Source organism: [Clostridium] cellulosi, from assembly GCF_036762875.1.
Taxonomy (GTDB): Bacteria; Bacillota; Clostridia; order Oscillospirales; family Ethanoligenentaceae; genus Ruminiclostridium_D; species Ruminiclostridium_D cellulosi.
On the sequence record NZ_JBAIZF010000030.1, the window covers coordinates 1 to 57,671 of the forward strand.

45 protein-coding genes and 1 riboswitch (1 of these 46 running past the window's edge) are annotated in these 57,671 nt (G+C 45.7%); of the genes, 29 read left to right on the forward strand and 16 right to left on the reverse strand.

Annotated elements, in window-relative coordinates:
* Positions 1-481 precede the first annotated feature (481 nt).
* The 7 genes from dnaA to gyrA all read left to right on the forward strand — a co-directional run bounded on the left by dnaA (position 482) and on the right by gyrA (position 9,530).
* A complete protein-coding gene (dnaA, locus tag V6C21_RS09950) occupies positions 482-1,813 on the forward strand; it encodes a chromosomal replication initiator protein DnaA (RefSeq protein WP_034838036.1) in 1,332 nt (443 codons plus the stop codon).
* 304 nt (positions 1,814-2,117) lie between these two features.
* Positions 2,118-3,227, forward strand: coding sequence for a DNA polymerase III subunit beta (gene dnaN, locus V6C21_RS09955; protein ID WP_479268947.1), 1,110 nt, complete (start codon positions 2,118-2,120; stop codon positions 3,225-3,227).
* Entirely contained in the window at positions 3,220-3,441 is a 222-nt protein-coding gene (locus V6C21_RS09960) for an RNA-binding S4 domain-containing protein (RefSeq protein ID WP_479268948.1), read from the forward strand. Before dnaN ends, V6C21_RS09960 begins: the two co-directional genes overlap by 8 nt.
* Complete coding sequence (recF, locus tag V6C21_RS09965) at positions 3,438-4,565, forward strand: DNA replication/repair protein RecF (protein ID WP_479268949.1); 1,128 nt, start codon at positions 3,438-3,440, stop codon at positions 4,563-4,565. The genes V6C21_RS09960 and recF overlap by 4 nt, the downstream gene beginning before the upstream one ends.
* A gap of 50 nt (positions 4,566-4,615) precedes the next feature.
* Positions 4,616-4,921, forward strand: a complete 306-nt coding sequence (gene remB / locus V6C21_RS09970) for an extracellular matrix regulator RemB (RefSeq protein ID WP_034838049.1) — start codon at positions 4,616-4,618, stop codon at positions 4,919-4,921.
* 150 nt (positions 4,922-5,071) lie between these two features.
* Positions 5,072-6,991, forward strand: coding sequence for a DNA topoisomerase (ATP-hydrolyzing) subunit B (gyrB, locus tag V6C21_RS09975; RefSeq protein WP_479268979.1), 1,920 nt, complete (start codon positions 5,072-5,074; stop codon positions 6,989-6,991).
* Between the two features lie 22 nt (positions 6,992-7,013).
* Complete coding sequence (gyrA, locus tag V6C21_RS09980) at positions 7,014-9,530, forward strand: DNA gyrase subunit A (RefSeq protein WP_045085055.1); 2,517 nt, start codon at positions 7,014-7,016, stop codon at positions 9,528-9,530.
* 193 nt (positions 9,531-9,723) lie between these two features.
* On the opposite strand, the gene V6C21_RS09985 is transcribed toward gyrA, so the two are convergent.
* Entirely contained in the window at positions 9,724-10,260 is a 537-nt protein-coding gene (locus V6C21_RS09985) for a stage V sporulation T C-terminal domain-containing protein (RefSeq protein WP_479268950.1), read from the reverse strand.
* Positions 10,261-10,665: 405 nt separating this feature from the next.
* On the opposite strand from V6C21_RS09985, the gene V6C21_RS09990 reads away from it, so the two are divergent.
* From V6C21_RS09990 to V6C21_RS10005, 4 genes are all read left to right on the forward strand, one after another.
* Positions 10,666-11,046, forward strand: coding sequence for a cell division protein ZapA (locus V6C21_RS09990; protein ID WP_034838060.1), 381 nt, complete (start codon positions 10,666-10,668; stop codon positions 11,044-11,046).
* Positions 11,043-13,133, forward strand: a complete 2,091-nt coding sequence (locus tag V6C21_RS09995) for a U32 family peptidase (RefSeq protein WP_479268951.1) — start codon at positions 11,043-11,045, stop codon at positions 13,131-13,133. The genes V6C21_RS09990 and V6C21_RS09995 overlap by 4 nt, the downstream gene beginning before the upstream one ends.
* A gap of 67 nt (positions 13,134-13,200) precedes the next feature.
* Positions 13,201-13,650: a dUTP diphosphatase gene (dut, locus tag V6C21_RS10000; protein WP_034838062.1), complete on the forward strand. Its 450-nt coding sequence runs from the start codon at positions 13,201-13,203 to the stop codon at positions 13,648-13,650.
* 37 nt (positions 13,651-13,687) lie between these two features.
* Positions 13,688-14,260, forward strand: coding sequence for a Maf family protein (locus tag V6C21_RS10005; protein WP_479268952.1), 573 nt, complete (start codon positions 13,688-13,690; stop codon positions 14,258-14,260).
* A 412-nt stretch (positions 14,261-14,672) separates the two neighbouring features.
* Here the strand turns inward: V6C21_RS10005 and V6C21_RS10010 are convergent, their stop codons facing one another.
* Both V6C21_RS10010 and xylA read right to left on the reverse strand, forming a co-directional pair.
* Positions 14,673-14,969 (reverse strand): hypothetical protein, encoded by a 297-nt coding sequence (locus V6C21_RS10010; RefSeq protein WP_479268953.1) that lies wholly within the window; start codon positions 14,967-14,969, stop codon positions 14,673-14,675.
* A gap of 48 nt (positions 14,970-15,017) precedes the next feature.
* Positions 15,018-16,337 carry a xylose isomerase gene (gene xylA, locus V6C21_RS10015; RefSeq protein ID WP_479268954.1) on the reverse strand — a complete coding sequence of 440 codons (1,320 nt, stop codon included), beginning with the start codon at positions 16,335-16,337 and terminating at the stop codon, positions 15,018-15,020.
* A gap of 257 nt (positions 16,338-16,594) precedes the next feature.
* Here xylA and V6C21_RS10020 point away from each other — a divergent pair, with 257 nt between their 5' ends.
* The 8 genes from V6C21_RS10020 (at position 16,595) to V6C21_RS10055 (ending at position 26,004) form a co-directional block, all read left to right on the forward strand.
* Positions 16,595-17,608, forward strand: coding sequence for a hypothetical protein (locus V6C21_RS10020; RefSeq protein ID WP_479268955.1), 1,014 nt, complete (start codon positions 16,595-16,597; stop codon positions 17,606-17,608).
* A gap of 10 nt (positions 17,609-17,618) precedes the next feature.
* Entirely contained in the window at positions 17,619-18,287 is a 669-nt protein-coding gene (locus tag V6C21_RS10025) for an ABC transporter ATP-binding protein (RefSeq protein WP_052659797.1), read from the forward strand.
* 236 nt (positions 18,288-18,523) lie between these two features.
* Positions 18,524-19,480, forward strand: coding sequence for an FtsX-like permease family protein (locus V6C21_RS10030; RefSeq protein ID WP_479268956.1), 957 nt, complete (start codon positions 18,524-18,526; stop codon positions 19,478-19,480).
* Positions 19,480-20,535 (forward strand): hypothetical protein, encoded by a 1,056-nt coding sequence (locus V6C21_RS10035; protein ID WP_045085061.1) that lies wholly within the window; start codon positions 19,480-19,482, stop codon positions 20,533-20,535. Before V6C21_RS10030 ends, V6C21_RS10035 begins: the two co-directional genes overlap by 1 nt.
* A 514-nt stretch (positions 20,536-21,049) precedes the next feature.
* Positions 21,050-22,771 carry a phospho-sugar mutase gene (locus V6C21_RS10040; RefSeq protein WP_479268957.1) on the forward strand — a complete coding sequence of 574 codons (1,722 nt, stop codon included), beginning with the start codon at positions 21,050-21,052 and terminating at the stop codon, positions 22,769-22,771.
* 411 nt (positions 22,772-23,182) lie between these two features.
* Positions 23,183-23,623 carry a GNAT family N-acetyltransferase gene (locus V6C21_RS10045; protein ID WP_034838080.1) on the forward strand — a complete coding sequence of 147 codons (441 nt, stop codon included), beginning with the start codon at positions 23,183-23,185 and terminating at the stop codon, positions 23,621-23,623.
* A gap of 404 nt (positions 23,624-24,027) precedes the next feature.
* Positions 24,028-25,446: a FapA family protein gene (locus V6C21_RS10050; RefSeq protein ID WP_034838083.1), complete on the forward strand. Its 1,419-nt coding sequence runs from the start codon at positions 24,028-24,030 to the stop codon at positions 25,444-25,446.
* 123 nt (positions 25,447-25,569) lie between these two features.
* Positions 25,570-26,004, forward strand: a complete 435-nt coding sequence (locus V6C21_RS10055; RefSeq protein WP_034838086.1) for a prepilin-type N-terminal cleavage/methylation domain-containing protein — start codon at positions 25,570-25,572, stop codon at positions 26,002-26,004.
* Positions 26,005-26,241: 237 nt separating this feature from the next.
* On the opposite strand, the gene V6C21_RS10060 is transcribed toward V6C21_RS10055, so the two are convergent.
* Genes V6C21_RS10060 through V6C21_RS10080 form a run of 5 tightly spaced genes read right to left on the reverse strand, consistent with a single transcriptional unit; the run spans position 26,242 to position 33,126 of the window.
* Entirely contained in the window at positions 26,242-27,765 is a 1,524-nt protein-coding gene (locus V6C21_RS10060; RefSeq protein WP_479268958.1) for an FGGY-family carbohydrate kinase, read from the reverse strand.
* A gap of 15 nt (positions 27,766-27,780) precedes the next feature.
* Positions 27,781-28,854, reverse strand: a complete 1,074-nt coding sequence (locus V6C21_RS10065; protein ID WP_479268959.1) for an alcohol dehydrogenase catalytic domain-containing protein — start codon at positions 28,852-28,854, stop codon at positions 27,781-27,783.
* Positions 28,855-28,883: 29 nt separating this feature from the next.
* Positions 28,884-30,266, reverse strand: a complete 1,383-nt coding sequence (locus tag V6C21_RS10070) for an FAD-dependent oxidoreductase (protein ID WP_034838095.1) — start codon at positions 30,264-30,266, stop codon at positions 28,884-28,886.
* On the reverse strand, positions 30,256-30,942 hold the full coding sequence (locus V6C21_RS10075; protein ID WP_051492380.1) for a hypothetical protein: 687 nt from the start codon (positions 30,940-30,942) through the stop codon (positions 30,256-30,258). The genes V6C21_RS10070 and V6C21_RS10075 overlap by 11 nt, the downstream gene beginning before the upstream one ends.
* 24 nt (positions 30,943-30,966) lie before the next feature.
* Positions 30,967-33,126, reverse strand: a complete 2,160-nt coding sequence (locus V6C21_RS10080) for a hydantoinase/oxoprolinase family protein (RefSeq protein WP_034838099.1) — start codon at positions 33,124-33,126, stop codon at positions 30,967-30,969.
* Between the two features lie 100 nt (positions 33,127-33,226).
* On the opposite strand from V6C21_RS10080, the gene V6C21_RS10085 reads away from it, so the two are divergent.
* Positions 33,227-33,424: a hypothetical protein gene (locus tag V6C21_RS10085; protein WP_479268960.1), complete on the forward strand. Its 198-nt coding sequence runs from the start codon at positions 33,227-33,229 to the stop codon at positions 33,422-33,424.
* Between the two features lie 187 nt (positions 33,425-33,611).
* Here V6C21_RS10085 and V6C21_RS10090 read toward each other — a convergent pair whose 3' ends face one another.
* The 4 genes from V6C21_RS10090 to V6C21_RS10105 all read right to left on the reverse strand — a co-directional run bounded on the left by V6C21_RS10090 (position 33,612) and on the right by V6C21_RS10105 (position 39,509).
* Positions 33,612-35,747 carry a transglycosylase domain-containing protein gene (locus V6C21_RS10090; protein WP_479268961.1) on the reverse strand — a complete coding sequence of 712 codons (2,136 nt, stop codon included), beginning with the start codon at positions 35,745-35,747 and terminating at the stop codon, positions 33,612-33,614.
* Between the two features lie 217 nt (positions 35,748-35,964).
* Positions 35,965-37,716 carry a DUF4430 domain-containing protein gene (locus V6C21_RS10095; RefSeq protein ID WP_479268962.1) on the reverse strand — a complete coding sequence of 584 codons (1,752 nt, stop codon included), beginning with the start codon at positions 37,714-37,716 and terminating at the stop codon, positions 35,965-35,967.
* 120 nt (positions 37,717-37,836) lie between these two features.
* Positions 37,837-38,043, reverse strand: a riboswitch (cobalamin riboswitch).
* 43 nt (positions 38,044-38,086) lie between these two features.
* Positions 38,087-38,983 (reverse strand): metallophosphoesterase, encoded by an 897-nt coding sequence (locus tag V6C21_RS10100; RefSeq protein WP_479268963.1) that lies wholly within the window; start codon positions 38,981-38,983, stop codon positions 38,087-38,089.
* The gene (locus V6C21_RS10105) at positions 38,928-39,509 is read right to left on the reverse strand and encodes a hypothetical protein (protein WP_479268964.1); all 582 of its coding nucleotides are present in this window, start codon (positions 39,507-39,509) and stop codon (positions 38,928-38,930) included. Before V6C21_RS10105 ends, V6C21_RS10100 begins: the two co-directional genes overlap by 56 nt.
* A gap of 76 nt (positions 39,510-39,585) precedes the next feature.
* Between V6C21_RS10105 and cls the strand changes: the two genes are divergently transcribed.
* From cls to secF, 4 genes are all read left to right on the forward strand, one after another.
* Positions 39,586-41,088: a cardiolipin synthase gene (gene cls / locus V6C21_RS10110; RefSeq protein ID WP_034838113.1), complete on the forward strand. Its 1,503-nt coding sequence runs from the start codon at positions 39,586-39,588 to the stop codon at positions 41,086-41,088.
* 245 nt (positions 41,089-41,333) lie between these two features.
* On the forward strand, positions 41,334-42,713 hold the full coding sequence (gene purB / locus V6C21_RS10115) for an adenylosuccinate lyase (protein WP_479268980.1): 1,380 nt from the start codon (positions 41,334-41,336) through the stop codon (positions 42,711-42,713).
* Positions 42,714-42,977: 264 nt separating this feature from the next.
* Complete coding sequence (secD, locus tag V6C21_RS10120; RefSeq protein ID WP_045085070.1) at positions 42,978-44,267, forward strand: protein translocase subunit SecD; 1,290 nt, start codon at positions 42,978-42,980, stop codon at positions 44,265-44,267.
* Positions 44,257-45,267: a protein translocase subunit SecF gene (secF, locus tag V6C21_RS10125; protein ID WP_051492385.1), complete on the forward strand. Its 1,011-nt coding sequence runs from the start codon at positions 44,257-44,259 to the stop codon at positions 45,265-45,267. The genes secD and secF overlap by 11 nt, the downstream gene beginning before the upstream one ends.
* A gap of 54 nt (positions 45,268-45,321) precedes the next feature.
* On the opposite strand, the gene V6C21_RS10130 is transcribed toward secF, so the two are convergent.
* A complete protein-coding gene (locus V6C21_RS10130; RefSeq protein WP_034838122.1) occupies positions 45,322-45,588 on the reverse strand; it encodes a hypothetical protein in 267 nt (88 codons plus the stop codon).
* Between the two features lie 81 nt (positions 45,589-45,669).
* On the opposite strand from V6C21_RS10130, the gene V6C21_RS10135 reads away from it, so the two are divergent.
* The 3 genes from V6C21_RS10135 (at position 45,670) to nrdR (ending at position 47,635) form a co-directional block, all read left to right on the forward strand.
* Complete coding sequence (locus tag V6C21_RS10135) at positions 45,670-46,473, forward strand: sugar phosphate isomerase/epimerase family protein (protein WP_479268965.1); 804 nt, start codon at positions 45,670-45,672, stop codon at positions 46,471-46,473.
* A gap of 319 nt (positions 46,474-46,792) precedes the next feature.
* A complete protein-coding gene (locus V6C21_RS10140; RefSeq protein WP_034843012.1) occupies positions 46,793-47,098 on the forward strand; it encodes a DUF6514 family protein in 306 nt (101 codons plus the stop codon).
* Between the two features lie 54 nt (positions 47,099-47,152).
* Positions 47,153-47,635 (forward strand): transcriptional regulator NrdR, encoded by a 483-nt coding sequence (nrdR, locus tag V6C21_RS10145; protein WP_034843009.1) that lies wholly within the window; start codon positions 47,153-47,155, stop codon positions 47,633-47,635.
* A 60-nt stretch (positions 47,636-47,695) separates the two neighbouring features.
* Here the strand turns inward: nrdR and V6C21_RS10150 are convergent, their stop codons facing one another.
* The 3 genes from V6C21_RS10150 to V6C21_RS10160 all read right to left on the reverse strand — a co-directional run bounded on the left by V6C21_RS10150 (position 47,696) and on the right by V6C21_RS10160 (position 56,513).
* On the reverse strand, positions 47,696-48,079 hold the full coding sequence (locus V6C21_RS10150) for a DUF4363 family protein (protein ID WP_034843006.1): 384 nt from the start codon (positions 48,077-48,079) through the stop codon (positions 47,696-47,698).
* Between the two features lie 22 nt (positions 48,080-48,101).
* Positions 48,102-48,776 (reverse strand): DUF421 domain-containing protein, encoded by a 675-nt coding sequence (locus V6C21_RS10155; RefSeq protein ID WP_034843004.1) that lies wholly within the window; start codon positions 48,774-48,776, stop codon positions 48,102-48,104.
* Positions 48,777-48,911: 135 nt separating this feature from the next.
* The gene (locus tag V6C21_RS10160; protein WP_479268966.1) at positions 48,912-56,513 is read right to left on the reverse strand and encodes a GH36-type glycosyl hydrolase domain-containing protein; all 7,602 of its coding nucleotides are present in this window, start codon (positions 56,511-56,513) and stop codon (positions 48,912-48,914) included.
* 112 nt (positions 56,514-56,625) lie between these two features.
* Between V6C21_RS10160 and V6C21_RS10165 the strand changes: the two genes are divergently transcribed.
* Positions 56,626-57,615 (forward strand): lysostaphin resistance A-like protein, encoded by a 990-nt coding sequence (locus tag V6C21_RS10165; protein WP_479268967.1) that lies wholly within the window; start codon positions 56,626-56,628, stop codon positions 57,613-57,615.
* A 15-nt stretch (positions 57,616-57,630) separates the two neighbouring features.
* Positions 57,631-57,671 carry the beginning of a hypothetical protein gene (locus V6C21_RS10170; protein ID WP_034842997.1) on the forward strand. 589 nt of this gene lie beyond the right edge of the window, so only the first 41 of its 630 coding nucleotides appear in the window; it begins with the start codon at positions 57,631-57,633; the stop codon falls past the right edge of the window.

Below are 57,671 nucleotides of genomic sequence, written 5' to 3' on the forward strand. Positions count from 1 at the left end.
TCTTATTCATAGCGAATAGGAAACCTCCTTGCTTTGTTGGTGGGTTGCAGCTCAACTATAGCACAGGCTTTTCCTATTCGCTATCTTTTTTTATCCGCTAGTGTAACACATCTATTGTAATCCTACAATAAGAATAAACTATGCCTGTTGAATTCTGTTGATATAAAAATTTAATTGTGATATTATATTATTGTGTATCTAAGATACTGCCCTACTATGCTCAAATTATTTATTTTTCTCTTCACTTCATTAACATTTCGTACAATTAATTAAGCATTTAACTCAAAGTTATCTTTTTCTTCTGTTGAATCCTGCAGCCTAATATCCGGGTGCGGTGTTTTTTTTGACGAATTTTCTGTTTTTTTTATATCAACAAATATGTATTAACAGCATTTCCCCATGCTTTGAACAAGTTTTCAACATTTTCAACAGAGTTTTTAACAATGTATAAAACAAATTAAATGTTCGGAGGTTTAAGAGCATGCAGTCCTTTTCGGAAGTATGGTCGGGCGTTTGCAGTTATTGTTCAAAACTTATAAGCAATACTGCAATGAATACTTGGATAAATTCCATAGAACCGATGGAATTAAAAAATGACGAGGCTATATTATTTGTCCGTTCAGACTTTCAGCGGCAAATTATTATGAGCCGTTATTTGGATTATCTTAAAGACGGTTTTAAAGAGACTCTTGGTTTTCCTGTGAAAATAACCATTCTCACCGAAGAGGACAAGCCTGACGCTGTTAGTAAGCCCGGCCAGCCCAGCAGCAAAGATATTGAACAGACGTATGCAGATGCTGAGTATGAATATACCTTTGACACGTTCATAGTAGGCAGTTCCAATAAATTTGCTCATGCTGCGTCCCTTGCTGTTGCGTCAAACCCCGCCAAGGCCTATAACCCGCTGTTTATTTACGGCGGCTCAGGCCTGGGAAAAACCCACTTGCTCCACGCCATCCAGCATGAGATTAAAAAGAATCACCCTGAAATGAATATTGTTTATATTAAAGGCGAGGATTTTACAAACGAACTGGTTGAATCCATTCGTCAGAACAATCAGATGCAGTTTCGCAACAAATACCGCCAGTCCAGCGTGCTCCTTGTAGACGATATCCAGTTCGTAGCTGGTAAAGAGTCTACACAGGAGGAATTCTTCCATACCTTTAACTCACTTTATGAGGCCCACAAACAGATTGTACTTACCTCGGACCGTCCTCCAAAGGAAATTCAGACCCTCGAGGACAGACTGAGGACCCGCTTCGAATGGGGACTGCTTGCGGACGTTCAGCCGCCTGATTTTGAAACAAGGCTCGCCATTATAAAGCGTAAAGCGGAGCTTCTCGGCATAAAACTGCCGGACGAGGTATCTGAATTTATAGCCAACAGGCTCAAAAACAATATCCGCCAGCTCGAGGGCGCTGTCAAGAAAATTAAGGCCTATAACCTTTTAAACGGCCTTGCCCCCTCAGTGGCTACAGCTCAGGAGGCTATTAAAGACATCCTGAATGACAATCAGCCGGTTCCTGTAACGGTTCAGCGCATCATAGACGAGGTTGCGAGAACCTACAACGTATCTCCGGCCGACATCAGGGGCAAAATGCGCTCCGGCAATATCTCTTCGGCAAGGCAGATCGCTATGTACATAGTGCGTGAGATAACACAGCTTTCCACAACCAATATCGGCGATGAATTCGGTCACCGTGACCACGCAACTGTTGTTTACGCCATTCAGAAAGTTGAAAAAGATATGAAATCTAATGCCCGCCTTAAGGCTACAATTGAGGACATTATTAAAAATATTCAAGCTAGTTAAGACTTTTCAACAACACACCTTTTAACATTCTTAACAACCCACCTTTCTCAAAATTTTCATTTCAACAGATTTATTTACTTTTTATCAACTTCAACTTAACACTTTTTAACTTTGTCAACAGCCAGTGTGAATCCTTTGTCAATAACTTTTATAGATTTGACACCCTCTCAACACATAAAAAACACCTTCAAAGCATTGAAGCAAAACGGTTTTTCATCACTCTTTCAACAAATCAACAGCCTCTATAACTACTACTTTTTAATATTTTTATTTCTTTTTCTTTATAGAAAGGACGTGTAATTAGATGAAATTCTCATGCGGCAAAAAGAACTTTTCGGACGCTGTCAGTGTTATACAAAGGGCAGTCTCCACTAAAACGACAATACCTGCTCTTGAAGGTATTCTTATCAAAGCCGCCGACAATAAGATAACCCTCACGTCCAACGACCTTGAAATCGGAATGACGACAACCCTTGACGCTAATGTTACTGAACCAGGCAATGTCGTTCTGAACGCAAAGCTGTTTTCAGAAATACTCAGAAAACTTCCCACCGATTATGTTGACATATCGGTTGACGATAAACTTCTCACAACTGTGACAAGCGGTGCTTCTGAATTTACTATTCTTGGAATTCCAGCGAGTGAATTCCCGGAAACACCTGTTCTCACTGAATGTGAAAAATTTTCCATGCCTCAAAACATCCTGTCCAGCATGATAAGGCAAACCATTTTCTGCATTTCAACGGATGATACAAAGCCTGTTCATACCGGCTCACTCTTTGAGCTTTCAGAAAACCAAATAAGAATTGTTTCAGTCGATGGTTTCCGCCTCGCCGTAAGGACGGAAAAAATAAACAATTCATTGACGGCAAAATTCGTAGTCCCGGGCAAAACGTTGTCCGAGATCCTAAAAATGCTGTCTCCTGAAAGCGATGAAAACATAAACATGTGCATCGGCCGCAAACATATTCTTTTTGAAATAAATGGTTACACTATCATTTCAAGGCTTCTCGAAGGGGAGTTTCTGGATTACCGCAGCGTTATTGTCAACGCTTCTTCCACTGAAATCAGAATAAATGTCCGCAATTTTACAGATAGTATAGAAAGAGCCTCTCTTCTTATTTCCGACAGGCTCAAATCACCTGTACGCTGCGTTTTTGACAAAGACATCATCAAGGTTACATGCTCTACCCCGTCGGGCAAGGTTTATGACGAAATACCCGCTACCCTTACGGGAGACACTGTGGAAATGGGCTTTAACAACCGCTATCTGCTTGACGCGCTCAAAGCTGCTGAGTGCGACGAAATAAGGGTATTTTTGAATGGCCCTCTTTCCCCGATGCGTATTTATCCAATAGACGGGGAGAATTTCATCTTTCTCGTCCTGCCAGTGAGGTTAAAAACTGATGCCTGAAACTAAAAAAATAAAAATAAATACTGAGTATATAAAGCTTGACCAGCTGCTGAAATTTGCAGGTTTGACAATGACGGGCGGCGAGGCAAAAACGGCCGTTGCGTCCGGCAGTGTTATGGTCAATGGCGCACCATGCCTTTTGCGAGGCAAAAAAATCAGGGCCGGCGATACTGTAAGCTATAACGGTTTGGTTATCGAGGTTATTTCTCAATGATAGTAAAACGCCTTACCTGCTCAAACTTCAGGAATTTCAAGACTTTAAACTTTGAGCCGCATGACGGTGTCAATGTGCTTTACGGCGATAATGCACAAGGCAAAACAAATCTTATTGAAGCCATCTGGCTTTTCACCGGCGCCAGGAGCTTTCGGGGCTCCAAAGACACCGAGTTTATCAGGTTTGGCGAAAAACTTACCTCCATTTCCCTCGATTTTTTCGCCCGCAATCTTGAAATCACTGCGTCTGCCACACTAACCGCCGATGCAAAACAGTTTATGCTTAACGGAATTAAGATGCAGGGTTTTTCCTCTTTTTCAGGCCAGTTCTGTGCAGTTGTATTTTCACCGGACCACCTCGTTCTTTTGAAATCCGGCCCTCAGCACAGAAGGAAATTCATCGACTGCGCTATTACAGAAATCTGGCCGCGGCATGCAGCGGTTTTGAATGAATATAAAAACCTCTTAAAACAGCGCAATGCGCTTTTAAAAGATATACCCGCCCACAGCGAGCTTCTGGATACCCTGCCAGTCTGGGACTCAAGACTCGCTTCCGCCGGCGCGGCGATAGTTTTTGCAAGGCTGCGCTATCTTTTACGCCTGAAAGACAAAGCCTCGGCTGTCTACCAAGGCATTGCTTCAAAAACCGATGAAAAGCTGGAACTTGACTATGAATCGCCGAGCAATTCATACCCGACGGATGTTTCAGACCAAAAAGACGCGTTGGCAAAAATCCGGGCTTCCCTTGAAATGGCATTGAAAAACGGGCTCTCAGGCGATTTAGAGGCGGGGCTTACCCGTATAGGTCCCCATAGGGATGACATAAAAATCAGCATAGGCGGCGTCGACTCGCGCCTTTACAGCTCTCAGGGCCAGCAGCGCTCTGCCGTATTGGCGCTGAAGTTGGCAGAAGCAGCAGTTTTGAAAGAAACGATCGGTGAACCTCCGGTACTGCTGTTGGACGACGTCATGTCGGAGCTTGACCGGAACCGCCAGAATTACATACTCAACAACATCGGCGGTTTTCAGGTTTTTATAACCTGCTGTGACCCGTCAGGGCTTGAAGCATTAAGCGGAGGCGCTTCTTTTGAGGTAAAAAACGGCGTGGTTGAAAGGCGAAAATAGATTTAATCCGCGCGTTCAAATAATGTGAAACAATTGCTTTGGAGGTATTCATGTATCTGCATATCGGAAACGACGTAATAGTTAGGTTTGAAGACATAATAGGTATTTTCGATATTGAAACTGCAAGTACTTCAAAGCTTGCAAAAGAGTACCTAAAACCGTCGCCCAACAAGGAAATAATAAGCGTTTCTGACGAACTTCCGAAGTCATTTATAGTTTGCCGCAAAAGATTAAAAAGAAACAAATACGACAAAAATACAATTGTTTATATATCCCAAATATCCTCGTCAACACTTAAAAAAAGGCTTGAAACGGCATCTTCATCGGACCTTTTATCTAAGGAACTACTGATTTAGTGGCTTTTTCCAGATTTATTGGTGAAAAAAGTTCAAAACAATATTCGGTCTAACCGAGGATATTTGTTTTTAATAAATGGCACTAAAGCTGACAAACTCCGGAGGGGAAAAATGGATAAATATAAAGAACAAATTGCACAGGCAGAAGGAATGGAATCGAGCATGACCGACGCTGACTATAACGCCAGCCAGATACAAGTCCTTGAAGGCCTTGAGGCGGTAAGAAAGCGTCCGGGCATGTATATCGGCTCGACAAGTTCCCACGGACTGCATCACCTGGTATATGAAATTGTTGACAACTCAATAGACGAGGCTCTTGCCGGCTACTGTAAACATATCCTGGTCGAGATACTTCCTGACAATATCATACGGGTTACGGACGACGGCCGCGGTATTCCGGTAGATATACATCCAAAAATGGGAATCCCGGCGGTAACTGTTGTATTCACAATCCTTCACGCCGGCGGTAAATTCGGCGGCGGCGGATACAAGGTTTCCGGCGGCCTTCATGGCGTCGGTGCCTCAGTTGTAAATGCGCTGTCCGAATGGCTGGAGGTTGAGGTATTTTCCGACGGAAAGATTTATACCCAGCGCTATGAACGCGGCAAAGCCGTAACTGATCTTACTATAAAAGGCGAAACCGATAAAACAGGCACAAGGGTAACCTTTAAACCGGACGCCGAAATCTTTGAGGATACAGTATTTGACTACGATATATTGCTTTCCAGATTGCGCGAACAAGCATTTTTGAACGCCGGACTTCACATAACCCTTGAGGACCATAGAGAAGAAAACGTCCGCCGCGAAGTAATGGTGTATGAGGGCGGAATCCGCCATTTTGTAGAGTATATTCACAAAAGGCGCGCTCTTGAAGTAATTCACCCGGAGGTTATTTATTTTTCTGGCTCTGACGGCGATACTTTCGCGGAAGTCGCCATGCAGTATAACGACAGCTATAACGAATCAATCTATTCGTTTGCCAACAACATTCATACTAACGACGGCGGAACCCATGAAACTGGATTTAAAACGGCGCTGACCCGCGTATTCAACGATTATGGCAAAAAAGCAGGATTAATAAAAGATGACGACAAGAAGCTGACCGGTGACGATGTCAGGGAAGGTCTTACTGCAATTATCAGCGTTAAGCTCCGTGAAGCCCAGTTTGAAGGCCAGACAAAAGCGAAGCTCGGCAACTCCGAGGTCAGAAGCCTCATGGACAGCATGGTTTATGACAAACTGATGACTTTCTTTGAGGAAAATCCTTCTGTCGCAAGGGCTATCTTTGATAAAGCAATGACTGCGGCAAGGGCAAGAGAAGCTGCCCGCCGCGCAAGAGACCTTACGAGAAGAAAATCAGCTCTCGAATCGGCCTCGCTTCCGGGCAAGCTCGCCGACTGCACTGACCGAGACCCAGCCAATACAGAAATCTATATTGTCGAGGGTGACTCCGCAGGAGGCTCAGCGAAAGGCGGCAGAGACAGGCGTTTCCAGGCTATACTGCCGCTGTGGGGCAAGATGCTGAATGTTGAAAAGGCAAGGCTCGACAAGGTATACACCAACGAAAAGCTGATGCCGGTCGTCACCGCGCTCGGTACAGGGCTGGGTGAGGATTTCGATATAACAAAACTCCGTTACGGCAAGGTTATTATCATGGCCGATGCCGATGTTGACGGTTCACATATACGTACGCTTATGCTTACATTCTTTTTCCGCTTTATGCGCCCGCTGATTGAGAATGGACATATCTATATAGCTCAGCCGCCTCTCTATAAGCTGACCAAAGGCAAGGAAGTGCGCTATGCCTTTTCCGATGCAGAGAGGGACAAATACATCGCGGAGCTTGGCGGAAACGCTGAGATACAGCGCTATAAAGGTCTTGGCGAGATGGACCCAGAGCAGCTTTGGGAGACAACAATGAATCCGAAGAACCGCACAATCCTTAGGGTTGAAATGGAAGACGCCGCGGCGGCGGATGAGATTTTCACTATACTTATGGGCGATAAGGTCGAACCAAGGCGTGAATTTATTGAGAAAAATGCAAAGTACGTTCAGAACCTTGATATATAAGCCAGAAAAGGAGTACCGCTAAATGGATTTTGACGGACAAAAGCTTATACCGGTTGACATTGAAAAAGAAATGAAAAAATCATTTCTTGACTATTCAATGTCAGTTATTGCGTCAAGGGCGCTTCCTGACGTACGCGATGGATTAAAACCGGTTCATAGGCGTATTCTCTATACAATGTTCGAGGATAACCTCATGCCGGACAAGCCGTATCGCAAATGCGCAACGGCGGTCGGCGACGTGCTCGGCCGATATCATCCTCACGGCGACGCGTCGGTTTATGACGCTCTCGTGCGTCTGGCTCAGGATTTTTCGCTGCGCTATCCGCTTGTTGACGGTCATGGAAACTTCGGTTCGATCGATGGCGACCCTCCTGCCGCCTACCGATATACCGAAGCGCGTATGTCGAAAATTTCTCTGGAAATGCTCTCAGACATAGACAAAGAGACTGTCGACTTTGTGCCAAACTTTGACGACAGGCTCAAGGAGCCTTCAGTTCTTCCCTCCCGTTTTCCGAACCTGCTTGTCAACGGAAGCTCCGGTATAGCCGTCGGCATGGCGACAAATATCCCGCCGCATAACCTCACTGAAGTAATAAACGGCATGCTGCTGCTTATTGACAACCCAGACGCGACGCTTGATGAGCTGATGGGCTGCATCAAGGGCCCGGATTTCCCGACGGGCGGCATTATAATGGGACGTGCCGGCATCCGCGAAGCCTATGCAAAGGGGCGTGGAAGGCTTACGCTCCGCGCAAAGGCGGAAATTGAAGAAGAAAAGAACGGCCGTTTCCGCATTGTTGTCACTGAGATTCCATACATGGTCAACAAGTCCCGCCTGCTGGAGGGCATTGCTAACCTTCACAAGGAAAAGCGTATAGACGGCATATCCGACCTGCGTGATGAGTCCGACCGCGACGGTCTTAGAATCGTTATTGAACTCAAGCGCGACGCAAACCCGCAGGTTATATTGAATCAGCTTTATAGCTACAGCCAGCTTCAGGAGACTGTTCCTGTAATAATGCTCTGTCTTGTAAACGGCGTGCCGAAATACCTGCCGCTTAAAGATATGCTTCAGGAGTATATCCGTTTCCAGGAGCAGGTTGTGGCAAGGCGTACCAAGTATGACCTCAAAAAAGCTGAAGAGCGGGCACATATCTTAGAAGGATTAAAAATTGCGCTTGATTTTATCGATGAGGTCATAGATATACTCCGCAAGTCAAAGTCTATATCTGAAGGCAAAACAGCTCTTCAAGAGAGGTTCGGTCTTGATGATGTGCAGGCTCAGGCTATTGTGCAGATGAGACTCGGACAATTGACAGGACTTGAGCGTGACAAAATCGAGAAAGAACTGGCGGACCTGCTCGAAAAGATCAAAGAATACAAGGCTATCCTCGCGGATGAGGGCAAGATTCTTGCCATCGTCAAGGAAGAAGCTATTAAGATCCGCGATAAATACGGCGACGAGCGCAGGACGCAGATTGAATCAATCAGCGGCGAAGTTGACGTCGAGGATTTGATACCTGTTGAAGACTGCGTAATGACGCTTACCCATTTTGGTTATATCAAACGCCAGCCATCGTCCACATATCACAGCCAGAGGCGTGGCGGCCGAGGCGTATCCAGCCTTACACGCCGTGAGGAAGATTTTGTCGAAGAACTATTTGTGTGTTCGACTCACGATTATGTTTTGTTCTTCACAAACCTCGGACGTGTCTATCGCCTCAAAGGGTATGAAGTGCCAGAAGGTTCCCGCAACTCTAAAGGCGTCAATATAGTTAACATCCTGCCGATTGCGCAGAATGAAAAGATAACCGAAATGATAAAGGTACCTAAGTTTGAAGACAACAAGTACCTTGTCATGGTTACTAAATCAGGCATAATAAAGCGCACTCCGCTGGAAGAATACCATACCGCGCGCAAAGGCGGCATAATCGGTATTCTGCTGGCCGAAGGCGATGAGCTTGTAAGAGTAAGGCTGACGGACGGCAACTCTGAGCTTATCGTCGGTACGCGCCTCGGCAACGCTATCCGCTTTAAAGAAACCGACGCAAGGGCAATGGGCAGGGCGTCTCACGGTGTCCGCGCGATAAAACTCGAGCCGGGCGATGAAGTAGTGGGTATGTCGATCGTAAGAGAAGGCGCGACATTGCTTTCCGTCACCGAAAACGGATTTGGCAAACGCGTCAACCTTGATGAATACCACACCCAGTCCCGCGCCGGGAAGGGCCTTACCAGCTACAACATCAATGAGAAGACTGGAGCTGTAGCGGGCATTAAGATAGTGGATGAGACAGACGACGCCATGCTGATTTCCTCTGACGGCGTAATAATCCGCATAAATGTTTCCGAAATCCCAATCTATTCGCGTTATGCTCAGGGCGTCCACTTAATGCGCATCAATGAAGGCACGCATGTTGTAACTGTGGCACGTTCCCCGCATGAAGAAGCCAATCAGAATAACGATGAGGACACCGGTGAAGAAGCTGAAGACACGGAGTCAGAGGAAACTTCTGAACAAATTACAGAAGAAAATCAATAAGCAAATAGCCGAAAATAGTACCCCGGGACAATCATTGTCCCGGGGTATAGTTTTTAACAGCAAAAATCAAAAAAATTTTAAAAAACCCTTTTATTTGTATGTAATCTGTGATATAATAACAGGCGTCTTCGTTTTGGAAAAATTTTTCTTAATCAAAACCGGCCGTATATGGAACCGGCCGGCATAATTTTGATTATTCTTCCATTTGTTTAGCAAGGAAAGACGCGGCAGCTGAGGCGAGTTTAATTTCAGTCTCGCTTGGTATTGTGACGTTTTCGCCTTGTAGGAGTACAACTGCGCCCGCAAGGTCTCCGGCGGCGAGTATTGGTATTGCTAAAGAAACCGGTTTATCAATGCCTTCTGCAGCAATAATTTTATTTTTCCCGTCGTAGACATATGGTTTTCGCTGTTCAAGTATCTTTTCAAGTTCATCAGATATACGGTGTTCGACAGATTCTTTTCGAGAGATTCCGGCAGAAGATACAATCACATCGCGGTCGGAAATGAGCACTGGGCAGTTCGACGTCTTTGAAAGTACCTCCGCATATTGGTTTGCAAAATGAGAAAGCTCACCTACAGGTGAATATTTTTTAAATATGACTTCTCCGTCGTTATCCGTATATATTTCAAGCGGGTCACCCTCTCTGATACGCATGGTTCTGCGTATCTCCTTCGGAATGACAACACGTCCCAAATCATCTATCCTTCTTACTATACCAGTTGCTTTCAAATTATCTAACCTCCTTTCGAATTTACAATCATATTATCTGCCTTATTGAGTGCTTTATACCTTAATAACCAGATATTAATTACAGTGTTCATAAAAATATATATTTTTTTGCGAAAAAAGTTATAAATTGGCGGTATAATTATGTCGTTTTAATGTGCAAATTGACGTATTTTATAATAAATACGGCTAAAACACTTCATTTTTTGAAAGAATTTATTATAATTAATAGTAATTGTAATTATTCTTTTGGTCAAATATTATAACTCGCAATTATGGAATAATAAACTATATTGTTGAATTATTTCAAATAAAACGTCTTTATGTCTGTCAATCTGCCATATGTCGGAGAAAAAAAACAGATATTAAAAAAACGGCTATTTAAAGTTTCAAAAGGGAGGAAAGTCTGTGGGAGCAAAAAACAGGGTTAAATTAAAAATTGCAGACTGTGAGATACTTATTGCTTCCGAAGACAGCGAAGAGTATATTCGTCAGACCGGAAACCGGGTGGACGAATATATAAGAAAAGCGATGGACAGCTCTCCTACTATGTCGACGACGCTTGCGTCAATCTTTGCAGCACTTGAATTCTGTGATGAGGCAACCAAGGAAAAAGAGGCGGCCGATAATCTCAGGGGGCAGATCAAAGAAGCTCTTGACGAGGTTTCAAGATTGCGCAAAGAACTTGATGAAGTAAGAAGAAGTGAAGAGGAAGCCAGAAAAGAACTCAAAGCCCTAAAAACAATGAATGGACTCAAGGCACTTCAGGAGCAAATAAAAAACAAATGAATAGTAAAATTGAGGTTTTATCGCCAGCCGGCTCATGGGATTCTTTAAAGGCGGCCGCAGCGGCTGGGGCAGATGCGGTTTATTTCAGCGGTTCAAGTTTCAATGCAAGGAGAAATGCAGAGAATTTTAAGGATGAGGACATAAAAAACGTAGTTTCATATTGTCACGCGAGGGGTATAAAAGCCTATTTTGCGCTGAATACAATAGTATTTGACTATGAAATCAAAGAAGCCCTAAAACTCGCATCTAATGTATGTGCGTCAGGAATAGACGCTTTAATTTTGCAGGATGTGGGACTTGCATCACTGATACACCGCGCGGCACCGGAAGTCAAACTGCATGCTTCCACTCAGATGTCAGTGCATAATATTTCAGGAATAAACCAGTTGGCAGAGATGGGATTTTCCAGAGTCGTGCTTGCGAGAGAGCTTTCAAGCCATGAAATAGCTCGGATTGCAAAGTCCTCCCCGATAGAGCTTGAAGTGTTTGTTCATGGTGCACATTGTATGAGTGTATCAGGACAATGTTACATGAGTGCCTTCTTTGGAGGCAGTCGCAGCGGAAACCGCGGATTGTGCGCACAGCCGTGCAGACTGCCGTTTTCTGTGGGAAGCGCAAAAAATGTTCTTTCGCTAAAGGATTTGTCAATTATAAATAATATCCCAGAGCTTGCAGAGCTGGGCGTAGTATCAGCTAAGATAGAGGGGCGAATGAAAAGCCCCGAATATGTTTACGCCGCCACATCATGCTGCAGAAAGGCAGCAGACGGCGAGAAGATTTCAGGTGAGGATTTAGACAGATTAAAGGTGGCGTTTTCAAGAAGTGGATTTACCTCAGGCTATTTTGATTCGAAAATTGACAAGGATATGTTCGGTGTCAGACAATATGAAGATTATAAAATGGCGATTCCCCAACTAAAGCGGTTTTGTAAATTGTTTGAGGGTGTAGAGAGACAGAAAATAATAGTAGATTTCTACCTTAACATAGATAAAAGCAGCGTGAGCCTTAAGGCTCGCGACTGCGATATGAATACTGCAGAGGTTAAAGGTTCACCGCCTGAAAAAGCACAAAAACACGAGATTGAATGGAAAACGGCTCGGGACAAGTTATTAAAAACAGGAGGCACGCCTTTTAAAGCAGCCGATATCAAGATTTCAATTGAGCCGGGTCTTTCCGTTCCAGTTTCTGAAATCAACAAGCTAAGAAGGGAGGTACTGTGCCAAATCTACGAAAAAAGAAGTGCAATCAGACCAATCCCATTTGACGAATCCGTTATAGAGACATTTAACTCAGGATTTTCAACAAAAAAGAGAAAAGATGTTAAAAAATTAAGGCTTAGGTTCCGCAGCATAGAGCAGATTCCAAATGATTTAGATTTAGACGGTATTGATATGATCATTATGCCGATTTTCGGTACTTTGACTGACAAAGCCGCGGAACTTATAAAAAAAGGCGTGAGAATAGCCGCTGAAATTCCAAGGACAATATTCTCCGACGAAAAGCATACGGCAGAAAAGCTCTCTTTAGCGAGAGAATTGGGGGTAAATGATGCCGTCTGCGGCAACTTAGGCGCAGTATATCTTGCAAAACAACTTGGTTTTAATGTTCATGGCGATTTTGGACTTAATATTTCAAATAGTGCTGCAATCAATACTTTTTCAGAAATCGGTGTCAGTTCAAGTGTCTTGTCCTTTGAAACGCCAATTAAAAGTATTATCGACATATCAAAACGAGCTCAAATTCCATGGGGGCTTATCATTTACGGCAGGCTGCCGCTTATGCTGGTAAGGAACTGTCCGGTAAGGTCTTTCAGAGGCTGTTCAAAAGGAAAATGTTCGATAAAGGACAGGACAAAGACTGAATTTCCTTTAGTTTGTGACAACGGGGTTTCAGAAATATTAAATTCGCGTCCGTTATGGCTCCTCGATAAGAAAAGCGAGTTTGACAAGATAGGCATGGATTTTTTCGAGTTGTATTTTACGATTGAAAACCGAAATCAAGTAAAAAATATTATCGAGAGCTGTAAAAAGGGACTTGCACCAGATGGAGAGTTCACAAGAGGGTTGTATTTTCACAAAGGTATTTAACGCGGTAATTGACATAAAACCGCGATTTAAAGACAAAATATAGATTAATTAATTTTGGGGACAAGCTATGAAGATCAAATTAATCGAGGTAAACCATCCGGGTGTTACAATAAAACATCCGACGAAAGCAACTGAAGGTTCGGCAGGCCTTGACCTTTACGCTGCGATTCCTGAAAAAGTTACAATAGAGCCCGGTGGTCTTGTATCCATACCAACTGGTATTTCAGTTGAATTTCCCGGACCACAGTACGCTGGATTTTTGTTTGCTAGAAGCGGGCTTGCTACAAAACATGGCATAACATTATCAAACAGCGTAGGTGTGATTGACAGTGATTATACCGGGGAAATAATAGTCGGCCTCTGCAACCTTTCAAAGACTCCCTATGTATTGGAGCCAGGAGAAAGATTTGCGCAGTTGGTCATTATGCAATTACCTTCGTTAGAAATTGAGTGGGGCGAAAAAACAAAAAAAACAGCCCGCAGCGATGCGGGATTTGGCTCCACAGGCAGATTTTAATATATTATTTTTAATTTTTTTTAATGGAGTGTTTATTATGAAGATTATACTTGCTTCTTCCTCACCGCGCAGAAAAGCTATTTTAGAGAATGCCGGTTATCAAGTTGAGGTTCGTGAACCTAAAGTTGATGAAAATTTACGCATTAAACTTCCACCGATTGACCTTGTTATGAAACTTGCACTTTTAAAGGCAAATTCTGTATTTACCCAGGCTGACGACGAGGTTGTTATTGGCGCTGATACAATCGTTTGCATAGACGGTAAAAACGTAGGAAAGCCGCAAAATGTCGAACAGGCGAGAAGCCTTTTAAGACAGCTTTCCGGCAGGTTGCACAGAGTCTATACAGGTGTCGCAATACTTTCAAAAGAGAGACAGGAAACATTCTTTGTTCAGGCTAAAGTTAATTTCATGAAGCTTGATGAAGATCTTATAAACCGTTATATAGAAACCGGTGAGCCGTTCGATAAAGCAGGAGGTTACGCTATCCAGGGCAAGGGCAGCATCCTTGTTGAATCAATCGACGGCGATTACTACGGCGTTGTTGGCCTCCCAATCGCACAGTTGGCAAAGAGGCTTGAACGCGACTATAACATAAGCGCATTATCATAAAAAATAATACTGCATAAAAAGGCAGCCGAAAAGGCTGCCTTTTTTATTTCTTGAAATAATGCCGTAAACCCATTTATATTCATCAAAACTTAAATATATTAAAGCCATACGATAGGGTTTAAATCTCTTCAGAAAAGATTTTGTTTAACAAAATAATTTATTATAAAAAACATTATATGTATAATTTATACAAATATACTTAAAAAAGAGCCGAGCCGATTATAAACACTAACAAAATTTAATAATATTTTTTATTAAAAATGTGGAAATTTAATAAGATATAGTATAAAATATAAACTATCGGCTGTAAATTACTCACATTCAATGCAAATCAATGATATTTGCTGTTAAATGTGTGGTTCTATAACGTTGCGAACAATGCATTGATGAGATGACAAAACGGAGGGGTAAATTATGAGAGGGGGGATATGGTGGCTGGGAATAGCACAAGCCGGTTGAAAGGCAAATTTAATGCGATTGCCAGTATTATTCTGGGCATTATCGGAGCAGCAGGGTTGTGGTTCCCTATTATTGGCATTTTAATTACAGTTGCCGGATTTTGTATAGGAATTTCTGACAGCATTATACATAAAACAAAGCTCGCAAATGTTGGCGTAATCATTTCATTATTCTTTTTTCTACTTAGCCTAACGAGTATAGCGGGGTTTGGTTTCAGGACAGAACTGGAACTATAAATCAATTGAAGCATAACAGTAAAACCGCACAAACAAGGGTTTGTGCGGTTTAGTATTGCCGTTTATTTTCCGAACATTATTGAATTCAGAATATCTTCAAGGTATTCCTGCCTACCGCTGCCGATAGCGTTAACCTCCCCAAGCTTAAGGGCATATTTTTCGAGGTCCTCAATCTTTGCCCTACCTGAAACTATATCTGCGCCAATGCCGCTTTGGTAGCTCTTATACCGGTCTTTGACGAATTGCTCCAACCTGCCGTCACGGATTATCCTATCTGCTATGCGTAAGCCTAAAGCGAATGCGTCCATGCCTGCGATAAACCCGTGGAAGATATCCTCGGGCTCAAATGAACCCCGGCGGTTTTTTGAGTCAAAGTTAAGTCCGCCGCTCGGAAGCCCGCCGTTTTTAAGGATTTCATACATAGCAAGGGCCGTATCATAAACGTTTGTCGGGAATTGGTCGGTATCCCAGCCCAGCATTACGTCTCCCTGATTTGCGTCGACCGAACCCAGCACACCGTTTATTCTGGCAACCCTCAGCTCATGCTGAAAGGTGTGCTGTGCAAGCGTCGCGTGGTTCGCTTCAATATTGACCTTGAACACCTTATCAAGGCCGTATTTGCGCAGGAAAGCGAGAACAGTAGATACGTCGTAGTCATATTGGTGCTTTGTCGGCTCTTTCGGTTTGGGTTCAATAAAGAATTCGCCCTTAAAACCGATACTTCGTGCATAATCCACTGCCATCTTCAGCAGCCTTGCCATGTTGTCGAGTTCCAGCTCCATATCGGTATTGAGCAGGGTCTCATATCCTTCGCGGCCTCCCCAGAAGACATAACCGCAGCCGTCGAGCTCCTTTGTAATCTCAATTGCCTTTTTGATCTGTGCCGCGGCAAATGCAAAAACGGACGCGTTGCAACTGGTTCCCGCACCATGCACATACCGCGGGTGTGAGAATGTATTTGCAGTGCCCCACAGGAGCTTTTTATTGTGCTCAGCCATAAGTTTTTTCAAAAGAGAGACAATCTCGTCGAGGTTTTTATTGGTTTCGGATAAGGTCGGGCCTTCCGGCGCTATGTCTCGGTCATGGAAGCAGAAATAGTCGATATCGAGCTTGTCCATGAGTTCAAACGCGGCGTAAGCCTTATTTTTGTATATAGCCATAGGATCGGTTTCGCCAAAATTCTTGTCCATAGTTGCCCGGCCGAACATATCTGTACCCTCGGCGTCGAGCGTGTGCCAGTAAGCAAGAGAGAATTTGAGCTGCTCGCGCATTGTCTTGCCGGCAATCTTTTCTTCCGGATTATAAAACTTGAATGCAAACGGATTTTTTGAATCAGGCCCTTCATACTTTACCTTTGGAATGTTGCTGAAAAATTCTTTCATATAGATTCCTCCCTGCTTATTATCACTCTAAGAATACAATTTAAGACATAAAATACAGATAATTAAAAAAACTACCTGATTATTATTGACATAAAATTTATATCAGTATAATTGATTATGGAAACAATTTTTAATTTATTAAATAATATGAAAATTAATAATATATAAGAAGCATTAAAATACAGTTGAATTTGCAGTGCCTGTTATAAATTATGGTTATTATTAGCGCTAAATAATAATAATTCATAATAAAGGAGGTGCTTGTCATAAATCACCTTGCGAAAGTCGCAATAAACAATAAGTTTAATGATTATTTAAACAATAACAGTAAAAAACCAATAGACTATAGTACGCTAATTCTGCTTAATGCGGGATGTAAAGCGACTGGAACTAATAATTCAAAGGTAAAAACAATAGTCAAGAGAATCGCCGAGAACGTTAGCAAACAAATAGATTTACCGGTAGTTATAAAGCTGAACCTTTATGAATTGCTCGAGAATGACCCAGAATATAAAACCTATCTTAGCCGATGGGTGGAAGAGCTTCCTCATAATAATAAGTTTGAATTTTCAACAGCAGCCGCATTGATGCCTACTTTCAGGACTTTTTATAGTTATTTAAAAATAAATGAGTATATTAATAATTATTATGACCAAGATATGGCTAATACCTATCTTAAAAAAATATTTAAAAGAGAGCCTGATATAAGTACAAATTATCTCGAGTTATATTATTGTTATTTATTAAAGCCTTATTTTAAAGGTAATAAAGATTTCACCGAATATCTTAGAAATAATATGGACAAGTTTAGCGCTAGAAATTTAAATATAAGTAGTAAAAATTTTGTAAATAGCTACTATGCGTTAAAGTTATTGCAATGCGAGAATATTGATTCAACCAGATATAAGGATTCACTTAATGACGCTTATAATAGTATTCGCAGCGAATACGCATATACGAAAGATATATTATACATTGATCTAATATATATTGATATCATGTCAAATATGGATAAAGAGAAAGCTATAGAACTGTTCAAAAATAAAATAAATGAAATAAATAATTACAACGGTGATTTTACATTAGATATCGCGCAGCTTGCGGAGCAATTATCTTCAAAGCTAAGAGTCAAGATTGATCATGACATGATACTTAATAAAATAAAAGCATTTAAGATTTCAAACGGTTACTGCGCAGACAGAAACTTTAAATCAATGAATATTATGGCGACTGAAAAGGGTCTTTATGTAGAAAGTATTGCAAATAAATAAAGGAGTTATTATGAAAGAGACAATCATTAAGCTTGAAAAAATTTCAAAATCCTACGCTGATAAGAATGTATTAAAGGACATAAGCATGGAAGCAGCTGCTTCTGAAATCGTATTGATAAAGGGCAGATCCGGTGCGGGAAAAACTACCCTGCTCAATATCTGCGCTTTTCTGGAGAATCCCGACGGTGGTACATACTATTGGCGCGGCAAGAATGCACTTGAATTATCCGCAAAGGAGAAACGCGAAACAAGAAAGAATCAAATGGGTTTTATTTTTCAGGATTATAACCTGTTTGAAGATTTGACCGTTCAGGAAAACCTTGAGATATTTTTAAGATATACTCTTGCTCCGGACCGTGAAAAAGCTAAGGAAATGATAACAAAAAACCTTGAGAGGTTTAATATGTCAGATAGGCTCAAAACAAAGGCGAAGTTTCTTTCTGGTGGAGAGCGGCAGCGTATTGCAATAATCCGAGCTATTATGAAAAATGATGCCGTTATATTTGCAGACGAGCCTTCAGCCAATATTGACGATTTTAATAGGGAAAAAATTATAACATGGTTTACAGAGCTGAAAAACAATGGACACGCGGTGGTTTTGGTGTCGCATGACAACGACTTCGACAAAATCGCCGACAGGATTTATACCTTAGAAAACGGAGAATTGAGCATATCTTAAGCTTTATAAGACAATTGAAAGAAGTGATTTATGTGCCAACATTTCTGATTTTTTTTAAAAGCAATATTAAGAAATTTGTCAGTATTATCTTATCATTAATTGTATTCCTTTTGATTTTTAACCTGATTTCAGGTTTGGTCAAGAGTTTATATGATAATTTCAAGACAGGGATTGTTGATAATGAAGCCTTGTATTTCATGGAAGTATACAGTGATACTGATATGTCGTTAATAAATATGGATTTAAATAAAAAAATTAAAAACATAAAAGGTGTAGAATATACAATTTGCGATTTTGCTCACCCAGTCTATTTCAGTAAAAATAAAGAAATCAGTGATTTTGGAACAATACTTGGAGTACCAAAAGGATGCCTTAAGTATTTTGGAGTTAAGGATGATGTAAGCGATCAGAATTTTATTATATTAAATACGGAAGACAAGAATCAGTTTAAGATTGGGGAGAATGTTTCCATTGAAGAACAAAGGTATTGCAAAGGAAACAATAAAGGAAAAACTGAATTTTACAATGTAACAAGAAAAGTATGCGGTTTTTCAAATAACAGTGCAGGCGGACTTTTTCCTGACGACACGATTTTAATAGATGATAAGACAGCAGAAGAAATCGCCCGTGGCCAGACCGAAGATGGTGTACCGCAATTTGGCAGAATAATTGTTATCGTACCGAATGTCGACGATATGAGCGATATTTCAAAACAGATAGAAGGGTTCAATTCTGGTATAACAACAAGATATGCGCTGAAATCAACTAAGCAGATTCCGCAGTTCGCAGTAGTTATCGTTGCGGTAAGCGCCGTTTTGTTTCTTGTCTTGTTGCTGTTTAGCGTTATCAGTATATCATCTTCCTTAAAGCAGATACTTATACTCAGAAAGCGTGACATTACCCTATTCAACATATTTGGTATAGAGGATTCTGCGGTCAATAAGATATTCATGTCTGAATTTATTTGCTACGGTCTTATTGCCTTTGTCGGGTCTGTATCATTGTCATTTATTATTTTCTATCTGTTGAGTGTACTGTTTAGATTTGATATTTTAACAAACAATATACCATTGTATCTGGTATTGGATTTGTTATTATCGCTTGGCATAATCATGATATCTGGTTATGTACAATTAAAAATGCTGGTCAAGAAGCTGTCAAGCAAATATGCCTTTAAGGAGAGCCTGAACTAATGAAAAAAAGTTTTTGTATAATATTACCACTAATAATGCTGCTTTCCGGATGTAATATCAATATTTTAAAAGATTCGAAAGTCAGTTATGAGCCGATAAAGAGTCTTGATAATTCAGTGGTTGACTGCATTCCGCAGGACGGATATTATAAGATACGTTCCTTTAATATAGTAAATAAAACACTAAAAGCTTATGGTGTTAAGGACAAAGACGCCGAGCAATCCGACACAGCTTTTTTGAGTCCGGAAAACGATTTTGCGCTGATTAAAAAAAGAAACGGAAGTGGCAATGATAAATTACTGGACCTTGCCTCGGGAAAGGTATATTTGCTTAACAGCCGCACCCTTATGTTTATCGCTGAAAATAATGATGAAATACTTGCCGGTGAATACAAGGAAACCAAATGGTATCTTTATTCCGTTGACAAACACTCGGGGAAACTCAGAAAACTTAACTTTGAATTAGATGTGGATTCAATCTCCTCAAGATTAATAAATACCGGTGTGTCATATAACAATAAATTTTATTTTACCTATTCTGACGAGAACGGCACCTATATAGTGAGTGTTAAAAAAGACAATGTAAGCCGTGCCATTATTTCAGACCAAAAATTCAGCAATTTAAAAATACTTGATATAACCGATGATACAATAACGATGTATAAAGGTTATGTCGCGTATGAAGACGTTAACATAGATGACAAGTTTCAGCCATCTATTATCAAGATTGAGTATGCAAATAGCGTAAATTCGCTGACGGCGAAGATCGTATCAGATCAGGCGCTGAATACTGACAAAATCGGCAAAGGCTTGAAAATCGTTGATGGCATAAAAAATGATAACGGCAAAATTGTAATGGTATTCAAGCCTCAGGAAGAAATTTCGCTGAGAACCGCTCTTCTTACAGTTGACAACAATAGTCTGGAGAAGGGTCAAAACACAAAAGCCTTTGACATGCAGTCCAGTAAATTTATTTCGGGTAATCTTTATTGCTTCGACGGGGACAAAGTCGTTAAAGTCGACCAAAACGCGGGAATCGAGTATTTGAAAAATTAAAATGTGAGAAAAAAGTGGTACTGCCGTGCAGACGTCGCGGCAGACTATTTTTTGCAGTATTTCCGTTAATCTGTTAGCTTTTTCGACTGAGCAACCGCAGGAAAAGCCTTTTGTTTATTATTCTTGCGGTTTTTACGCAATCTTATCTAATAGACGTAACTGTAATAAGAGGCTGGGTTAATATCCTTATTTTACTTTTATGCATAGTATTTTTGATACCTACGATTTTGTATACTAAAATCATTTATGGATATGTAGAACAAAGAAAAACACATGAATAAAGCCAAAAAATGCGGCAGGTTTTCCCTGCCGCTATTTTATTTTCTTAACCCTGTTTGACACTAACTATTAATGCAAAAAGGCATGAATTTAAAATTTACCGGTACAAACGTTTTTACTAACCGATTTCATATGTGCAGAATAAACATTTACTAAATGGCACAAACATAGTATAATTTTATTGGCTCGGCGTTAACGGCTATGTAATATACTTTGTTAATAGGAAGTGTGTTATATGGACTATAAAGAACGCTATCACGAATGGTGCACAAATCCTGTTTTCGATGAAAAGACACGCGAAGAGCTTAAAAATTTAAAAGACGAAAAAGAGATACAGGACCGGTTTTATAAGGACTTGACGTTCGGAACCGGCGGCCTGCGCGGCGTTATTGGCGCGGGAACCAACCGGATGAACATCTACACCGTAGCAAAGGCTACTCAGGGACTTGCAAATTACATAATTGCAAATGGCGGCCAGTCAAAAGGCGTTGCCATCGCTTATGACTCAAGGAATTTCTCCCGTGAGTTTGCCGAAAAAACTGCCCTGACGTTGAATGCGAACGGCATAAAAACATATCTTTTCGAATCGTTAAGGCCTACTCCGGAGCTATCATTCGCATTGAGAGAGCTGCACTGTATCGCCGGTGTAGTGATAACAGCGAGCCACAATCCGCCCGAATATAATGGCTACAAAGTTTATTGGGAAGACGGCGCACAGATTACCCCGCCCCGGGACCAGGAAATCATTGATGAAGTGAATGCCGTTACGTCTTTTGGAGCCATTAAAACCATAGACAAAGCTGAAGCCATCAGCAAAGGACTTTTTAATATCATAGGGGAAGAAATCGACAGGCGCTATTACGATGCGCTCAAAAAGCTTGTATTGAGTCCCGAGGCTATTAAAAAGGCTGCTAAGGAACTGAAAATTGTCTATACCCCGCTTCACGGGACCGGAAATATCCCTGTGAGAACAATCTTAAAAGAATTGGGGTTCGAAAATGTCTATGTAGTTCCGGAGCAGGAGTTGCCAGACGGCAATTTCAGCACGCTGAGCTATCCGAATCCCGAGGACCCAAAGGCCTTTACCCTTGCACTCAAGTTGGCAAAAGAAAAAGATGCCGACTTAGTCCTGGCGACCGACCCTGACGCAGACAGGCTCGGAGTTTATGCCAAGGACACAAAAACGGGAGAATATAAGTCATTTACAGGCAATATGTCAGGCCTGCTGATAGCCGAGTATGAGCTTTCTGTCAGGAAAAAGCTCGGCAAACTGCCGAAAAACGGAGCGCTTATAAAGACCATAGTTTCCTCTAATATGGCAAACGAGATAGCGAAGGAATACGGCATAAAACTCATTGAAGTGCTTACCGGATTTAAATATATCGGTGAGCAGATTAAGTTATTTGAACAGAACCATAATTATGAGTATCTGTTTGGTTTTGAGGAAAGCTATGGCTGCCTTGTAGGAACCCATGCAAGGGATAAGGATGCTGTTGTAGCCGTCATGGCGCTGTGTGAAGCGGCCGCGTATTACAGAGAACAAGGCCTTACCCTTTGGGATCAGATGCTGCGCATCTATGAAAAGTATGGGTACTATAAAGAGGATTTGACGTCCATTACGTTGAAAGGCTTAGATGGGGCGGAAAAGATTCAGTCTATCTTAAAGAATATGAGGAATAACCCGCCTCAAAGGTTTGGCAGCTTTAAAGTGACCGCCGTCAGGGATTACTTAACGGGTGAAATCACTGAAGTTGAAAGCGGTGCAAAAAAGCCGACGGGATTGCCGAAATCCAACGTGCTTTACTATGAACTTGAAAACAATGCCTGGTGCTGTGTCCGCCCGTCGGGAACGGAGCCAAAAGTCAAGTTCTATATGGGAGTCAAGGGCAGCAGCCTTGAGAACGCCCAAAAGCTTTTGGAGGAACTCAAAAACTCCATGATGGCGCTTGTAAAGTAGAAATGCTGCCTACAAAAATTGCCCAGACAAAAATAGGGATAGGTACATGACCCGTACTTATCCCTGTTTTTTGGCGTATTTTTTGGACAAACATATGTTCACAAATACCCTTAGGCAAAACCGGCGCGTTCAAGATATTGTTTACACAGCGTATTGCGCTGCTATCACAGATCAAGTGCCGTTTCTGCGCAGGATAGGGCAAAATTTGGCTTAGTTTTGCTGCAAAACGCTATTAAAAATGAGTTCTCAACGTGTTTTTAACAACTTTCAACAAGTTATCAACAATTTGTATCGCATTGAATATCCGAAAACATATATTGAAAAATCTTGTCGAAGAATAGCGTTATAATATTAAACTGAAAGTTTTTAACAAGTGAAATAAAAATTGTTAATAATTTTGGAGTATGGTTTATGATTAGAAAAATCAGAAAAGAAGATAAAAATGACTATATAGAAATGGCGAAAAGTTTTTATATGTCCGACGCAGTGGACCACAATATACCCGAAAAGCATATTGAAGACACCTTTGATGAGCTGATGCGCTCTGATGAGTATGCGATGGCATATATCATGGAGTATGAAGGCAAGACTGCAGGCTATGCGCTGTTAGCCAAAACCTTTTCTCAGGAGGCGGGCGGCATGGTTCTATGGGTCGAGGAACTCTATGTCAAGCCTGAATACCGCTGCCGCGGTCTGGGACATGAGTTCTTTTCGTACTTAGAAAATAATCTTTGCAGCGGTGTGAAACGCATCCGCCTTGAGACAGAGGAGAGCAATAAAAGGGCGATATCATTTTATAAGAGCATGGGATTTGAATATTTACCCTATCAGCAAATGATAAAAACGCTTTGACATAGTAATTATTAATTCATAATTCCAAAATTCAGAATAGCACAAATTTTCACTTTGTGACCAAAAGTTCCATTGATAAAATATTAAGATATTGGCTTAACCTTTCTTTTTATTTGAAAAACCGGCAGTTAAGGAGCAACTTCAAATGCGCTGCAAGGCGGCATAAATACAGTCACACGTTCACGGATATGTATAGTAATACCTAAGGCTCCAAAGGGCTTAAAATTACGCTATATGGCCATTATAACGGTTGCAGAAACAGTCTTTTTATTGCTATTTCCCATTCGTGTCAGTGCCCGGAAATCCTTGATAAAAATTATTGTTTTATCATAAATAATTAATTATAATATAGATAAAGAAGAAAATATAACCGTCTGGAAACGGCTCAAAGGAGGATTTTGTTAATGTTCGGACAGTTGAATATAAAAAATGGTCCGTCGCCGGTACCTGCTTCGGTAAAAGTTGTTGTATCTCCTGACTTGATGCAGGCCAGACTTACAATTGAACCTCCCAAATACGGGGGACAAGATGTTTCCTCCCAGATGATCGATGATGCTTTAAGAGAAGCTAAAGTAACATATGGTATTGACGTACCGCTTCTCCAGAAAATAAAAGCGCATCCAGAGTATTCCCGAGAATACGTGATTGCAAGAGGAACAGAGCCAAAAAGAGGAAAAGACGGTTCTATAAAATATTTATTTGAAATCAACAAAGATTCTCACCCAAAGGTCAGAGAAGACGGAACAGTCGATTACCGGGATCTTGGATTAGTAGTAAATGTTAAATATGGACAAGTTCTTGCTGAAATAACCCTCCCGACAAAAGGTGTTGACGGCATGTCCGTTACCGGCAAAGTTTTGCCAGCGGCCCCGGGAAAAGCAATACCTTCTCCGGTTGGGCGCAATACTGCTCTCAGCGAGGACGGTACAAAGCTTTTTTCGACAATTGACGGCCATGTCAGTATGAACGGCAACCGCATTAATGTCGTAGATACCTTTATTGTGTCGGGAAATGTTGATACATCGACAGGAAACATAAAATCCGTTTGTAATGTATCAGTTATCGGAAATGTCACAGAGGGATTTTCGATTGAAGCTGCGGGCAATGTCGAAATCGGAGGCAATGTAGAAGGCGGTTCAATCAAGGCGGGCGGCAATGTGACTATATCGCGCGGTGTCGTCGGCATGAGCCGCAGTAAGATCGAATGTAAGGGCGACCTAAAAAGCACATTTCTTGAAAATTGTGAAATCAATGCCGGCGGAAGCGTAAAGACCCAAAGCATAATGAACTGCAATATTAAATGTGGAGGAAGGCTTGAGGTTACAGGGCGCGGAAAAATCATGGGCGGCCGCTTCGTAGTCGGGGAAAATGTGATTGCAAATCAAATAGGTTCTCCGTCAAATATTCACACCGAGCTTATTTTGGGAGCAGACCCGTCCGTTATGACAAGATATTCAGCGCTACATACTGAAATTGAACAACTCAAAAGTCAAATTGAGAAACTCAAACAGATAATTGACCTTCTGAATAAGTATAAACAGGCCGGCAAGCTCCCGAGCAGCAAAGAACAAATGCTTAGGAGTTCACAGGTGAGCCTTGAAGCCAGTACAGAAAAGCTGAATGCCCTAACCGAGGAATATAAGACGCTCGGTGCGCAGATTGAAAATTCCGGTAACGGTAAAGTAATCTGCCATGATACGCTGTACCGCGGGGTTAAATTAACTATCGGTTTCGCCTCGATGAAGGCGGAAAACGACATTGTTTCGTCGTCCTTTTCGCTTGTAGATGGGAAAATAGTTGTAACGCCAACCCTGCCCTATTGACAATTTCTATGTTTTTTCTGCTATATCTACTGATATATTATGTCTAAAATTTTGAGTTAATGGAATTAATATAATAGAACAGTAAGTTATAGCAGGAAAATACATAGAAAGGGTTGAAAGGAATTGAAAAAGGTACTGAGTGCTCTTTGCAAAAAGGTAAAGAAGTCAAAGGGTGGCTTTACGCTTATTGAACTTATCGCTGTCATTGCGATTTTGGCAATTTTGGCGCTTATACTTGTCCCGACAGTCGGCAGCAGGGTTGCTGCGGCAAAGAGAGCGGCTGCTCTGTCTGATGCTCGGGCGGCTTATATGGCAGCACAGATATATGTTTCTGATAAGCTGAACAATGGTGAGGATGTAGAGGATACCGATGGTACAGTACCGACTGATATGCTTTCGTCAGATGCTTTCAAAACGCTCAATGGCGTTAACGGTTTCACAGTTAAGAGCATAACGATTAAAGATGGTGCTGTCATTTCAATAACTATTCATGACAATAATGGTGATGCGACATATCCGGAATCAACTGCTTCTTCATCCAGCACCAGCGGTACCTAATAAAATACTTTGTAAACTACGGTACAAAATTAGAAAACCAGAACATATTCGGTGTATTTCCCGAATATGTTCTGGTTTTTTTGTAGAGCAATAGCTGGGATATAAAGTGTATAGGGGTTGATTGAAATCTCGGAGTTAAAAAATATATTCGGCACGCTATAGCAAATAGCGTTGTTGTATGTCGGAGAAAGAGACGAAACAGATCTAAGCAACAAGATTGCCCTGCCAAATTTTTATTTACCTAATCTGAGTCATCCGCACCATATCTTCTCTTAAATGTCCGTATAAATCACGGTACATTTTATAGTATTCATTGTATTTGGCGTGAGCTTCGGGGTTGGGCGTAATCTTTTTGTCCAGCACCTGCCATTTCTTTAAGTCTTCTCGAGTCAGCAGGCCTGTACCGAGTCCAGCCAGCATCACGTCGCCGAGGTTGGCTTCTACATCGTGAATGGGGCATACAATGCTGTGTCCGGTCACGTCTGCAAAAATCTGCTTCCAGAGCGGGGATTTGCTGACCCCGCCAGCCAAGAGAATACTTTCCTTTAGTTCAGTACCGCAAGACTCCATCGTATGGCGGAGGGAGTACGCGACTGCTTCCAAGAATGCCCGATAGATATGTGCGCGGGTGTGAACCAATGAAAGGCCAAATATTGTTCCCTTCGCGTTGGTATCCCAAAGGGGGCTGCGCTCGCCCATGAAATACGGGAGAACAATGAGTCCTTCCGAACCCGCGGGGATACTGGCTGCCTGACGGTCAAGAACGGCATAGGCGTTTTCACCGCCGACCGCTTCCGCGCGCTTTTCCTCTGCGGCAAAGGTGTCGCGGAACCATTTGATGACTGCTCCGGCTGTTGCGCCGCCGCCGAAAGAATACGTCAGCCGCCGCGCATTATACACATATGGCCAAGAGATAAGGTCACGGGCTTCAATGGGTTCCTCATGTACCAGAGCCGCACACATGGAAGTGCCGATTGCCGCTGCATAATCGCCCGGCTCGAATACGCCGAGGCCCAACGTAGCTACACCGCAGTCAACGCCGCCGTTAAAGACCGGAGTGCCGGGGGTGAGATTCATTTCCTGTGCAGCCGCAGTGGTCAGTGTGCCTACTGGTTCGGTGTTTTCAACAATACGCTGCGGCATTAAAGTTCGCGGAACACCCATAGCATTCAGCATCTCATCTGACCATGAGCGGGTGTTCATATCGAAAAATCCACCCAGATTGCCCGCGGAGGAGTAGTCAATGGCTACTTCTCCGGTAAGGCGGGCAATGACATATGCGTTCGGCGGTAAAAACATACGAATTTTTACCCAATTTTCCGGCTCGTTGTCGCGTATCCAAAGGATTTTAGTGTAGCCGTAGTATGGATCCGTACCGTTCTGGGTAATCTGCCAGAGGCGGCTCTGATCCACATGCTGCCGGACCCAGCGTTCCTGCTCTTCGGCTCGGCGGTCCATCCAGATAAGGCAGGGGCGCACAGGATTCAACGCTTCATCAACCGGTACGCCGGACCCGCCGTACAGGCCGCTGATGCAGATACCGCGGATGTCTTTCGGGTCAACTCCGGACTTTTTCACGGTATTTGCTACGGACTGCTTGACGGCGTTTAGCCAAACATCAGGCCATTGTTCTGCCCAGAGCGGTTTGGGGGTAAGAACGTCATATTCCTGCAGGTCCTGTGCAACCAGATTTCCGGAGGTGTCCATCAGGATGGACTTGGTTCCCGAGGTACCAATATCAGTACCGATCAAATACTGCATCTGATTACCCCCTTTTTAAAACGTGATTGCGACTTTGAAGTCCCCGTATTTGCCGGTTGCATATTCAAAGGCCTCTTCCCATTTTTCAATCGGGAAGGTGCGGGAAACGACTCCGTCTGTTTTAAGCGTACCGTCGGCGATATGCTCAATGACATACGGGTAGCAATAAGGTGAGAGATGGGAACCAAGTACGTCCAGCTCCTTGCGGTCGCCGATAATCGACCAATCCACAGTGGTCGGCTCAGCAAAAACTGAGAACTCTACAAAGCGGCCCAGTTTGCGTACCATCTGCAAGCCTTGAATGACTGAAGACGGATGGCCGGTGGCTTCAATGTAGGTGTCGCAGCCGTAACCGTCGGTCAGTTTGAGAATTTCAGCCTGGACATCGACTTTGCTGGGATTCCAAACTATATCTGCACCAAACTCTTTCGCCTTAGCTAAGCGTTCATCCTTCATATCAAGCGCAATAAGAAGCTTGGGGTTGCGCTGGCGGGCGTATGTAACCATGCCAAGTCCGAGCGTGCCGGCGCCGGAAATTACGACTACGTCCTCTGCGCCGATATCGGCACGGTCAACGCAGTGTTTGGCACAGGAATAAGGCTCGATAAGCAGGGCCTTTTCCAACGCAAGGTCTTTTGGAACCTTGTGGACAACCGCGTTCTTAGGCAGCCTCATATACTCGGCCATACCGCCGTTAGTGCTTGCAAAAAAGCCGAAGGTTTTGTGCGGCTGGCACATCCAGTACTTTCCGCTCTTGCAGAAACGGCATTCGCCGCAGGGGTAAATCTGGTCGGCAGTCAGGCGGTCGCCGACCTGTACTCCCTTTACGTTTTCGCCGACTTCGGCTACAATACCGATGAATTCATGACCCGGGATAAACGGAGGCTCCACCCAACTGGGCTGGCCGTTTCCGCCCCAGAACATATCTGCGCCGTGTTGGCATTTCAAGTCTCCGGCACAGACTCCGCAGCCTTCGACTTTGAGAATAATATCGTCGGGACCACATTCCGGCGTTGGATAGGCTGGTTCAAAGCGGTAATCGCCGCGACCATAGGCAACCAGTGCTTTCATTGTTTTTGGAATTGACATATTTACACCTTCTTTTTGATAAATACAGCTTACAGTTTCAGAATTGCTCCGTGAGTGAGCAGAATGGAACGAACCTCCTGCGGATCGACTTCACGTGGTGTAATGCCTTTTTTGACTGAAAGTGCAGCACCGATTCCGGCTGCCTCACCCACTGCCATGCAGAGGGTCATAATGCGGCTGGAACCAAAAGCCACATGGTCAACGCTCATGCAGCGTCCGGCCATCATCAAGCCATCTATACTGTTGGAAACGGTGCAGCCAAAAGGTACGCCATACGGCTCCTCAATGGTTTTGGTATAAGTGCCCTCACCGTTGCCCTTGTGTATATCAATAAAATATGAGTACAGCGCGATTGAGTCGTCAGGAATGCGGCCTTCAATACAATCTTCTGCTGTAAGCTTTTTGATTCCCATTATACGGCGGGATTCCCGTACACCTATGACTGCGTTGACGTAAGTGACATAGCTGTTTTCGAAGCCAGGTACATTTTCCTGCAGCATCTTGACTAACGGCAGAATCTGCAGGTGTGCTTCCTGTTCGCCGCGGCTTAGGTCATGCACATTGCTGCCGTCAAAATTCTGAATGCGGATAGTATTGACCGCAACATGGCCGGGAATAGGCAGCCGTATGTAGATAACCGTGTCACGCTGGATGGGGCATTTGCCTTCAGCACGCAGCTTCTCAATCATATGATTTAGGCCAAAGAAGATGTGACCGGGGTTGTTGCGGAAGAACTCCGCATTGTAGCCGGGACGGATGTGGGTCAGTCCCATGTTGTATGGCAGCTCTTCGGGGTGCTCGGCAATGAAGTCGATAAATTTGTCAAAATCCACTCCGCCCAAGTTGAACATCAGTGAAGGCGGCTGGAGTATACCTGTACCTTCTTCACCCTTTTCATATTCCGCGCCTGCCAAATAGGCCAAGTCGCCGTCGCCGGTAGCGTCTATGAATACTTTGGCCTTAATCTCAATTTCAGTGCCCTTGCCGACCACTGTGACTGCTGTCAGGCGCCCGTTTTCTACTGTTGCGCCGGTGACTTCGCAGTGCATTAGCAGGTCAATTCCGTAGTCTTTTGCCCACTGGAAGCAAATGATACGGGTATAGAACGGGTTCACCGTGGTAGTGGATATATGAAACGGGCAATAGCGATGTCCCGCAGTGCCGTCCATAGCGGCGAGGTCATCGACCATTTTTTGCGCAAGACCGCCGACTATCTGCCGCTTGTGCATATCAAGAAAAGCGAGGAACGGCAGGCCGGAAGCCATCTGTCCGCCAAGATAGCCGAGGCGTTCGACCAAGACCACCTTTGCCCCTTCGCGCGCGGCGGAAACTGCCGCTGCCATGCCGCCGGGGCCTCCGCCTATGACAGCAACGTCGTACGTAAGTACTTCCTTTTTATTTTCATTTACCATTTTTGCTTCTCCCCTTTCCAGTAAGAACGCGCATAATTGGATTGTCTTCAAAAATTTTCTTTGCGGTATTCCTGCCGCGGAATAGCACATCATTGACCGCATAATTGGTCAGGCAAACTGAAGAAGACTGGTTTTTCGGGGGCAGTTTATCATGTGCCTGATACCAGGTGTAGGCAAATCCGTGCGCACCGATTTCCGACAACGCACGTATGCCTGTCCGCCCGAACGAGAAACGGCCAATCTGAATCTGCGGCACTGTATACTGCTCGGAGGTTTTTCCAATCTGAGTACATTCCAAGTGATGAAATATTTCATGCGCTAATATCAGTTCTTCTGCTGCTGCAGTAGAAAGGCCGTTAGCTTTCGCCCAGAGCCGTACTGAATCATCATAAATGAAAATGGTTTTGCGCCCTGAATAGTACTCACTGAAATAGCGCAAGTTGCCCGAAATCTTGTCAACCTTACGATGGTCAACAGTCAGGCCCTCGGCCTTGGCAACGTCATAAATGCTCTTATTTGGGTATTTCTCTATAAGCTTTTGTGCGGCGTCTACCCCTGTCTGCCAGGCCCTGTCTGCAATCGGCACCCGCATTTCTTCCGGAATCTTGTGATAAAGCAGGTCACGTTTTAGCTCTTCACGCGATTTAATCTGGTCGGGAAAGGGATAAACACGCATAAAAGACTTTCCTTTCTTCGCGGATTAGCCGCGTTCGTTTTCTGTAGTACGAGTACAAATGACTATAAGTGAGTCATCAGGACGGGCACCGGACAGTTCTACCCGGCACAAAGACATAATCTGGCTTTCACTTTGCATACCCGCAAGGTCAATAATGCGGCGTCCAAGAACGACATAAAGATTAGGAATTTCGGCGCCGCCGTCGCCGTGAATAGTATTATCAGCCAGTACGTTTTGCACAACTGATTTCCACCTTTTAACCGGGCAGGAAACAACCGTCGCGTTCTTGCGCTGCAAGCGGATAACACCGTCCCGGTCGAGCAGGCGCAAGGTATTGACTTTCTTTTTGAAGAACAGAAATGCACGTACAGTATTCTGACAGGTCAGCGCTACCATACTGCCGTTGTCTGCGGCAATTTTAATCTGAGAGGGATCAACTTTAAGATTGTCTGCTGCTATCTTAATCAGCTCTTCATCCGTCTTTTTTGCGCCGGAAAGCTCTTTGGTACGCAGCTCCGTCGCGCCTACTGCAATAGCTCTGACCTTCTGACGCTGATTGTCGACTTCAACTTTGACTTCTATCGTATCGGGGTCGGCACCGGACTGCACTGCCTTTTGAAAAGCTTCGTTGCGTATCGCGAGAATATCCTCTTCTGTAGGATTCATAATGGTCCGTTCAACCATATCACGCACCATGGCGAGGGCAACACCGATAGGCGAAATAACATGGGCGTTTTTCGCAATACGGAACTTGCAGCCCATATATTCGGCTAAGTGTGGTACAACGGTAGCCGCGCCGCCGCCTCCGCCGACAAAGGTAAGGGCGCTCTTATCAAGGCCATAATCCTTGATTAAGCTTTCCACAACTTTGCTGTTCTTGGCCGCGGCGAATTCCAAAACCTTTTTGGCACATTCTTCAACCGACATCCCCATATTCTTTGCCAGCGGTGCCCATGCCCTGCGGGCAGCTTCAGCATTGCCGTAGGCATAGTTTTCTTTTGACACATATCCTACGATATTGGCTGCACCGGAAAGAGTCAGCGCATATTTTTTGCCTCCGTCGCACTCAATATACGCATACTCCGGGTCGCCTTCCTTCGGGCGAATGGAACGCAAAACTGGATTGACGATATTTTCAGGGTCGGTGTAGACTTCATAGTCCAGATTAGCAATATGGGCAGAGCGAGGGCCGGTATTGACGGCCTTTCCGTCCTTCAGCTCGATCATAGAGCCGCCGCCGATACCGACAGTACGGACATCAAGGGAATTTACATATGTCTTATGCCCGCCGACTTCCGCGTAATGAACGACAACGTTGCCGTCCTTGACGCAGGATATATCAGTGGAGGTACCGCCGACTTCCAAGAAAATACCGTCAGTCAGCTTTTCGTACATCAGCGCACCGGCAACACCCGCCGCCGGGCCTGAGAGAATAGTGAGAATCGGGCGGTTGCGTACCTCGTCCATCGTCATAACGCCGCCGTCGCACCGCATGACCATCAAAGGTGCGCCGATATTAGCATTTTTGATACTCCGTTCGGTCATATTTGCAGCTTCAAGCATCTTTGGGAGGATAGACGCATTGATAACAGCGGTTCGAGTACGCACCTTTAAACCGTACAGCTTGGAGACATCACTTCCGGCAGTGCCGGGCAGGCCGAGTTTACGGCACTGCTCCAGCACAGCATTTTCGTTTGTGGGGTCATCAACGGAGAAAGCTTCGGTCGCAACGATGGACTGAGCGCCTTGACGCATCAAGTCGCTTAGTGCGTTCGCAACGTCATTAACGAAGGTTTCCTTCGTACCGACATTGACGTACGCATTGTAGCTTTGCAGATGCTTTCCGGCTGTCAGCTCAATGTTGCCGATATTAGTGTCGCTGCGGGACTTTAGACCTTGAATACCGCTTCCAATGGTGACAATGCCGACTTTAGCAACGTCCCCTTCCAGCAGGGCGTTGGTTGCCTGGGTTGTGCCATGAGCAATAAAGGTCACGTCTTCAGGCTTGATGTTGTATTCTTCCATTATTTTGGAAAGCACCTGCACAATGCCGGCTGCGACACCTTCCTTTGCCTCGTGTGTGGTGGGCAACTTCACACTGCCTATCAGTTCATAGGTTTCATCATTAATTGCAACGGCGTCTGTGAAGGTACCTCCTACATCTATTCCAATCCTGACTTTCATATTGATCTTCTCCTAAAATATGCGTAAGATTTAATTAGCTTCCGGCACTGCAACTGCGCCTGAAAACAAGTTTAGTTAAAAGTAAATGGCCACCATTATAATGACAGATAACGCAGTGACCACCCAGTTGGCCAGCTACATTGAAGAATACCTACCAACGGTTCGCAGTTACGCCGCAGAATTAAACACTTTTGAGAACGGAGACGCGTCCTATATTGAGGTTTGCTCATACAAAACGGAGGCGATTGCCGCTGGGGCTGCGCTGAACTACATATCTGCTTTTATTGATTCTATTTAAAGCTGTTAAGGAGCAAATTAAGTTTTATTCTAAAAAAGAAAAGGTTCATGTCATTTGGCATGAACCTTTAAAACAATCCCGTAATAAAGATTTTAGCGGCTGTATTCAAAATACGAAGAACACAGCCGCCGTATAAGTTAATTGCAAAAAAAAAAAGCGCCCTGCTTTATGCAGGGCGCTTTGTAGTTTAGCTCAATTCAGGGTCAACCGGTGCTGTTGGCAGATAGCCGTTTACCTTATACCAACCGACCTCCGTCCCGGTGGAGGTAATATATCCGGTTGCGGGGTCGTAACGCTCCTGAATCACATCGCCGTTTTTCGGGAAATCCTTCTTATGCTTCGGCAGGAGCTGGAATACGCTTCTCCAGACAACCAGGGCCGGGTTTGTACCTTTATAGCCGAGGTCTTTCGGCTGGTCATAGCCGAACCAGACAACGCCGACATAGTCGGGTGTAATGCCAGCGAACCAACGGTCTTTATGGTCATTAGTAGTACCGGTCTTGCCGCCAACTACTAACCCGCTAATCTTTGCGGCTCTACCAGTGCCCTCTGGACGTGTAACATTTGACTGAAGGAGCTTATTCATAATGAAAGCCGTATCAGCGCCAATTGCCTGTACTGGCTTAATCTTGTTTTCAAGCAATACATTGCCCTTACTGTCCAGCACCTTAGTATATGAATGCGGCTTGTAGTACAATCCGTTATTGCCGAAAATTTGATAACCGCCTGCTAACTCCTTAACAGTGACGCCTTGCGTCAACGCGCCTATGGCGATACTAAGGGTTTTATCGGAATAGACCTTATTGCCGACTACTTTTCTCTCGACAAGTGAAGTAAAACCAAGCTTGTTCTTAAGGAAATCAAACGTATATTCCGGTGAAAGATAATCCTTTTCTATGTGTACTGCGACGGTGTTGACCGACTTTGCCAAAGCCCGGACGACCGTCATCGAGCCGGTGTAATTGGAATCGTCGTCGTTTTTAGGCCACAGTTTGCCGTCTGGGGTTGTTATCTTGCTGCAGGGGATAAGCGACGACCAGTTGATTTTATTGAGTTCAATAGCCGGCGCATAAACGCCGAGGGGCTTGATAGCAGAACCCGGCTGTCGGGCGGCTCTTGCGTCCACCGCGCGGTTATATATCAAATTACCGGATTTTTTACCGCGGCCGCCCTCCACTCCAAGTATGTTTCCGTTATAGTCCATAATTATCATGGCCGATTCTGGCTGAACCGCACCTTGATACTGCTTCCAGTATTTTGTGTTGGTCGTATCCTGATATATCTTGTCCATCGCGCTTTGGACATCTGTGTTCATCGTCGTATATATCTTGAGACCTTTAGTATATATTGTGTTAAGCGCGTAATCGGCTGTCCAGCCATACTTGGTTTGGAGGTCTTTCTGGACGTCTGTGATTACCATGTCTTCAAACCAACCGCGGGTGCTGACAGTCTTTTTCGGAGCGATATTCAGCTTTTCATTAATGGCCTGCTCATACTGCTCTTTTGTTATCTTTTTTTGCTTATACATATTTTTAAGCACAACATTGACCCTGCGCTCGGTGTTTTTTTCCGGATGGTATCTCGGGTCATATGTGCTCGGCGCCTTCGGCAGGCAGGCAAGCGCTGCACATTCGGCGAGGTCAAGGTCCTTAACGTCTTTATTGAAGTAGTTTCTAGCCGCGGTTTGAACGCCGTAGCAGCCTTCGTTAAGGTTAATCGTGTTCAGATAGGCTTCAAGAATCTGCTCCTTGCCATATCTCTTTTCGAGGTCCAGGGCATTGACGATTTCCTGTATTTTGCGGCCGTAATCGCTGCTGTTTTTGCCGGCTGCGGTCAGGTTGTTTATCAACTGTTGGGTAATCGTTGAACCGCCCTGCCTTGTTTCGTAAAAGTGGAAGAACAGGTTGCCGAACGAGCTTATCGTACGTTTCCAGTCAACACCGTTATGTTCATAGAAACGCTGGTCCTCAGTACAGACAAAGGCGTTCTTGAGGTTCTCGGGCATGTCTTTAAGTGACACCCAAACACGGTTCTGTTCTCCGCTTATTTGAGCTACTTCAACAGTTTCGTTCTTAGAATTAGTGGCGTAAATAAACGTCGTGCTGTCGAGGTTTGCGCTGTCGAGGTTAATATTTTGCGGAGTAACGAAATTAATTATATAGAATGCGACGGCACCGCCTACAAGGGTGCATGTGATGACAAATATAAGAAAAACGGTAAGTAGAGCCCTACCGATTTTTCCGGCGACTCTTCTTGCCTTACTTTTCTTCTTCTTTGCGACGGGGGTCTTTTTGCCTTTTGGAGAAATAGAAGCGTTACCCATTAATTTATCGCCTCCCGACGGTAAGGGTAATGGCATGTTGGTAGAATTATAATACACGTCAACATTGTATTATATTTTATCACAAAAATCAAATTGGTTAAATATGTAAATACATTTTTCTTAATTATTGGGGCAAGTAACGCAGCTTTTTTTAAATCAGGAGAAAAAAATCAGCCCGCCACTTGTAGTTTTCAGCGGGCTGATTAAGCAAGAATAATTATTCACATTTCTTTCTGCGCAATAAAAGCGCAAGAAGCGATACTGAGACCACAGCCGCGGCTGCAGCAAAAGGCTCATTTCCGCCTGTTTCGGGGTTTTTGACTTTTATGGTCGTTGCGTCCTCCGATTTTATACCCGTAAGGTCAAAAACGTGAGACGATGATTTCAAAAGCGAACGATAGGCGCAAAGCGCGAGCACTGACTGCTCCGTCGCGACATAATCGGCTCCTCCGCCCCTTGTATGTTCAAATGCGCCGTTCGATGTTCTGAATGACAGCAGTGCGTCGACAGCGGACTTGCCGTTTTTGATAAAGCGCGTATCCGTTTTCGGGTTAATGCCGATGGATGACAGGGCGATGATAACCTGAGCGGTGCTCTCGCTGACTTCTTCTGATGAATAGGAGGGCAGGAAACCTCCGTCCGGCTGCTGTGCCTTTGAAAGATAGGAGACAGCGGCGTCTACGGCCTTCTTTACGCGGCTTTCATCCATATACGGTGCGAGAGCGGTTATCGCAATAGCCGTCATATCGCTGTCGGGAGGGGCATTCTTGTCGAGTGCAAACGCGCCGTTCGGGAGCTGATACGAAAGTATAGATGAGATAATGCCCTCTTTTGTATAGGATGAGGACGCCGGAATGTCGTAGCCGCCGGAGTCGAGTGCGAGCAGCGTATAGGTATAGCCGTTAAGACCCGTTATACCGATTTTTAAGGATAAGAGCTGGGCTACAAGATCCTGCCCGTTAAAGCTGCGGGGGTTAGCACCTGCCGCTTTTATGCCTATAATAAGTCCGGCGAGATGGGTCGGCAGCATATCGCCGTCGCTGATTTCCTGCGCTGCCGATTCAAGAAAGCTCTCGGGAACGCTGCGCCCCGCGGCGGACAGCGCCAGCGCCCCGCCCCAGTCATTGACGCCTTTTTGCAGCATATAGTCCGCGCCGGCCGATATTATTTTGTCGATATCGCTTGTGTCTACGGCCGCCCCATTCGACGCGGATTTTTTGCTGCCGGCTCCAGAACTGCCGCCTGAGCCGGTAGTTCCCGGCGCAGCACCGTCCTTATACACCTTGAGCGGAATCTCGCCGATATTGACCAAAGCCGGAGTTTTATCAACGGTTTTCTTTTCGACTGTGAATGTGTAATCCCCGGCAGCCGGCATTGTTATGCTTACGCTGCCGTTTTTGTCGGTTATGTAAGTGCGGCCGTTAAAATAAATCTTCGCGCCTTCAAATTTGACGGTATTGGTGACGGGTGCTCCGCTGCTGTAATCGGTATACACTGAGCTTATGCTGATAACCGCCGTTTTTCCCTCGACCGGGTTTGCGGGGTTGACGGTTACAGTCGGGTACAGGATTTTGCTGTCGTCGCCGAGATAGATGACTATCTTGTCGCCGCTGCTCGGCTTTATGGAATCGACGCCTACCTGTGCCGCCTCATCGTTTACATAGATGTGCCACCAGACGGGATAAGTGCCGCCTTCGCCGCCGATTTCCTGTATCTGGTGGCCGTAAAGACCGTCGGGTGCCTTGAGTTCAATTTTTTTTGCCGCGAGCGCCTTTGACATTATGTCATATAAGCTGCCCCCGCTTGTGAAGCTGACTTTTCCGTTATAGATTTCCGCGTTCTGCCCTTCAATCAGCAGGGTTATGTATGGCTCTTCCGCCGCCTTAGAGTTAAACGGCAGGAACGAAAAAAAGGATAGGAAAACTGCAAATGACAACAGTAAAGATAAGAATTTTTCCGCCTTTCGCATAATACCCCTCCTATTAAAAATTTGCCCCCTAAACCAAAAAATCGTCCCCTTTCGATAAGGGGACGACATGACTTCATAAATCCACTTAAAATTTACGCCTGCCTTTCCCTCCGAAATGCATAACGGCTTGATTTTTCGGCAGGTCTCCTGGCTTGGCTTCATTCTGCAGAACACACCTTCCCGGGCATCTTTTCCCAGTGGTCAGGCTTGGCTTACCAAACCCAAATTTATTCTGCAGTCTGCCTTACAGTAGCGGGGGCTGCGGCGGCATTTCACCGCCTTCCCTTTTAATCTTCATACTGAAGAACCGAAAAATCTGCATGCATATTCAATTTTTTCTCATTTATTTTATATTTAAACGGAATTTATGTCAAGCCTTCTTTAAAACAATTTCCCAAATCTGGGGCGCGGCCCAAATCCGAATCGGCGGGCCAACTGTTCCGATGCCGTTGGAAACTATTATCGTCGTGCTGCCCTTTTTCACGACGCCGGTAATATATTTAAGCTTTTCTTCTCCGGGCCAGTGGGGCACCCATTTCCCTCGGAAACTGATCTGCCCGCCGTGGGTATGGCCGCAGAGTATAAGGTCAATCTTATCCTTAGGCAGTTTGTCCACATAGTTTGGATGATGTGTCACGAGAATCATCAAGTCGTCGTCCTTTGTACCCTCGAGCATGGGGGCAAGGTCCTGATTACTGGTTGTGAGATCGCCTACGCCGCCTACCCTTATGCGTGAGCCGCCCCGCTCAACCCAGACGGCCCGGTTGTCCAGCAGGGTTATGCCCGACTCATACATGCACCTTTCGGACAACTCGCCATCGGTCCACCTGTCGTGGTTGCCGAGCACCCCCATAACGCCGAGCGGCGCGCGGAATGCCGCGGCCTCTTTAAAAAACGATGGAATCCTGTTGGGGTCGCGGTCGACATAGTCGCCTCCGAGAAGAATCAAATCGGGGTTAAGATTGTTTGTCATTTCAACAAGACGCCGCAGCTTCTCGGTGGAGAAGCATTTGCCGTGGTGAATGTCGGAAAGGAACACTATCTTTACATTTTCAAACTCCGGCGGCACATCCTTGGAATAGAAATTGTATCTCTTCAGCTTTATTTTTTCTACCCTATTCAATGAGATGACCTCGCACAGTGCATATTCCAAAATCATCCTTATAATTTCCAATATATAAGGAAATATTACATATGTCAAATCGAAAACATTAGTGGGCATGGAATATGCGCTTGTATTTCCTGTACCGGATAGTCTTGCTGGCAAACCAGGGAATAACGGCGAGGGACGGCAGGACAAGGGCGGTGAGCACCGATAAAATGTAATTTCTGGTGAAATAATAGACAATGAGCGAGAGCAAGGTGTTTATCGTGTCAGTTATCATCGACGCGATAAAAGCCGCGGCTTGAACCGATACACCGCCCGTAATCCTTGTCATCACCATGCCTACCCAGCCCCAGTTGTCCACCATGGGTTCAATCCACCAAAGCTTTCGGCTTATGCGGCGCTGAAGCCAGATAAGCGGGGCGCGCATACTGCCTTTCAGCTTCTTACCTACCCTTGAGCGGAGATACATGCGGGTGCCCTTTACCGTAATCATGGAGATAACGGTTGGGATTATTCCCTTGAGATTAAAATTGCTGAATACATTTTCCGCAAGAAAGCCTGAGAGGACAGGGTTGACAATGCCGAGCAGGCTCGCTAAAAACGTCATAATGCAGCATTTGGCGTAAGTGTCAGATGATATGACATTTTCGCTTTCTGGTACATTATTGCTGTAATGATATCTCAATATGCAAAACCCCTTGCGGGAAAGTTGTAATTACACAAATTATCTCACTCCAGTATGAAAATTCGGACGTGATATTATGAAAATAAAACGCAGTTTTTTAATAGGCGGCATATTGGCGCTGGAACTCGCCCTTTTGCTTCTTGCCATATGGGGATTAAATCAAAGGGCGGCCTATCTTTACGGCGCGATGGAAATAATAAGCTTAATCGTTGTCGTTTTGCTTATATACAGCCGTGACAACCCATCCTATAAAATCAGTTGGGCTATTGTGATTTTAGTTTTCCCTCTGTTCGGCGTTTTTATATATCTAATCGCGGGGACGCATTATCTTTCTCCCGGCCTGCGCAGGATGATAAAAAGGGCAAAGAGTTTTGGCCTTAAGTTGCGGCGGCAGGATCCAGAGGTCATGCAGGCGTTGAGCAATGAAGGCGGCGGTTATGTCAAGCAGGCGCGTTTTCTGCTCACCATGTCCGACAAGCCGGTATACAAAGGCACAAAGGCGGAGATTCTTCTGCCCGGTGAAAAAATGCACGCGAAAATGGTCGAGGAACTAAAGCGGGCGCGTAAATTTATTTTTATGGAATTCTTCATAATAGCCAAAAGTGAAATGCTCGATGACATCACTGAAATTTTAAAACAAAAGGCCCGGGAGGGCGTGGAGGTAAGGCTGATATATGACGACGCCGGCAGCATGGACGGCATGCCCCGCGGCTTTAAGAAGATGTGCAAGGAATACGGCATTAAAACCGCGGCCTTCAATCCGTTCGTCCCGGTGCTGAATAAGTTTCTCGAATACCGGGACCACCGCAAGATCGTTGTGATAGACGGAGATGTGGGGTTTACCGGCGGTATCAACATCGCCGACGAGTATATTAATAGGATAGAGCTGCACGGCCACTGGTATGACGGCGGCATTTGCCTTTACGGCAGCGCTGTGCGGAATTTTACTATAATGTTTCTTGAGATGTGGCTGATGATAACCGGAGATGACCTCGGCTATGAGAAATACCTTGTCTCAACGCCGAGGGAAGACGACGGGTATGTTCAGCCTTTCAACGACAGCCCCTTTTCCGGGAATGTCTCGGAGGGCGCCTATATGAACATCATAAGCGGCGCGAACCGCTATGTTTATATCGCGACGCCATACCTTGTGATTGACCACGAGATGACTATCACGCTGTGCAATATGGCACGCGCGGGAGTAGATGTTAGAATCGTCACCCCTCATATACCGGACAAATGGTATGTTTACGCCGCAACGAGGGGGTATTACCAGCAATTGATGGACTGCGGGGTAAACATATATGAATACGCCCCCGGCTTTATCCACGCGAAAATGATACTTTCCGACGACGATGTAGGCATAATCGGCTCGGTAAACATGGACTACCGCAGCTTTTACCTACAGTTTGAGGACGCGGTGTGGCTTTGCAAGAACAACGCCCTTAAACAGATGAAAAAGGAGTTCGAGCGGATATTTGAGGTTTCGATAAAAATAGACCCCGAAGAGTGGAAGAAGCGTGGGGTAATCGCGAAGCTATGCGAGGTGCTGATGAGGCTGTTCGCCCCGCTGATGTAAACAGCGGCCGTTAATTTTCTTCAAATAATGAAAAGATGCCGGAGTTTTCCGGTATTTTATTTATTGGGCGAAAATTTTATAAATTGTCATAGTGTGTCGCGCGTTGTATTTTGGCTTTATATATGGTAAACTTAAGTTAAAATAGAGAAATATCGGCTTACATTAAGGCATGATTAGTTGTGGAGGTATTAAAGTTGCGCGAATCTTACGAAAGCCCATTTAGCAAACGCTATGCAAGCAAAGAAATGCAAAAGTTGTTCTCCCCGGATTTCAAATTCAAAACATGGCGCAGGCTGTGGATTGCTCTTGCAAAGGCTGAAAAAGCGCTGGGGCTCGATATAACAGACGAGCAGATAGCTGAACTTGAGGCCCATGCTGATGATATAAACTATGAAGTCGCGGAAGCAAGGGAAAAAGAGGTCCGTCATGACGTTATGTCCCATGTTTATGCCTACGGCGTTCAGTGCCCGAAGGCAAAACCGATAATCCATCTGGGTGCGACCTCATGCTATGTCGGCGACAATACAGATATCATTATAATGCGTGAAGCGCTGAAACTGCTTCGCGGAAAAATAATCAATGTAATCTCAAGGCTGTCCAAATTTGCTATGAAGTATAAGGACATGCCCGCGCTGGCCTATACACATCTTCAGCCGGCTCAGCTTACGACTGTCGGCAAACGGGCGACGCTTTGGATAAATGACCTTGTAATGGACCTTGAGGACCTGGATTACCGTTTGGAGAACCTGGCTATGCTCGGCTCGAAGGGCACAACAGGCACACAGGCTTCCTTTATGGAGCTTTTCGACGGCGACAGTGAAAAGGTTAAAAAGCTCGAAAAACTGATAGCCGAGGAAATGGGCTTTAACAAGGTCGTGCCGGTTTCAGGCCAGACCTATTCGCGCAAGATAGACTCCCAGATCGTCAATGTCTTGTCCGGCATTGCCCAGAGTGCCAGCAAGTTCTCATATGATATGCGCTTGCTGCAGAACTTCAAGGAGATGGAGGAGCCATTTGAGAAGCACCAAATAGGTTCTTCCGCCATGCCGTATAAGCGCAATCCGATGCGCTGCGAGAGGATTACGGCGCTTGCGCGTTACCTTATGACCGACGCGCTGAATCCGGCGTATACCGCGGCGACACAGTGGTTTGAGCGCACGCTGGACGATTCAGCGAACAAGAGAATTGCCGTCGCTGAGGCGTTCCTTGCGGCCGACGGCATACTCAACATATATATGAATGTTGCCGACGATATCGTCGTTTATCCGAAGGTAATCAGGCAGCGCGTCATGCGCGAGCTGCCGTTTATGGCGACCGAGAACATCATGATGAGTGCAGTCAAGAAGGGCGGCGACAGGCAGGAGCTGCATGAGCGGATACGCCAGCATTCCCTCGCCGCGTCAAAGCGCGTCAAAGAGGAAGGGCTTGAAAACGACCTTCTGGAAAGAATTTGTGCTGACAAAGCCTTCGGGCTTGACCGCAGCGAGATTGACAGCCTTTTGGAACCAGAGAAATATACTGGGCGCGCTCCGCAGCAGGTTGTTGAATTCATCACCGAAAGGGTACAGCCCATACTTGACGCAAACAAGGATGTTTTGGGTGAAACTACCGAATTATCCGTGTAATAATTTGATAATTTGTATAAGCTATTGCGTTGACCGCTCAAATATCATTGACTTTTGATACATTCACCCATATAATATACTTATCATCTTAGAATTATGTATATTTTATAAGCGGTCAAAGCCTACTCATGAAATTGTTAAAGCGCGTTATGATGCCGTGTTCTGTCGGCCGTCATCCGCTTTGGCGGATGACGGTCATTAGAATGTCTCTGCATAGGCAAATTCCGCGCTTCGATTTAATAAGTCAATGGAAGGTGAAAATGCGTGTTAAAGCGTGTGGGAAAGCCCGTAATTTTCATCCTCGTACTGGTAATTCTCGCTTTGACGTATGTTTCATTCTTCGGGATTAGCTATAAATCCGGAGATATACGTCATACTATTATCAAAGGTGCGCAGGATATAAGATTCGGGATCGACATCAAGGGAGGCGTTGACGTAACATTTACGCCACCGGCTGGGACAAAGGTTACAAGGTCCGATATGGAAGCTGCTGTACAGCGCCTTAATCAGAGGCTTGATGCCCTTAAGATTCAAGATAGGGACGTTTACCCTGATTATACCAACAACAGAATAATTGTACGTTATCCGTGGCAGTCCGGTATTACACAGCAGGATCCGGAAGAAGCCATCAAAGAGCTCGGTGCTATGTCTGAACTCACATTCAAAGGTCCGGACGGGACAATCATACTCACGGGTAAAGACGTACAGAAGGCGGAGGCTAAACCAGATCCGGAACACGGCGGATATTTGGTAGAGCTTACCTTCAAATCAAGCGGTACGCAGAAATTTGCCGAAGCGACAAAGAAGTATCTCAATCAGCAAATAAGCATTTATATGGATGACAAGGAAATAACAAGCCCTGTCGTTCAAAGCGTAATTACTACAAGCACTTGCGTGATAAACAACGAAGCCAATCCGATGACCGCCGAAGAGACAAAGAAGCTTGCAAATCAGATCAACGCGGGTTCACTTCCGTTTAAGCTTGTCACCGATAACTACGGAACAATATCGCCAACACTGGGTCAAAATGCCCTTAGAGTAACTATTATCGCAGGTATTATCGCGTTTATTCTCGTATGCCTGTTTATGATACTGTACTACCGCCTACCTGGAGTAATCGCGTGTATTGCACTGCTCGGCGATATAGCAGGCTCACTGCTCTGCATATCCATTCCGCAATATACGCTGACACTGCCCGGTATAGCCGGTATCATCCTTTCCATAGGTATGGGCGTTGACGCCAACATTATTACAGGCGAAAGAATTAAAGAGGAACTCAGAGTAGGAAAGACACTTGACGGCGCTATTGATGCTGGGTTTGAAAATAGTTTCTCCGCTATTTTCGACGGCAACATCACCGTTATCATCGTAGGTTTACTGCTGATGATATTCGGTTCGGGTTCGGTTAACTCGTTCGGCTTCACCCTTATCATAGGCGTTATCTTCAACTTTATCATGGGTGTAACTGTATCGAGACTGATGCTTAAGTCCATATCAAAGTTCCCGGCATTGCGCAAGAATTTCTTATTTGGAGGTGTGCGCAATGAAGGCTGATATGAACGTCGATTTTGTAGGAAAACGCAAAATCTACTATATAATCTCGCTGTCAATAATCATTATTGGTATTCTGGCATCATTTATATTCGGTGTAAAGCTTGACATTCAGTTCAAGGGCGGCACCATTATAAAGTACAGTTATTCCGGAACGCTTGACAGGCTAAAAGCCGAAGATGTTGCCAAAAGCGTACTGAAAGATGCTCAAATTTCATCTAAGATAAATGAAGATTTTGTCACTCACAATAAGACACTGGTATTAGAGATAGACAGATCACTGAACAATGAAACTCAGGCGAGCCTCTATAAGGCAATAAGCGAAGCGTTTGCCGAGAATAATGTTCAGAAAGGTCAGTCCAATACAGTTTCTGCCTCAATGGGACGGGAAACAATCGGCAGAAGTGTGTTGGCAGTTGCACTGGCCTCAATCCTCATCATCATCTATATCGCGATAAGGTTCTGGAAAATAGGCGGCTGGCCCGCCGGTATAACGGCGTTCGCGGCGTTGCTGCATGACGTTATCGTCGGTTATGTGGCTTTCGTCGTATTGAGAATCCCGTTGAATGATAACTTCATTGCGGTCGTACTTACGATACTCGGTTATTCAATCAACGATACCATCGTTATCTACGACCGTATACGCGAAAACCGCAGGCTTTATGGCACCAAGGTCCCGTTTGCTGATGTCGTTAATAAATCAATCAACCAGTCCTTCTCAAGATCTTTCAATACCGGCCTTGCTACCTTCTTATCAATAGCAGTTCTCGCGGTATTCTCGGTTGCTTACAAGCTTGATTCGGTCACAAGCTTTGCTGTACCGATGATGATTGGCGTTATTTCCGGTTGCTATTCAACCATCTGCATAGCCGGTCCGTTGTGGGTTTCCTGGGAAACACACAAGGAAAAGAAGGCTGCTGCTGAAAAAGAAAGGCTCGCGGCCGAAAGAGAAGAGAAAAAGAAGAAACTGGAAGCATCAAAGGCAAAGAAAAAATCCAAGTAATATAAATGGGCTGCCTTGCGGCAGCCCATTTATTTTCAGCATATAGATATAATATCAGGATTTTTGCTTTTTTTCCTTTATCCCGACGTCGCAGATAACTGCCGCTACAAGCGAAAGGGCGCCGCATGAGAATGCCGCCTCTTTAGCGGCTTTTGCACAGCAAAGCATATAAATATAGTCTCCATAGCGGCCTTGGAGCAGAGTCAATATTATCGCTACAATGATTAGCCCTAATGTAAATTCTAATCCTATGTAGATAAACATGATGGCTAACTCTTCCGCGTTTTCAAATGTATTCTTAACCGCGTTCAGGATTTTCATTTCCTAACTCCTTCTTTCGAAAATCCAAAGACGTTTACAATTATGTTAACATTGACGGCGGTAATATACAATGCTAAAATAATGCCAGAGGCAAAGGAGGTTCTCATGTTCGGCGCAATTTCAACAGCATGCCTTTATCCCCTTGAAACGGAAAAGGCCTTGTCGGAACTGCTGAAACAGGGTGTCAGGCGCTTTGAGGTATTTGCAAACTGTGAAAGCGAATTCTCCGACAGCTTCACAAAAGAGATTTTGGCAATGGTCAAAAGTTACGGCGCAAAAATCTGTTCCGTTCATCTTTATACCTGCGGCCTCGAACCGTTTATGTTTTTTTCCAATTACAAACGCCGGTTTGATGACGCCGCAGAACATTACAAACACTACTTTGAAAGAGCGGCATTTTTGGGGGCCTCAGATGTAGTTTTTCATGGTGACCGCAAAGATTCTACTCTTCCCCATGACATATTCTGCGAGCGTTTTGCGGTGCTTGCTGAGATTGCCCGCGCCGAGGGAGTGGCATTGGCTCAGGAGAATGTGGCCAGATGCCGGAGCGGCAAAATTGAGACTATCAAGGAAATGAAAAAATCCCTCGGTAAAGATGTGCGCTTTGTACTTGATGTAAAACAGGCTCTCAGGGCGGGCGTTGACCCGATTGATATGTGTGACGCCATGGGTGAAAATATCGACTGCGTGCATATAAGCGACAGCACCGAGGAACATGACTGCCTGCTTCCCGGCCAGGGAAGTTATGATTTTAAGCCTCTTATCTCCCATCTTAAAAGTTTCGGTTTTAATGGGCCGCTGACGGTTGAAGTCTACCGGTGCAATTATAAGGTCTATTCGGAATTATATGATTCTTTAAGATTCATCAATTCACTATTGCAATAGAGAAAAGCACAATATATAGATGTGTTTTGGAATTAGTAACAAAATACAGGGTCAATTTTGGTGTAAATTGTTCTGTAAAAATGAAAATATCCCCTTTTAATTATAGAACAAAAATATTATAATATTGATATGGCCATTAATACTATTTAAGGCAAAATATAAAGTTTTATGGTAATACATTTTATGGAATCATTCCGTAAAAAATGTATTCGCATAAAGCTTGCCGCGATAAATAGGGGTTCGGCCGACTCCGGTTTATCTCAACGGTTTTTGCCTTAAAGAGTTGATGTCCATTAATAAATGTTAGGGGGATATGTAAGTGAGCAATGAAAAACCAGTAATCAGTAAGTCTTTCAGTGACGAACAAGGCAGAACACTAAAGGTTGACTATTTTCTCACATCGGGTGCATGCATGACCGACGGCGCCGAAGCAGTCCCTGTATATGGGGTGCGCGCCGACCTATATATAAACGGTCAGTATGCAGAGTCAGCGAAGGTTGACGACATTTCCCCTTCAAGAGAAGAGACAACCGAAATGGCAAAACGGTTTGCCGACAATCAAGTGACGCCGGTATCACTGAAAGATGTCGTTGAGGATTGCATTGCGGCACAGCTCAAGCAGTGATTCGAAACATTGGTTTAAGGTTTTTCTGCTGTTTTACACAGGTGGAGGATTATTATGAAATGTCCGTTTTGCGGTTATGGTGAAAGCAGAGTTATTGATTCGCGGCCGACTGATGATGGTGAACGTATTAGAAGGAGGCGTGAGTGCATCAGATGTCAGAAGCGTTTTACGACGCATGAGATAATCGAAAGTCTGCCGCTTATTGTGATTAAAAAGGACAAGTCGCGGCAGACGTTTGACCGGAACAAACTGATTAACGGAATGATGAGGGCCTGCGAAAAGCGGCCGGTTCCGCTTCAAGTGTTGGAATCCGCGGCTGATTCAATCGAGATGACCCTTCAAAACTCACTGGACAGAGAAGTGACTTCTGAAAAAATCGGTGAGTTGGTCATGGAAAAGCTGAAGGACATTGATGAGGTCGCTTATGTCAGGTTTGCGTCGGTGTATCGCCAATTTACGGACATTAATACATTTATGGAAGAAGTAACAAAACTGCTGAACAGCAAGAAATCATCAAATCAGCAGCAGAAACTTTAAACCAAATTTTACAAAAATTAATTGGGAAAGATCGTGGGGCCTTCCCGCGGTCTTTTTTTGTCAAAAAATGTTATCTAAGCTGAAGCGATCACTCTCAGCTATATGCTTTATCTGCATCCGCAGGGTTTCACATTCGGCTATAAAATCGGTTCTGTCCTCATCTTTGAGATATGCCCGGAGTTTTGCGGCGGACTGGTTGGCAAGGTCGATTTCCGCATGCCGTATAAAAGTGGCGTATACGTGCTTATTAAAGGCCCATTCCGATTCGAAAGCATCAATTTGCTTAAAAGCCGCATCAATATTCCCCTCAATCGCGCTTTTTTCAGCGGAGTTTATGATATCCGACATCCTTTGGGCCGAGCTGTTTAAATAAATATGGCTTGAGCAGATCAGCAACAGGATTGCTGCCAGTATGATTATCGCGGTTTTTAGATTTTTTATCATAAAACCTCCTCAAAGGACTGTTTTAAGTTTTATCTTTCGGGATGATTATCGTTTTTTCGGACTTGTCAATTGTCATAATAAACACGTCCTCGGGCGTAAGCCCTTGTTTTGTCAGTGTATCTTCAAGCCATACCATATCTTTTCCCACGCCGGCAAGAGAAGGCAGTGACAAGATACCGTCGCATATAAGCATTGTCGGCAGCCCGGTATCTTCACATTTAATATTCATCATTCCCGCCGTTACGGGTTTGTTCTCACATTTGGGGAACACGCTGAGCTTTCCGTTGGTTTCAAGCACTGCATAGGCGATTTCGTCCAGGTTCATATACCCGCTGTTCCGCAGCTCTTCCATGAGGTCATCGACCGTAAAGCGCAGCCGTTTCATCTCCCGCTGGTCGATTTGCCCGTCTTTTATAAGGATACTTGGCTTTCCGCTGATGATATGGCGCAGTTTTATGCTTGAAAGGGTTAAGGCGGACAAAATAACCTCGCATGCGATAAGTGTCAGAATAGGTATAATTCCGCTGGAGAGTGGCGTTCCTGTTTCCTGCATAGGGATCGCCGCAAGCTCAGATATCAGTATGGCGACCACAAGTTCAGAGGGCTGGAGTTCACCGATCTGGCGCTTGCCCATGATCCTCACCGCGGCAACTACAAGTACATAAAGAATAACTGTCCTGATAAATGCAATGCCCATTGACTGACCACCCCGTAAATAAAACATTCAGATATAGCGTTTACGCAGGCAAAATATTTATACTTGACGCGGGATTAATTAAAAAAACGGGCGGCGCCGCAAATCAATTGCAGCGGCGCCCGCAACGAAACCAACTTATATTGATAACAGAGCTTTGTGGTCTTTGCCGTCTATCGGTATAAACTCGGCGGGGCTGCCGTCGACGCTAAGGCCTTTGCCGCCGCGTTCGACGGTAATATCCATCTCAGCGCCGCCGAGGCTGATTTTGGCTTCAAAGCCCGGCCAATCCTGGGGCAGAGACGGCGACAAAGTGATTTTGTCGGCGGATATTTTGATACCGAGCATATATTCAACTGCAGTGCGGTAATACCAGCCGGCGGCACCTGTGTAAAGACTCCAGCCGCCCCTGCCCTCACAGGCCGGGTTTGTATAAATGTCGGCGGCTGAATAATACGGCTCCAGCCGGTAAATCAGCGCGCTGTCGGCGTCTTTTGCCCTCTCGGCCGGGTTTATCCACGACAGTATCTTATAGGCCTCATCTGTCCTGCCCTCATATAAAAATCCAAGCGCGCCCCATACTGCGGCGTGGGTGTACTGTCCCCCGTTTTCCCTTATGCCGGGGGAATAGGAGCGGATATATCCGGGATTTCGGCCGCCCCTGTCAAACGCCGGTGTAAACAGCCTTACCAGCTTCAGCCTCTCGTCGACAAGGTGTTCTGCGACCGAATCAAGGGCAGTCTGCCGCCGTTCCTTGTCGGAAAGCCCCGCAATGGCGCTGAAGGCCTGCGGCAGGATGTCTATGCGGCATTCGGTGTTTTCAGCGCTGCCTAAGGGGCTGCCGTCGTCGTAAAAACCGCGCAGATACCATTTCCCGTCCCAACAGGACGCGTCGGTCGCTTCCCTTAACCTTTTTGCCTCGCTTTCACACCTTTCGGCGAAGGCGTCGTCCTTCATGTGCCGCGCGACTTTCGCAAAGCGCTCGAGTACGATAATTTCGAACATGGAAAGCCAGACGCTTTCGCCTTCACCGCCGATACCGACTAAGTTCATGCCGTCGTTCCAGTCGCCGCTGCCAAACAGCGGGATACCGTGCCGCCCCTGCGTCAACGCCCTGTTAATGGCGCGGACACAGTGGCCGTAGACATTTTCTTTTTCCTCGGAGCGGGGCGGGCGGAAATACCTGTCCTCCTCCGTCTTGTTCAGTTCAGGGCCGTCGAGGTAATAGATTTCGTGGTCAAAAATTGAATAGTCTCCGGTCTTGTCAAGGTATTCGCAGACAGTGTAAGGTAGCCATAAGAGGTCGTCGGAGCAGCGGGTCCTAACGCCTCTGGAGCCGCCGTCCCGCAAAGGCAACTGGTGCCACCAGTGCATTACGTCACCCTCCTTGAACTGGTGGGCGGCGCACCTGTAGATATGCGCTTTCGTAATCGCGGGGTCTGCGAAAAGTGCGGCGCAACTGTCCTGAAGCTGGTCTCGGAATCCCCACGCGCCGCCGCACTGGTAAAAGCCTGTGCGCCCATTAATGCGGGAGTTTATACACTGGGTCATAAGCCAGGTGTTGATTATGGCGTCAAGTTTTTTATCCGGTGTTTTAACCTTTATAAACGGTTTATTTGAATGGTTGTCGAGAGCCGCGATGTCCCGACTCTTGAGCAGCGTAAGGGTTGTCTTTGCCGCTTTTTCGTTGCCGGCAAACCCGAGCACGAAGTTTATTTTCTCACTGCGTTTCGGGGGCAGCCGCAATTCCTTAATAACGGCGGCGCAGGGGTCAGGAGAAGGCGTGCTGCTCTTGTCCTGCCACCTGCCGGAAAGGAACCCTGCCCTTGAGTGGACAAAGTTGTCAAACCCTTCAAGCGCCGACAGGAACGAGCACCCCGATACCTGTGACCACGGGTTGCGCATAATGACGGCGTCTCTTTCCTTCTTTATAGCGATATGCCGCCTTGTGGCCTCTGAAACCGACAGCACCGGCTCAGTATAATACGCCGCTTCAAGGGTCATTTCACGGTCCCTCCCGTTTTCCACCTCAAGTGTTACTACCTTTGCCATGAATTTGCCAGGGACAGAAACGGTTACTTTAAAGCGCAGCCCCTCCGCCTCCGATTCGTATACCGCTTTTGACGGGCTGTAGGTAACATATGCGTTGAGGCAAAGGTCATAAATCCTCTGCCCTATCTTGACCAGGATCATTTCGCCCCGGAGGTCGGCGGTGGTGTCGTTGCTCCACGGGGTCAGCTTGTTTTCCCGGGCGTTGATAGCCCAAGTGAAACCGAGCCCTCGGTCGGTTACGAGGGTTCCGAAAACCGGGTTAGCGATGATATGGCTCCAAGGCACAATCGGGTTTTCCTTGTTGTGGGTGATGATAAAGCTGTCTTCGGAGAAACCGCCCCCATAGGTCTTGATTTCAGGCTTGTCCTTTCCAGACAGCGGAGTGGTGGGACGCAGCGGCGCGGCGTGAAACGGAATATGCACGTTTCGCTTAAGCTTTGGTGAGGCAATATGGCAAGCCGAGGAAATAAGCAGCACCCTTATCTCATCGGGCTGGGTGTCGAGGTTAATTACATGAATTCCGCCCCTTGAGCCGCAGAGATACTCACAGCAGCAGGTTCTGATTTTCTGCATGATGTTGTTATATTTGCTGCGGGAATAATCTCCGCCGTCCCGGTAGGTTATGACAAGGTCAAACTGTATGCCCTTAAGTCTGAGGGCCCTGTGCATCTTTACATAGGATTCGAGCCGCTCAATGCCGGCATTGCTGTCATAATGAAAGAGTATAATCGGGTAATCGCCTGAAATGCCGAGCTGCCAAAGGCCGGACTGCCCCAACCGGTTTTTCTGGACGGCTTCACCGGCATTTAAAAGCCCCATTGCCAGATCCTCAGGCATAGATTGACCGTCAGCAGTCGGGAACAAAATCTGCGGCAGCACAAGGCCGGCGAGCCGTGTTTCCATGACGCCGGAATCTTTTCCGGCGGCATTTTTAATAAATCCGTGGAAACCGATACGTCTTGCCTCAATAAGCCGCGCAGCGGCCTCCTCAGGGTTGCTTGCCGCGGCAATTATCAGCGTGAAAAGCTTCCGCTGACGTGAGCCCAGCTCCGTTTTTAAACGGATGGCCACTGCGGCCTCGGGGATTGCCCCTGTCCGGCTGCTGAACGGTATATCCAGCGCCCGCGGGAGCGAGGAGGCGCCATAAGGCCTTGTCAGAAGCACCGGCCGGTCGCTGTCAAATTCAAAGTCAACCTCATGCTCCATAAAACCTACCGCGATACATGCCGGCACCTCAGCGCCTCTTGTCCTACGTGAAAAAATAAGCATTTTGGTATCAGAGCGGTAACCGACATGCAGGAAAAGCCTTGAGAACGCCGGATGAGCCGCCTCATCCATCCATTTTGCGAGGGACGGTTCAAAATAGAACAGCAGTTTCGCTTCTACCCGCTTCTGCGTATAGTTTTCCAGTTCCACCGCCCTAATTTCGCAAGGCATGCCCGCATGGAGCAGGGCCTGCATATCCACACCGTAGTTCTGGGTGCGTGCATGATAGATTGCCCCATGGGTGTTGAATTCAACATGGCGCCTAATCAGCTTGTCCTCATTATATTCCGGCGCTGCGGTGACGCAGAGCAGTTCCCCGTCAAATGACGCGACGGCGAAGATACCTGCCGGGCCCCGCAGCAGGTCGGCACTTCTCCGCGTCACGTCGACGCCGTGGAATATCGACATCGACGCGCCCACGTCGGTCAGCACCATCGTGTACTCGCCGTTGGATACAGCGTTCACCCGCGGGGTCACAGGACTCAGCGTTTCAAAGTCTTCCCGCACAATGCCGTACCTGCCCGGCTTTTCGGGGATATCCCTGAGCATGACGTCGTGGAATACCACCGCGTCGGCGGGTATCTTTTCGCACAGAAGGTCCTTTGCCGTCCTCATCTCGTGGTCGCGCATGAACCTTTCTTGCATTATGCCGTCCAGCAGGGTGTTGTCGGTGGCGACAAGCGACATGCCGACGTGGTGCGCCATATAGCTTTTTACTACCGCCATATGCCCGCCTGTGCGCTTATAGCTGAAGTCGGCCGCCTCATAGAACCCGCAGCGCCCGTACAGGCCCATTTCCTCTAAGCGCTTTAAGTTTTTCATACTCGCTGTCCGGCAGAACGGCAGGGCAAGGAATGTGGAATAGGGCGAGATGACGAGCTGGTCATTCATGCCGCGCTTTAAGGCGAGTTTCTGTACGCCGTGGGCCTCATACTGATAGTTCAGCGCAGCGTCAAAGGAATAAAAGCCGCTTTCTGAGATGCCCCACGGCAACCCGCTTGCCTTGACCCGCCGCTGCTGGCAGTAAATTACGAAACGCATAGTCTCCGCCGCCATCGAGTCCTCATAAACAGGGAGGAGCAGGTGTGGCATCATATACTCAAACATCGTTCCGGTCCATGAGATGGGGCCGGTATAGCCGTTCTGACGGGTAAGCGTACGCCCAAGGGCGCCCCAATGGCGTTTAGGAACAATTCTTTTGGCGATGGCATAATAACTTGTCATACGCGCCTCGCTCATAAGCAAGTCGTAATATATCTCGGTGAGCTTCCCGGCGTCCACGTCATAGCCCAGATGAAAAAGGCGCCGGTGCTTATTGTAAAGCGCGCCGAGGTCGGTGTCATCGATGAGCTTCGTTATGCGGCCCACAAGGTCATCGGTGCCGTCACATTCATTTTCGTAGTCTTTAATGCCTTCCCTTAGGGCCACAAGGCAGCAGAGCAGGTTGCCGCTGTCGACGGTTGAAACATAGACAGGTTTCATGGGCTTTAGGGTCTTTGTCTCATACCAGTTGTAAAGGTGCCCCTTCCATTTCTCCATTTTCTCGATTGTCGTGATGGTTGCCCGGATCCTTTCGAACATTGTTTCGCTGTCTATGAGCTTCAAATCGCGGGCGGCGAGGGTGGAAAGCAGATATAGCCCGATATTTGTCGGCGAAGTCCTGTGCGCAAGTATGCTTACAGGCGCCTCTTGGTAGTTGTCAGGGGGCAGGAAATTGTCCTGTTCGGTGACATAATCCTCATAGAACCGCCACATTGCCGCGGCGTAAGACCGCAGGCGCTCAGCGTCCTCGTCGGACAGCTCGTCGCGGATAGGTGGCGTCGGCCGTCCCGAAAGCCGTGCGATAAACGGCGTTATGATAAAAAAACTGCCTGCAAATTTCGCCGCAGGCTGAGGCGCTAAAAGGAGGAACAGTGCACCGACTACAAAGGAAGACCAAAACCGCCTCAGCGATGTCAGAAGTGTATTATGCCGGACTCCCTTCTGCGATTCTGACTCCGCTGCGGTGACCCATTCCAGCAGCTTCTTGCCTGTCTTGAGCCGCCACAGCGCCCTTATTATCGCGTCCAATGCTATGATTGCATGGTGAGGCAAAAAAAGATAAGCCAGCACACCTTGAGCGATGGAATTCACCGCCTGGGGCAGCACGCGGCAGTGATATTTTCTTGAGAGCATGGACGGGCCGCCGCGAATGACTGCCAGCAGAGCGCTGAAAAGCCCTGCCCCGGACAGGGAAAGGAAAGCAATGATAATCAGCAGGATTGCCGGAGCCAGCGGCACAAAGGCAGATACGATAAGGCAGATAAAAGCAAATATCGGGGTTACTGAGCGGCGGAGGTTATCGAACAGCTTGAAGCGTGACAGGGCGTTAAGCGGCGATTTCTGCCCGTTCGGAAGCTTGTTTAATATGAAGCTGATATTCTGCCAGTCGCCGCGAATCCAGCGGTGGAGCCTGTCAAACCATGGCACAGGGCGGCCCGGGAATCCGTCGGTCAGCTCAACATCGGACAAAAATCCGGCCCGCATATAGCAGCCCTCGATGATATCGTGGCTTAAAATGCGGTTCTGCGGCAAGGCGTTATCGAGTACCTTGTAAAAGGCATCGACGTCGATTATGCCTTTGCCAGCGAAGATGCCTTCCCCGAAGATATCCTGATATGTGTCGCCTGCGGCGTTGTCATAGGCGGTGACGCCGCCCGCGCCCGCCATAATGCGCGAAAAGGGCGTAATGGCTGCCGATTCCAGGTTTACGCCCATTCTCGGAGCCAATATGCCGTACCCTTTTGTCACTATGCCGTTCTCAATCTCCGGCACATTGAGCGGGTGCATAGCGGCAGAGACCATTTCCGCCGCAGAATCCATCAAAAGCTCAGTATCCTCGTCAAGCGTAATGATATACCTTGTTTTTTTAAGTTCCTCTAAGTCCCCCTCGAAAATCATAATCGAGGTTTCCCGCCCTTTTATCATGCGTATAAGCTCAGTTATGGCGCCGCGCTTTCTCTCCCAGCCGGAAAATCCCCCTTGGGTTTCATTGAACCGGCGGCCGCGGATAAAAATACAAAAGCGGTTCCCGTATTTGCGGTTTAAAGCGCGGACCTGTTTTACAGCCGCCTCGCAGATAGCCTTGTCCTCTGGCTTCTCAGGCAGGTTTGACTCTTTAAGGTCAGCGAGTATGCCGAACATGATACGGCCGCACCCGTTTGAATAATAAAACTGTTCGAGCTTCTTTGAAAACTCCTCGGCTTTCTGCGGTGAGGTAAGCAGTAACGATACGATAACGAGCGTCGGCGCTTCTTCAGGTATCTTGCCGCGCAGATCCATTCGCGGCAGGAATGTCGCTGGCACGCCTTTTAATATAAAGTAATCGAGGATGGGACGAAGCATTTCCCACAGCGGCAGGTATAAGAGCAAGGGCAGCCACCACAGCCTGAACAGAATCCCGAGCAGGATGGCGAAAACAGCAGGCAGTACCGCAAGGAGCGTCAAATAGAGCTTGCCTCTGATGTTTTTTCGCGGCCTGTCGAGTTCCATGTTGAGAATATAATAGCCGACGTGGCGTTCACGCTCGGTTTTTCCGTTCTGCGCTAGTTTCAACACCAGCTCGGCGGCCTCGTTTTCGGCAATACCCCGTTTCAGCGCCAGTTTTGCAATGCGGGAGCGGTAAAGCGCCCTTGTGCGCTCGTCCATTTTGCTGTAAACGCCGGCAGGGTCGCGGGAAAGAATCTTTTCAAGGCTGCTCTGGCGCTCAACAATCTGCGAAAAGTCGAATGTATTGAGAAAATTGAGTGTTTTTACGGCGTCTGACAGCAGCCGCATCCGTTCTTCCTCAGTAACGTCTTCGGAACATGCCTGCGCGGCGCCCGAGATAAGGGCCGCCCTCAGCATAAGCGCCATGGCGGAAAGCTCGCTGCTTTCAAAGCTGCGGATCTTCTGCGCCGATTCGATGTAGTATTCTATGATTTCGACGTCAATTGCTCCGGCCGCTGCTTCGCACAGTGCTTCCGCGTGAAGGCGCACCAAAATCTCTCCGCCTGCTGCCGGCAGGGGGGTGCATTTCCAAAGCTCTTTTATAACTTGGCGCCCTTCCCGTTCCAGAATGTAATAGTTGTCGTAAAGCCATTCGAATGCGTGGGTCACCTGCTTGTGGCCATATATCAGCTTTTTGTATGTTTCACGCACTTTATTCAGTTGACGGTGAAGCCTTTTTATTTCTCTGTAGGGACGTGCTCGCCCTGTAATCTGCAACTCTGATGTCTTTCTTGCAGCTTCTTCTACTTTATTTAAACGGTCTTTATGTTCACTATTGATATGCATAAAAAGACCTGCCTTTTTATTATTGAACAATGTAAAATCAGACTTAGTTTTTCCCAATAAAAGCTCAATAATGCGCCTAAAGGCGGCAAAAGCAGGTCTAAAAGCCATAACTAATAAACTTTTTCTTTAATTTCTAATGGTTTGCAACATAATAGATTGCAGTAGTATAATAAATATAATATCGGCAAATTCTCATCCAATAATTGACGGGAGTGCTTTTATGAAAAAACGGCTCGGAATCCTTGATCGTGATATGAATGCTGTCGGGCTTGCCCTTATTTTGCTTCTGCTGCTTCAATATATTGTAATTTTAACTACTTATTATATAATAGCGCGCTGCAGCGGATATAATATCACATTAACCGGTTTGTCCCTGAAAGATATCACAACAGCAATAACTCAGCTTCGGAATGCTGTATCGAACCAGCCGGCAGCCTATCCGGCGGCTTTGCTTTTATACGTATTGATAGGCAATATTGTGCCGGCAATATTGTGTGCGAAGCTTACCGGAATCAAGGTATCGGGGCTTATTACACATTCACAGATAAAGCCGTTAGAAATTACGATATACGGTATCATCGCCATCGGTGCAAGTATTCTGGCCTCGTTGGTAGTCAAAATAATATCCCTTATTCTGAATTTTTTTAATCTGCAAAATATGCCTGTTTCACTGAAGATACCCTATAATTCCGTCCCGGGAATCATTATGATTACACTGGCCGTCGTGGTTGCGGCGCCGATAACCGAAGAATTAATATGCCGCGGTGTGATTTTGAGAATATTCCGCCGCTATGGGGACGTATTTGCGATAGTAGGCTCAGCGCTTATCTGGGCTCTTCTGCATGGGAATCTGACACAGGGGCTGCCGGTATTTGTAATGGGGCTGATTTTTGGGATTATTGCGATAAAAGCCGGTTCGATTGCCCCAACCATTATCATACATTCTATCAACAATGCAATCGCGCTTATCCAAATGATTGCTGTGCAGACTAAAAACTTAATGTTGATGGCGTTTTCCGGCTTCTTTAATATTGCCATTTTTGCGGCCGCTGTTGTACTCGCTGCAATTTACATGCAGAGGTTGCTTCAAATCAATGGCAAACGATCTGGGAGCGGCCGCGGTTTTGCAATGTTTTTCACTTGTATTCCAATACTCATCGCAATAGGTATTTATATTGCCTTTACTGCCCTGACGATACGCCCTTTGTAATTCTCGGAGGAATTTATGAAAAGAGAAAAGTTGAACTTATTTAGAACAACAGCCTA

Excerpts from the sequence above, each read along its gene's own strand:
- dnaA (WP_034838036.1), top strand. The coding sequence starts at position 482 with ATGCAGTCCTTTTCGGAAGTATGGTCGGGCGTTTGCAGTTATTGTTCA.
- dnaN (WP_479268947.1), top strand. The coding sequence starts at position 2,118 with ATGAAATTCTCATGCGGCAAAAAGAACTTTTCGGACGCTGTCAGTGTT.
- V6C21_RS09960 (WP_479268948.1), top strand. The coding sequence starts at position 3,220 with ATGCCTGAAACTAAAAAAATAAAAATAAATACTGAGTATATAAAGCTT.
- recF (WP_479268949.1), top strand. The coding sequence starts at position 3,438 with ATGATAGTAAAACGCCTTACCTGCTCAAACTTCAGGAATTTCAAGACT.
- remB (WP_034838049.1), top strand. The coding sequence starts at position 4,616 with ATGTATCTGCATATCGGAAACGACGTAATAGTTAGGTTTGAAGACATA.
- gyrB (WP_479268979.1), top strand. The coding sequence starts at position 5,072 with ATGGAATCGAGCATGACCGACGCTGACTATAACGCCAGCCAGATACAA.
- gyrA (WP_045085055.1), top strand. The coding sequence starts at position 7,014 with ATGGATTTTGACGGACAAAAGCTTATACCGGTTGACATTGAAAAAGAA.
- V6C21_RS09995 (WP_479268951.1), top strand. The coding sequence starts at position 11,043 with ATGAATAGTAAAATTGAGGTTTTATCGCCAGCCGGCTCATGGGATTCT.
- dut (WP_034838062.1), top strand. The coding sequence starts at position 13,201 with ATGAAGATCAAATTAATCGAGGTAAACCATCCGGGTGTTACAATAAAA.
- V6C21_RS10005 (WP_479268952.1), top strand. The coding sequence starts at position 13,688 with ATGAAGATTATACTTGCTTCTTCCTCACCGCGCAGAAAAGCTATTTTA.
- V6C21_RS10010 (WP_479268953.1), bottom strand. The coding sequence starts at position 14,969 with ATGCTTCAATTGATTTATAGTTCCAGTTCTGTCCTGAAACCAAACCCC.
- xylA (WP_479268954.1), bottom strand. The coding sequence starts at position 16,337 with ATGAAAGAATTTTTCAGCAACATTCCAAAGGTAAAGTATGAAGGGCCT.
- V6C21_RS10025 (WP_052659797.1), top strand. The coding sequence starts at position 17,619 with ATGAAAGAGACAATCATTAAGCTTGAAAAAATTTCAAAATCCTACGCT.
- V6C21_RS10030 (WP_479268956.1), top strand. The coding sequence starts at position 18,524 with ATGGATTTAAATAAAAAAATTAAAAACATAAAAGGTGTAGAATATACA.
- V6C21_RS10035 (WP_045085061.1), top strand. The coding sequence starts at position 19,480 with ATGAAAAAAAGTTTTTGTATAATATTACCACTAATAATGCTGCTTTCC.
- V6C21_RS10040 (WP_479268957.1), top strand. The coding sequence starts at position 21,050 with ATGGACTATAAAGAACGCTATCACGAATGGTGCACAAATCCTGTTTTC.
- V6C21_RS10045 (WP_034838080.1), top strand. The coding sequence starts at position 23,183 with ATGATTAGAAAAATCAGAAAAGAAGATAAAAATGACTATATAGAAATG.
- V6C21_RS10050 (WP_034838083.1), top strand. The coding sequence starts at position 24,028 with ATGTTCGGACAGTTGAATATAAAAAATGGTCCGTCGCCGGTACCTGCT.
- V6C21_RS10060 (WP_479268958.1), bottom strand. The coding sequence starts at position 27,765 with ATGCAGTATTTGATCGGTACTGATATTGGTACCTCGGGAACCAAGTCC.
- V6C21_RS10065 (WP_479268959.1), bottom strand. The coding sequence starts at position 28,854 with ATGTCAATTCCAAAAACAATGAAAGCACTGGTTGCCTATGGTCGCGGC.
- V6C21_RS10070 (WP_034838095.1), bottom strand. The coding sequence starts at position 30,266 with ATGGTAAATGAAAATAAAAAGGAAGTACTTACGTACGACGTTGCTGTC.
- V6C21_RS10075 (WP_051492380.1), bottom strand. The coding sequence starts at position 30,942 with ATGCGTGTTTATCCCTTTCCCGACCAGATTAAATCGCGTGAAGAGCTA.
- V6C21_RS10080 (WP_034838099.1), bottom strand. The coding sequence starts at position 33,126 with ATGAAAGTCAGGATTGGAATAGATGTAGGAGGTACCTTCACAGACGCC.
- V6C21_RS10085 (WP_479268960.1), top strand. The coding sequence starts at position 33,227 with ATGACAGATAACGCAGTGACCACCCAGTTGGCCAGCTACATTGAAGAA.
- V6C21_RS10090 (WP_479268961.1), bottom strand. The coding sequence starts at position 35,747 with ATGGGTAACGCTTCTATTTCTCCAAAAGGCAAAAAGACCCCCGTCGCA.
- V6C21_RS10095 (WP_479268962.1), bottom strand. The coding sequence starts at position 37,716 with ATGCGAAAGGCGGAAAAATTCTTATCTTTACTGTTGTCATTTGCAGTT.
- cls (WP_034838113.1), top strand. The coding sequence starts at position 39,586 with ATGAAAATAAAACGCAGTTTTTTAATAGGCGGCATATTGGCGCTGGAA.
- purB (WP_479268980.1), top strand. The coding sequence starts at position 41,334 with ATGCAAAAGTTGTTCTCCCCGGATTTCAAATTCAAAACATGGCGCAGG.
- secF (WP_051492385.1), top strand. The coding sequence starts at position 44,257 with ATGAAGGCTGATATGAACGTCGATTTTGTAGGAAAACGCAAAATCTAC.
- V6C21_RS10130 (WP_034838122.1), bottom strand. The coding sequence starts at position 45,588 with ATGAAAATCCTGAACGCGGTTAAGAATACATTTGAAAACGCGGAAGAG.
- V6C21_RS10135 (WP_479268965.1), top strand. The coding sequence starts at position 45,670 with ATGCCAGAGGCAAAGGAGGTTCTCATGTTCGGCGCAATTTCAACAGCA.
- nrdR (WP_034843009.1), top strand. The coding sequence starts at position 47,153 with ATGAAATGTCCGTTTTGCGGTTATGGTGAAAGCAGAGTTATTGATTCG.
- V6C21_RS10150 (WP_034843006.1), bottom strand. The coding sequence starts at position 48,079 with ATGATAAAAAATCTAAAAACCGCGATAATCATACTGGCAGCAATCCTG.
- V6C21_RS10155 (WP_034843004.1), bottom strand. The coding sequence starts at position 48,776 with ATGGGCATTGCATTTATCAGGACAGTTATTCTTTATGTACTTGTAGTT.
- V6C21_RS10160 (WP_479268966.1), bottom strand. The coding sequence starts at position 56,513 with ATGGCTTTTAGACCTGCTTTTGCCGCCTTTAGGCGCATTATTGAGCTT.
- V6C21_RS10165 (WP_479268967.1), top strand. The coding sequence starts at position 56,626 with ATGAAAAAACGGCTCGGAATCCTTGATCGTGATATGAATGCTGTCGGG.